Genomic DNA, 57,540 nt, shown 5'->3' with positions numbered 1-57,540 from the left:
ATCCGGCCCGCCTGGCGGAGCTGCGGGAGCGGGGGAGCGAGCATGTACGCCGCTTCGACTGGTCCACCGTAGGGGCGGACATCCTGTCGGTGTACGAGACGGTGACGGCCGGCGCGGCAGCGGTGGCCGCGGATGAGCGAGCCGGGGGCGGCGGGGGGAGTGGCCTGCGGGCACGACTGGGGTTGGCGCGGGACTGAGAGGCATGTGACGGCTCTCGGCGCCGGGCGGGGAAGAGGCGGGGAAGATCAGCCCGCCCGGGGGTGCCCTCTCTGGGGAGTTCTGAGGACGAGGCCCGCCGGTTCAGGGCCGAAGCGGGGGTCTGGCGGCGGCAGCCCTCCGTGACGGAGCTAGTCTGCGGGCCGTGACCGCAACTCTCATCTGGATCCTCGTAGTCCTCGTCGCGATCGGCCTCTACCTGAGCTGGACGGCGGGTCGCCTCGACCGGCTGCACGCCAGGATCGACGCGGCGCGCGCCGCTCTCGACGCACAACTGCTGCGCCGCGCGTCGGTGGCCCAGGAACTGGCCACTTCCGGCGTGCTGGATCCGGCCGCGTCGATCGTCCTGTACGAGGCCGCCCACGCCGCCCGGCAGGCCGAGGAGGAGCAGCGGGAGGTCGCCGAGAGCGAGCTGAGCCAGGCGCTGCGGGCCGTGTTCGCCGAGCCCCAGCAGGTGCAGGCGGTACGGGAGGCGCCCGGGGGAGAGGAGGCGGCCCGCGAGCTGACCGAGGCGGTGCGTCGCGTGCCGATGGCCCGGCGCTTCCACAACGACGCCGTACGGGCGGCCCGGGCCCTGCGGCGACACCGTAAGGTCCGCTGGTTCCGCCTGGCCGGCCACGCCCCGTTCCCGCTGGCCTTCGAGATGGACGACGAGACCCCGGCGGCCCTGGTGGACCGGGCGGGCTAGGCCGTGCCGAAGTCGGGCAGCGTGAGGGAACCGTCCTCGGCGAGCGCGAACCCGGGGTTGTGCGCGATCTCCCAGGCATGGCCGTCCGGGTCGACGAAACAGCCGGAGTAGAAGCCGACGGCATTCGTGGCCGCCGCTTTGGTGACCGTCGCTCCGGCCCGTTGCGCGGCCGTGAGCAGGGCGTCGACCTCGGCGTCGGAGCGCACGTTGTGGGCCAGGGCGATCCCGCCGAAACCGGCTGCCGCGCCGTCCGTCAGGCCGCAGTCCCGCGCCAGTTCGTCGCGGCTCCACAGGACCAGGGCCAGCCCGCCCGCCTGGAAGAAGACCGTCTCCTCGACCTCCTGTCCCCGCCAGCCCAGGGCCTCGTAGAAGGCCCGGGAGCGCGCCACATCGGAAACCCCCAGCGTGACCAGACTGATGCGCTGTTCCATGCGAGGACACTAACGCCGCCAGGCGCCCATGCTGCGGGAAAACGATCCACCGCCTCACCATTGGCCCTTGAAGTGGCCCCCTCCCCTCACGTTTCCTCGTTGCTTGCAGTAGCCCTTTTTCACCGAGCGAGGTCACCCGTGTCCACTTCCGAAAACCAGGCCCCCGAGACCGGCACCGCGCGCGTGAAGCGCGGCATGGCCGAGCAGCTCAAGGGCGGCGTGATCATGGACGTCGTCACGCCGGAGCAGGCGAAGATCGCCGAGGACGCGGGCGCCGTCGCCGTCATGGCCCTGGAGCGGGTCCCGGCCGACATCCGCAAGGACGGCGGCGTGGCCCGGATGTCCGACCCGGACATGATCGAGGGCATCATCGACGCCGTCTCGATCCCGGTCATGGCCAAGTCCCGCATCGGCCACTTCGTCGAGGCGCAGGTCCTGCAGTCCCTCGGCGTCGACTACATCGACGAGTCCGAGGTCCTCACCCCGGCCGACGAGGTCAACCACTCCGACAAGTGGGCGTTCACCACCCCGTTCGTCTGTGGCGCCACCAACCTGGGCGAGGCCTTGCGCCGCATCGCCGAGGGTGCCGCGATGATCCGCTCGAAGGGCGAGGCCGGCACCGGCAACGTCGTCGAGGCCGTCCGTCACCTGCGCCAGATCAAGAACGAGATCGCCAAGCTGCGCGGCTTCGACAACAACGAGCTGTACGCCGCCGCAAAGGAGCTGCGCGCCCCGTACGAGCTGGTCAAGGAAGTCTCCGAGCTCGGCAAGCTCCCCGTGGTGCTGTTCTCCGCCGGCGGCGTGGCCACCCCCGCCGACGCGGCGCTCATGCGCCAGCTCGGCGCCGAGGGCGTCTTCGTCGGCTCCGGCATCTTCAAGTCCGGCGACCCGGCCAAGCGCGCCGCCGCCATCGTGAAGGCGACCACCTTCTACGACGACCCGAAGATCATCGCGGACGCGTCCCGCAACCTCGGCGAGGCCATGGTCGGCATCAACTGCGACACCCTCCCCGAGACCGAGCGCTACGCCAACCGCGGCTGGTAAGCACCCCTCCGGCATCCCTCCCAAGGACTGCACGTACATGACTGACGCACCCGTCATAGGCGTCCTGGCCCTCCAGGGCGACGTACGGGAGCACCTCATCGCCCTGGCCGCGGCCGACGCCGTGGCCAGGCCGGTGCGGCGCCCCGAAGAGCTCGCCGAGGTCGACGGCCTCGTCATCCCCGGCGGCGAGTCCACGACCATCTCCAAGCTGGCCGTCCTCTTCGGCGTGATGGAGCCCCTACGCGCGCGCGTGCACAGCGGAATGCCCGTCTACGGCACCTGCGCGGGCATGATCATGCTCGCCGACAAGATCCTCGACCCGCGCTCGGGCCAGGAGACGATCGGCGGCATCGACATGATCGTCCGCCGCAACGCCTTCGGACGGCAGAACGAGTCCTTCGAGGCGGCCCTCGACGTCAAGGGCGTCGCGGGCGATCCTGTGGAGGGCGTCTTCATCCGCGCCCCCTGGGTCGAGTCCGTCGGCGCCGAGGCCGAGGTCCTCGCCGAGCACGACGGCCACATCGTCGCGGTCCGCCAGGGCAACGCGCTGGCCACGTCGTTCCACCCGGAACTGACCGGCGACCACCGCGTGCACGCCCTGTTCGTCGACATGGTGCGCGCGAACCGGACAGCGGAGTCCTTGTAGGATCTCTGGCGTTCGTTCATAGATGGGTTACGCGAAGGAGACAGGCAGATGTCCGGCCACTCTAAATGGGCCACGACGAAGCACAAGAAGGCCGTGATCGACGCCAAGCGCGGCAAGCTCTTCGCGAAGCTGATCAAGAACATCGAGGTCGCGGCCCGCATGGGCGGCGTCGACCTCGACGGCAACCCGACGCTCTATGACGCCGTCCAGAAGGCCAAGAAGCAGTCGGTGCCGAACAAGAACATCGACTCCGCGATCAAGCGCGGTGGCGGTCTCGAGGCCGGCGGTGCCGACTACGAGACCATCATGTACGAGGGCTACGGCCCGAACGGCGTCGCCGTGCTCATCGAGTGCCTCACCGACAACCGCAACCGCGCCGCCTCCGACGTCCGCGTCGCCATGACCCGCAACGGCGGCAACATGGCCGACCCGGGCTCGGTGTCGTACATGTTCAGCCGCAAGGGCGTCGTCATCGTCCCCAAGGGCGAGCTGACCGAGGACGACGTCCTCACCGCCGTCCTGGACGCGGGCGCCGAGGAGGTCAACGACCTCGGTGAGTCCTTCGAGGTCATCAGCGAGGCCACCGACCTGGTCGCGGTCCGCACCGCCCTCCAGGAGGCCGGTATCGACTACGACTCCGCCGACTCCAGCTTCGTGCCGTCCGTCCAGGTCGAGCTGGACGAGGAGGGCGCCAAGAAGATCTTCAAGCTGATCGACGCGCTCGAGGACAGCGACGACGTCCAGAACGTCTTCGCCAACTTCGACGTCAGCGACGAGATCATGGAGAAGGTCGACGCATAGCGCTGCCGCGAGCCGAACGGCTTCGGCGGGCCGGAGGGACACATCCCACCGGCCCGCCGCTCTTGTCAGTGGCAGCGGATAGCCTGGCGAGAGTCAAAGATCGCCGTCCACGGGCCGCAACCATCAATTGGGGAACCCCGACGGCGCTCAGCCAGGTCCGCGAGCGGCGGCGGTTCAGCCGCAAAAGAGGGAGGGGCGCGGCGTGCGCGTGCTCGGGGTGGACCCGGGACTGACCCGATGCGGTGTGGGAGTGGTCGAAGGCGTCGCCGGACGCCCGCTCACCATGCTCGGCGTCGGCGTCGTCCGTACGCCCGCGGACGCCGAGTTGGGACACCGCCTCGTCGCCATCGAGCAGGGCATCGAGGAGTGGCTGGACGAGCACCGGCCCGAATTCGTCGCCGTGGAGCGGGTGTTCAGCCAGCACAACGTCCGTACGGTGATGGGCACCGCCCAGGCCAGCGCCGTCGCCATGCTCTGCGCCGCCCGCCGCGGCATCCCCGTCGCCCTGCACACCCCCAGCGAGGTCAAGGCCGCCGTCACCGGCAGCGGCCGCGCCGACAAGGCACAGGTCGGCGCCATGGTCACCCGCCTGCTGCGGCTCAGCGCCCCGCCCAAGCCCGCCGACGCCGCCGACGCCCTCGCGCTCGCCATCTGCCACATCTGGCGCGCCCCCGCGCAGAACCGACTCCAGCAGGCCGTGGCCCTGCACGCAGCCAAAGCACCGACCACGTCGAAAGGCCGAACGGCATGATCGCCTTCGTCAGCGGCCCGGTCGCCGCCCTCGCCCCGGACTCCGCAGTGGTCGAGGTGGGCGGGATCGGAATCGCCGTCCAATGCACGCCGAACACCCTCTCGGGACTGCGGATGGGCCAGCAGACCAAGCTGGCCACGTCCCTCGTCGTGCGCGAGGACTCGCTCACCCTGTACGGCTTCGCGGACGACGACGAACGCCAGATCTTCGAGCTGCTCCAGACCGCGAGCGGCGTCGGCCCCCGCCTGGCCCAGGCCATGCTGGCCGTCCACTCCCCGGACGCCCTGCGCCGCGCGGTGTCGACCGGCGACGAGAAGGCCCTGACCGCCGTCCCCGGCATCGGCAAGAAGGGCGCCCAGAAGCTGCTGCTCGAGCTGAAGGACCGCCTGGGCGAGCCGATCGGAGCCCCGGTGGTCGGTGCACCGGTCACCCAGGGTTGGCGCGACCAACTGCACGCGGCCCTGATCGGCTTGGGATACGCGACCCGTGAGGCCGACGAGGCCGTGTCCGCCGTGGCACCCCAGGCCGAAGCCGCCGGGGGCACGCCACAGGTCGGTCAGTTGCTCAAGGCCGCTCTGCAGACCCTCAACAGAGCCCGCTGACGACCGGCTTCCCGGAAAGGCCTGAAGGCGCTGTGCCGGGGCATGCCCCGCTCCTCGTACGACCCACCCGACCGCGACCCCCGAGGCACACTCCATGAACTGGGACGACACGACCGACACCCCCGCCGCCGAGCGGCTCGTCGGTGCGTCCGCCGACCGTGAGGACCAGGCCGTCGAGGCCGCCCTGCGCCCCAAGGACCTGGACGAGTTCATCGGTCAGGAGAAGGTCCGCGAGCAGCTCGACCTCGTCCTGCGCGCCGCACGCGCGCGTGGCGCCACCGCCGACCACGTACTGCTCTCCGGCGCCCCGGGCCTCGGCAAGACCACCCTCTCCATGATCATCGCGGCCGAGATGGGCGCCCCCATCCGCATCACGTCCGGTCCGGCCATCCAGCACGCCGGCGACCTCGCCGCGATCCTCTCCTCCCTCCAGGAGGGCGAGGTCCTCTTCCTCGACGAGATCCACCGCATGTCCCGGCCCGCCGAGGAGATGCTCTACATGGCGATGGAGGACTTCCGCGTCGACGTCATCGTCGGCAAGGGCCCCGGCGCCACCGCCATCCCGCTCGAACTCCCGCCGTTCACCCTGGTCGGCGCCACCACACGCGCGGGCCTGCTGCCGCCCCCGCTGCGCGACCGCTTCGGTTTCACCGCGCACATGGAGTTCTACGAGCCGAGAGAGCTGGAGCGCGTCATCCACCGCTCGGCCGGCCTGCTCGACGTCGAGATCGAGGCCGACGGCGCCGCCGAGATCGCCGGCCGCTCCCGCGGCACGCCCCGCATCGCCAACCGCCTGCTGCGCCGCGTCCGCGACTACGCCCAGGTCAAGGCCGACGGGATCATCACCAGGGACATCGCAGGGGCCGCCCTCGCCGTCTACGAGGTCGACGCCCGAGGCCTCGACCGGCTCGACCGCGGTGTCCTGGAGGCCCTGCTGAAGCTGTTCGGCGGCGGCCCGGTCGGCCTGTCCACGCTCGCGGTGGCGGTGGGGGAGGAGCGCGAGACCGTCGAGGAGGTCGCCGAACCCTTCCTCGTACGCGAGGGCCTGCTCGCCCGTACTCCGCGTGGCCGGGTCGCCACACCCGCCGCCTGGGCGCATCTCGGCCTGACCCCGCCACGCTCGCAAGCTGCGGGAAACGGACAACAGGACCTGTTCGGGACGTGATGGCTCCGTCACGGCGAGCACACTGGCCGGAGCAGGAACCCCGGTGCCATGCTGAGCGTTGTTCCCTGCGCGGAGACTCGCTTAGACTCCGCCGATGCCGCCCTTGTCGACGGCACACATACCCCCAACCATCAGGCCGCTCACCATCGCGGTCGTGTGAAGGAAGTTCCGACCCGTGAGTCTCGTGACCCTCCTCCCGTTCATCGTGCTCATCGGGGCCATGTTCCTGATGACCCGGTCGGCCAAGAAGAAGCAGCAGCAGGCCGCCGACATGCGGAACCAGATGCAGCCCGGATCCGGTGTCCGCACCATCGGGGGCATGTACGCCACGGTCAAGGAGGTCAGCGACGACACCGTCCTCGTTGACGCCGGCCCGGGCGTGGAGCTCCTCTTCGCCAAGAACGCGATCGGTGCCGTCCTCTCCGACGACGAGTACAACCGCATCGTGCACGGCATCGAGCACGACCTGAAGTCCGACGTCGTCCCGGACGACGCCTCCTCCCTCACCGAGACCGACGAGCCCGCCGCCGACTCTGCCGACGCCTCCGACGACAAGCCCGTCGACCTCGGCAAGAAGGACGAGGCCGAGGAGGCGTCCGACGACGCCGCGGCCGAGGCGAAGACGGACGCCGAGGCGAAGAAGACCGACGGCGAGTCCGACGCGAAGTAGCCGTGTTCCGGGGCGCGCGGGCCATGCCCGCGCGCCCCGGAACATGCCGATCTCGCACGGGATCCCGATACCAGTCATGGCCGCTCGCCCGCTGACCTGGCGCGAGGCGGCCCGAGAGGGAGTACGAGAAGGTGGCAGCACCTAAGAAGGGCCGGAGCGCGAGCGCCCAGAGCAAGCCAGGGCGCTCGCTGGCCCTCATCCTGATCGCCATCGTGGCGCTCACCGGGGGAATGTTCGCCTCCGGGCACACCACTCCGCGTCTCGGCATCGACCTGGCCGGCGGCACGAGCATCACGCTCACCGCGGTTCCGGAAAAGGGCCAGGAATCCGCGATCAACAAGACCAACATGGACACCGCGGTCGACATCATGAACCGCCGTGTCAATGGTCTTGGTGTCTCCGAGGCCGAGGTTCAGACCCAGGGCGACAAGAACATCATCGTCAACATCCCCAAGGGCACGAACTCCAAGGAGGCGCGGGACCAGGTCGGCACCACCGCCAAGCTCTACTTCCGGCCTGTCCTGCAGCGGGAGGCCGCCGCCGGCTCGGCGACGCCCACCCCGAGCGCGAGCCCCAGTGGGAGCGGCTCCCCGAGTGCGTCCAGCACCGGCAAGGCCGGCGCCGAGGACTCCGTGAGCTCCGGTTCCGCCAGTCCGTCGGCCACCGCCACCTCGCAGGGCCGCGCCGTCACCGACGCGCTGAAGGCGGACACCACGCCGTCCGCGAGCAACAGCCCCAAGGCGTCCGGCAGCCCTTCGCCGTCCGCGTCGAGCGGCTCCGACGCCGCAGCCGGCAAGCTGCAGCAGGAGTACGCCGCGCTCGACTGCACCAATCCGAAGCAGCGGGCCGCCGCCGGCAAGGGAGCGAAGCCGGGCGAGACCACCGTCGCCTGTGGCCAGGACGGCGAGGTGTGGAGCAAGTTCGTATTGGGCCCGGTCGCCGTCGACGGGACCGAGATCAAGAAGGCCCAGGCGACCTTCAACACCCAGAACGCCGCGGGCTGGCAGGTCGACATGACCTTCAACTCCAGCGGTTCCAAGAAGTTCGCCGACGTCACCAGCAAGCTGGCGCAGCAGACCACCCCGCAGAACGAGTTCGCCATCGTTCTGGACGACAAGGTGGTCTCCCACCCCTACGTCCAGAGCGTCATCTCGGGTGGTACCGCGCAGATCTCCGGCAGCTTCACCCAGGAAGAGGCCCAGAGCCTCGCCAACATGCTGTCGTACGGCGCCCTGCCGCTGACCTTCAAGGAGTCCAGCGTCACCACGGTGACCGCGGCGCTCGGCGGTGAGCAACTGCAAGCCGGTCTGATCGCGGGCGCGATCGGTCTCGCCCTGGTGGTGCTCTACCTGTTGGTCTACTACCGCGGCCTGTCGCTCATCGCCATCGCCTCGCTGCTGGTCTCCGCCGCCCTCACCTACGTGATCATGGCGCTGCTGGGCCCGACCATCAACTTCGCGCTGAACCTGCCGGCCGTCTGCGGTGCCATCGTCGCGATCGGCATCACAGCGGACTCGTTCATCGTGTACTTCGAACGCGTCCGTGACGAGATCCGCGAGGGCCGCTCGCTGCGCCCCGCCGTCGAGCGGGCCTGGCCGCGCGCCCGGCGCACCATCCTGGTCTCCGACTTCGTGTCGTTCCTGGCCGCCGCGGTGCTGTTCGTCGTCACCGTCGGCAAGGTCCAGGGCTTCGCGTTCACGCTCGGCCTGACCACCCTCCTCGACGTGGTCGTCGTGTTCCTGTTCACCAAGCCGCTGCTGACGCTCCTGGCGCGCAGGCAGTTCTTCGCGGGCGGCCACAAGTGGTCCGGCCTCGACCCGAAGCGACTGGGTGCCAAGCCTCCGCTGCGCCGCACCCGCCGTCCCGCCGGTCCTGCCGCCGGCCCTGTCGACCCGAAGGAGGCGTGAGATGTCGAAGCTCGGCAACCTCGGCGCCCGACTGCACCGTGGCGAGGTCGGCTATGACTTCGTCGGCAACCGCAAGATCTGGTACGGCATCTCGATCCTGATCACCATCACGGCCATCGTCGGCCTGGCGGTGCGCGGCCTCAACATGGGCATCGAGTTCGAGGGCGGAGCGGTCTTCACCACCCCGGAGAAGACCGCCGTCTCGGTGGCCCAGGCCGAGAAGTACGCGGAGGAGGCGTCCGACCACGACGCCATCGTCCAGAAGCTCGGCAACGGCAGCCTGCGCATCCAGGTCGCGGGCATCGACACCAGCGAGGCCGACAGGGTCTCGGCGGAGCTGGCCAAGGACCTGGGCGTCAACGAGGACGACGTCACCGGTGAGCTGGTCGGCCCCAGCTGGGGTGAGCAGATCGCCGCCAAGGCCTGGCAGGGCCTCGGCATCTTCCTGGTACTCGTGGTGATCTATCTGGCGATCGCGTTCGAGTGGCGCATGGCGCTCGCCGCGTTCGTCGCACTGATCCACGACATCACCATCACGGTCGGTATCTATGCCCTCGTCGGCTTCGAGGTCACACCGGGCACGGTGATCGGTCTGCTGACGATCCTCGGTTACTCGCTCTACGACACGGTCGTCGTCTTCGACAGCCTCAAGGAGCAGACGAAGGAAGTCACCAAGCAGACCCGCTGGACGTACAGCGACATCGCCAACCGCTCGATCAACAGCACCCTGGTCCGCTCCGTCAACACCACGGTGGTCGCGCTGCTGCCGGTGGCGGGCCTGCTGTTCATCGGTGGCGGCTTCCTCGGTGCCGGCATGCTCAACGACATCTCGCTGTCGCTGTTCGTCGGCCTCGCGGCCGGTGCGTACTCCTCGATCTTCATCGCCACGCCGCTCGTCGCCGACCTCAAGGAGCTCGAGCCGCAGATGAAGGCCCTGAAGAAGCGCGTGCTCGCCAAGCGGGCGCAGGCCGGAGCGCAGGGGGAGACCGCGGACGCCGTGGCCGACGACGAGCAGTTCGACGACGAGTCGGAGGACGCCGCCCCCGCGGTCGTCGGCCCCCGCAACCAGCCCGCGTCCCGCAACCGGGGCCGCGGCCGACCCTCGGGGAAGCGCCGATGACCGGCATCGAGGAGCTGCTGCTCAGCCGTATCCGTGACGTCGCGGATTACCCGGAGCCGGGCGTGATGTTCAAGGACATCACCCCGCTCCTGGCGGACCCGGCGGCATTCACGGCGCTCACCGACGCGCTGGCCGAGATCGCCACGAACACCGGCGCCACGAAGATCGTCGGCCTCGAGGCCCGAGGCTTCATCCTCGGCGCCCCCGTGGCCGTCCGCGCGGGCATCGGCTTCATCCCGGTCCGCAAGGCGGGCAAGCTCCCCGGGGCGACGCTCAGCCAGGCGTACGACCTGGAGTACGGCTCCGCCGAGATCGAGGTGCACGCCGAGGACCTGAGCGCGGGCGACCGCGTCCTGGTCGTCGACGACGTGCTGGCCACCGGCGGCACGGTCGAGGCCTCCCTCCAGCTCATCCGTCGTGCCGGAGCGGAGGTCGCCGGTGTCGCGATTCTCATGGAGCTCGGGTTCCTCGGCGGTCGGCAGCGGCTCGAGCCTGCTTTGTCGGGTGCGCCTCTGGAGACGTTGATCATCGTCTGAGGCCGGCCGACAGGTGAAAAAGGGTGCTCCGGGTTTCCCGGAGCACCCTTTCTGTTGCCGTGTGTGCGAAATGTGCAGATGGAGTGACTTTGTCATGCATTAGACAGATTCCTCAGAAGTTGCTCAACTTCCTTGAGGTGAGCGGGAGGTGATGAGCAAGATCTATACCGACCGGCCCGCCGGCTCGACCAACCCACCTGTGGGTGCCGGCGGGGACCCGAAAACGGAGGAATCAAGTGTCAATCTCGCGCAAGATCGTCACGGGGGCCGTGACCCTGGTATCTGTGGCGGCGCTCTCCGCCGCAGCGGCTCCCGCGAACGCGACGCAGACGGACGCCTCGGCCGATCGCGCCACGCGCTGTTCGAGCTCCTGGAAGAACGCGGGCGCCGTCCCCGGCCGCTGGAGCAAGGTCAAGAACTCCGACTGCAGCATCATCGGCCACGATGGTTTCAAGATCGGCTACCAGTGGGCTGTCGAGCGGGGTGGCCGCATCTGCGTCAAGGTGAAGGGCTTCAATGCTCAGCACAAGCTGAGGTGGTACGACGCCGGCTGCGCCAAGAAGGGCTCCGTCAAGGTGCCGTGGGGGAACGTCGCCGACATCAAGGAGATGAAGGTCAAGGGCGCTGCCCTCTTCAAGTGGCGCTGATCTCCCCGCAGTTGTCCGCGAACACTGTACGGACCGGTCTGAGGCTCGACCGCCCCGGCAGTTGCGCGCCGACCGCGTAGGGTGACCGAGGCGGGCCCGGAGGAATCCGGCGCCCGCCTCGTGCGTTTCTTGGGTAGACGGCCCTCACATCGGGCTGAAGGCGATCCTGGGGCGCAGGATCGCTACCATGGGGTTTCCGGAGCCTGACCGGGGGACCCGGATCGCGCACGAGGAGCCCTCTTGCCAGACGAGGCCCAGCACCTGACCGCCGCCAAGCCCGAGTCCGCCTCGGCACCCGCGGCGAAGCCCGCGCCGAACGCGCCGCACGCGAAGAACGACACCCGCGGGCCGGTCGAGCATGCCCAGTCCGCGCCCGTCGACAAGTCGGCCGACCAGTCGCGACCCAAGCCCACCCCGCCCGAGCGCCCCGCACCGGTGGTCCGGCCGAACACCGGCCAGCCCGCCCGCTCCGGCTCCTCCAACCGCGTCCGCGCCCGCCTCGCCCGTCTCGGCGTCCAGCGCTCCAACCCGTACAATCCGGTCCTGGAGCCGTTGCTGCGGATAGTGCGCAGCAACGACCCGAAGATCGAGACGGCCACGCTCCGCAAGATCGAGACCGCCTACCAGGTCGCCGAGCGCTGGCACCGCGGCCAGAAGCGCAAGAGCGGCGACCCGTACATCACGCACCCGCTCGCCGTCACCACCATCCTCGCCGAGCTGGGCATGGATCCGGCCACCCTGATGGCGGGCCTGCTGCACGACACCGTCGAGGACACCGAGTACGGCCTCGACCAGCTCCGCCGCGACTTCGGCGACTCGGTCGCCCTGCTCGTCGACGGCGTCACCAAGCTGGACAAGGTCAAGTTCGGCGAGGCCGCGCAGGCCGAGACCGTGCGCAAGATGGTCGTCGCCATGGCCAAGGACCCCCGCGTCCTGGTCATCAAGCTCGCCGACCGCCTGCACAACATGCGCACCATGCGCTACCTCAAGCGCGAGAAGCAGGAGAAGAAGGCGCGCGAGACCCTCGAGATCTACGCGCCCCTCGCCCACCGCCTCGGCATGAACACCATCAAGTGGGAGCTGGAGGACCTCGCCTTCGCGATCCTCTACCCCAAGATGTACGACGAAATCGTACGGCTGGTGGCCGAGCGGGCACCGAAGCGTGACGAGTACCTGGCCATAGTGACCGACGAGGTCCAGCAGGACCTGCGCGCCGCCCGCATCAAGGCGACCGTCACCGGCCGCCCGAAGCACTACTACAGCGTCTACCAGAAGATGATCGTCCGCGGTCGCGACTTCGCGGAGATCTACGACCTGGTGGGCATCCGCGTCCTCGTCGACACGGTCCGCGACTGCTACGCCGCCCTCGGCACCGTGCACGCGCGATGGAACCCGGTCCCCGGCCGGTTCAAGGACTACATCGCGATGCCCAAGTTCAACATGTACCAGTCGCTGCACACGACGGTCATCGGGCCCAACGGCAAGCCCGTCGAGCTGCAGATCCGCACCTTCGACATGCACCGCCGCGCCGAGTACGGCATCGCCGCGCACTGGAAGTACAAGCAGGAGGCGGTCGCCGGCGCCTCCAAGGTGCGCACCGACGTCCCCAAGGCCGGCAAGGGCAAGGACGACCACCTCAACGACATGGCGTGGCTGCGCCAGCTGCTGGACTGGCAGAAGGAGACCGAGGACCCGGGGGAGTTCCTGGAGTCCCTGCGCTTCGACCTGTCCCGCAACGAGGTCTTCGTCTTCACCCCCAAGGGCGACGTCATAGCGCTCCCGGCCGGGGCCACCCCCGTCGACTTCGCGTACGCCGTCCACACCGAGGTCGGCCACCGCACCATAGGAGCGCGGGTCAACGGCAGGCTCGTGCCTCTCGAATCCACCCTGGACAACGGCGACTTGGTGGAGGTCTTCACCTCCAAGGCAGCCGGCGCGGGCCCCTCCCGTGACTGGCTGGGCTTCGTCAAGTCGCCGCGCGCCCGCAACAAGATCCGCGCCTGGTTCTCCAAGGAGCGCCGCGACGAGGCGATCGAGCAGGGCAAGGACGCCATCGTCCGCGCGATGCGCAAGCAGAACCTGCCGATCCAGCGCATCCTGACCGGCGACTCCCTGGTCACGCTCGCGCACGAGATGCGCTACCCGGACATCTCTGCGCTGTACGCGGCGATCGGCGAAGGCCATGTCTCCGCCCAGAACGTCGTACAGAAGCTCGTCCAGGCACTCGGCGGGGAGGAGGCCGCCACCGAGGAGATCGACGAGTCGGTCCCGCCGACCCGCGGTCGCAGCCGCAAACGCCGCTCCAGCGCCGACCCCGGCGTCATCGTCAAGGGCGTCGAGGACGTGTGGGTCAAGCTGGCCCGCTGCTGTACGCCCGTACCCGGCGACCCGATCATCGGCTTCGTCACGCGCGGTAGCGGAGTATCGGTTCACCGCAGCGACTGTGTGAACGTGGAGTCACTGTCCCGCGAGCCCGAGCGCATCCTCGACGTCGAGTGGGCGCCCACCCAGTCCTCGGTCTTCCTGGTCGCCATCCAGGTCGAGGCCTTGGACCGCTCCCGCCTCCTCTCCGACGTCACCCGCGTACTGTCCGACCAGCACGTCAACATCCTCTCCGCGGCCGTCCAGACCTCCCGCGACCGCGTTGCCACCTCCCGCTTCACCTTCGAGATGGGCGACCCGAAGCACCTCGGGCACGTGCTCAAGGCGGTCAGGGGTGTCGAGGGCGTGTACGACGTGTACCGCGTGACATCGGCGCGCAGCCGGTCGTAGGACACGTCACGACGAGCTCGTAGGCATTCCACGAGCGAGTACGACGAGAAGGGCCCCGTACATCGCGTACGGGGCCCTTCTCGTCGTCAAGCTGTAGTCCCGGCCGTCAGCCGCCGAACTCCTGCAGGCCCTTCAGCGCCTGGTCCAGGAGCGCCTGGCGGCCCTCCAGCTCACGCTGGAGCTTGTCGGCCTTGGCGTTGTTGCCCTGGGCGCGCGCCTGCTCGATCTGGCCCGTCAGCTTGTCCACGGCGGCCTGGAGCTGACCGGTCAGCCCCTCGGCACGCGCGCGTGCCTCCGGGTTGGTCCGGCGCCACTCGGCCTCCTCGGCCTCCTGGATGGCCCGCTCGACTGCGTGCATCCGGCCCTCGACCTTCGGGCGGGCGTCGCGCGGCACATGGCCGATGGCCTCCCAGCGCTCGTTGATCGAGCGGAAGGCGGCCCGCGTGCCCTTCAGGTCGCCGATCGGCAGGAGCTTCTCGGCCTCCTCGGCCAGCTCCTCCTTCAGCTTCAGGTTCTCCGCCTGCTCGGCGTCGCGCTCGGCGAAGACCGAGCTTCGGGCCGCGAAGAAGACGTCCTGGGCGCCGCGGAAGCGGTTCCACAGGTCGTCCTCGTGCTCGCGCTGGGCGCGGCCGGCGGCCTTCCACTCCGACATCAACTCGCGGTACCGCGCCGCCGTCGGACCCCAGTCGGTCGAAGCCGACAGCGACTCGGCCTCGGCGACCAGCCGCTCCTTGGTCTTGCGAGCCTCCTCGCGCTGCGCGTCCAGCTGCGCGAAGTGCGCCTTGCGGCGCTTGGAGAACGCCGACCGGGCGTGCGAGAAGCGGTGCCACAGCTCGTCGTCCGACTTGCGGTCCAGCCGCGGCAGACCCTTCCAGGTGTCCACCAGGGCCCGCAGCCGCTCACCGGCAGCCCGCCACTGGTCGGACTGGGCCAGCTCCTCCGCCTCGGTGACCAGCGCCTCCTTGGCGTGCCGGGCCTCGTCGGACTGCTTGGCGCGCTGCTGCTTGCGCTCCTCGCGGCGCTTGTCGACGGTCTCGACCAGCTTGTCCAGGCGGGTCCGCAGGGCGTCCAGGTCGCCCACCGCGTGGTGCGCGTCGACCTGCTCACGGATGTGGTCGATCGCAGCCTGCGCGTCCTTCGCCGACAGGTCGGTGGTCTTCACTCGCTTCTCGAGGAGGCCGATCTCGACAACCAGGCCCTCGTACTTGCGCTCGAAGTAGGCCAGCGCCTCCTCAGGGGAGCCGGCCTGCCAGGATCCGACGACCTGCTCGCCGTCGGCCGTACGCACGTACACGGTCCCCGTCTCGTCGACGCGGCCCCACGGGTCGCTGCTCACAGCGCCTCCTCCACATGATGCCTGCGAGGGGCTTGTGTTCCCCCGGGCATCGTCCACAGTTTCGTCACGGCCAACATAGGCGACCGGCGGGTTGCCTGTCCGCATCCCGCGCGACCGAAATTACGCAGTTGGCGGTCAGGATTTCGTGACCGTCGCCTTGTTGATGACGACCGTCGCGACAGGCGCCCCGTCGCCCTGGCCAGTGCTCTCGCCGGCGTCGGCAATCTTCTTGAGTACCTTCATGCCGGATTCGGAAACGGTACCGAACGGTGTGTAGCTGGGCGGGAGCTGACTGTCCTGGTAGACGAGGAAGAACTGGCTGCCGCCGGAGTTCTTCTGCCCGGTGTTCGCCATCGCGACGGTGCCCGCCGGGTAGATGTTGTCCTTGAGGCTTTTGTCCTTCAGGTTCTCGTCCGGGATCGTGTACCCGGGACCGCCCGTGCCGGTGCCCGTCGGGTCGCCGCACTGCAGCACATAGATGTTGTTGGTGGTGAGCCGGTGGCACTTGGAGTGGTCGAAGTAGCCCTTGCCGGCGAGGAAGTCGAACGAGTTCACGGTGTGCGGGGCGGCCGAGGCCTTCAGCGCGATGTCTATGTCACCGCAGGTCGTCGCGAGCTTCATCGTGTACTTCGCCGACTTGTCGACGGTCAGCTCCGGTTCCTTCTTCCAGGTCGCCGTCTTGACCTTGCCCTCGGCGGGCTTCTCGCACGGGTCCTCGGCCTTGGGGGGCGCGCTCGGCGTGACCTCCGAGCTCGCGTTCTCCTTGCTGTCGTCCTCCTTGAGGACCCCGGTCGTGTACAGCGCGAGGCTGCCGATGATGACCACCCCGAGCGCCGACGCGATCACAGAGTTGCGCATGCGCGCCTTGCGTCGGGCGGATGTGCGCCGCTGCTGCTGCCGCAAGAACTTCTCCCGGGCGAGCTGACGCCGCCGCTGTTCCTGGCTGACCACCGGGTTCTCTCCTCATGCCTCGTGTGTGTCGACCGGTACGCGCGCGTCCAATGAGTCGATCGCCCGCGTGTGCCCCGTACCGTATATGGGTTCGCTGAGGAATCGGCAGCGCCGGTAGGCTCTGACGACAGGCGAAGCCCGCCGACAAACCACCTGTGTCGACACAAACGTAAGGACGATCGTGCTCATTGCCGGGTTCCCCGCCGGGGCCTGGGGGACGAACTGTTATCTCGTCGCCCCCGCCGCCGGCGAGGAGTGCGTGATCATCGACCCGGGCCACGAAGCGGCCCCCGGAGTCGAGGAAGCGCTGAAGAAGCATCGGCTCAAGCCCGTCGCCGTCGTCCTCACCCACGGCCATCTCGACCACGTGGCCTCGGTCGTCCCGGTGTGCGGCGCACACGACGTACCGGCCTGGATCCACCCCGAGGACCGGTACATGATGAGCGACCCCGAGAAGGCGCTCGGCCGCTCCATCGGCATGCAGCTGATGGGCGAGTTGACCATCGGGGAGCCGGACGACGTCAAGGAGCTGACCGACGGCGCGAAGCTGGAGCTGGCCGGGATGGAGCTGACCGTCGCGCACGCGCCGGGCCATACCAAGGGGTCGGTGACCTTCGGCCTGCCCGAGGCGGCGGACATCCCGCCGATCCTCTTCTCGGGCGACCTGCTGTTCGCCGGCTCCATCGGACGCACCGACCTGCCCGGCGGTGACATGGCCGAGATCCTCGACTCGCTGGCCCGCGTGTGCCTGCCGCTCGACGACTCGACCGTGGTGCTGTCCGGCCACGGCCCCCAGACGACCATCGGCCAAGAGCGTGCCACCAACCCCTACTTGCGGCAGGTGGCCGCCGGCCTGGGAGCGCAAGCCGACGCTCCCCGACGAGGAATGTGACGAGACTTTCCGTGAGCACCTTCAAGGCCCCCAAGGGCACGTACGACCTGATCCCCCCGGACTCCGCCAAGTACCTGGCGGTCCGTGAGGCGATCGCGGCTCCCCTGCGCAACTCCGGCTACGGCTACATCGAGACGCCCGGCTTCGAGAGCGTCGAACTGTTCGCGCGCGGCGTCGGCGAGTCCACCGACATCGTGACCAAGGAGATGTACGCCTTCGAGACCAAGGGCGGCGACAGGCTCGCCCTGCGCCCCGAGGGCACGGCCTCGGTCCTGCGCGCGGCCCTGGAGGCCAACCTGCACAAGGCGGGCAACCTCCCGGTCAAGCTCTGGTACTCCGGCTCGTACTACCGCTACGAGCGCCCCCAGAAGGGCCGCTACAGGCACTTCTCCCAGGTCGGCGCCGAAGCGATCGGCGCCGAGGACCCGGCGCTGGACGCCGAGTTGATCATCCTGGCCGACCAGGCCTACCGCTCGCTGGGCCTGAGCGACTTCCGGATCCTGCTCAACAGCCTGGGCGACAAGGAGTGCCGCCCGGTGTACCGAGCGGCGCTGCAGGACTTCCTGCGCGGCCTGGACCTGGACGAGGACACCCTGCGCCGCGCGGAGATCAACCCGCTGCGCGTCCTCGACGACAAGCGCGAGTCGGTCCAGAAGCAGCTGACCGGCGCCCCGCTCCTGCGCGACTACCTCTGCGACGCCTGCAAGGCGTACCACGAGGAGGTCCGTGAACTGATCACCGCCGCGGGCGTCGCCTTCGAGGACGACCCGAAGCTGGTGCGCGGCCTGGACTACTACACGCGTACCACCTTCGAGTTCGTCCACGACGGTCTGGGCTCCCAGTCGGCGGTGGGCGGCGGCGGCCGCTACGACGGCCTGTCCGAGATGATCGGCGGCCCCGCGCTGCCGTCCGTCGGCTGGGCCCTGGGCGTCGACCGCACGGTGCTCGCCCTGGAGGCGGAGGGTGTGGAACTCCAACTCCCGTCGTCCACCAGCGTGTTCGCGGTGCCGCTCGGCGAGGAGGCCCGCCGGGTGCTGTTCGCCAAGGTCACCGAGCTGCGCAAGGTCGGTATCGCTGCGGACTTCTCCTACGGCGCCAAGGGCCTCAAGGGCGCCATGAAGAACGCCAACCGCAGCGGTGCCCGCTACACGATCGTCGCCGGCGAACGTGACCTCGCCGAAGGCGTCGTCCAGCTCAAGGACATGGAATCCGGCGAGCAGGCGGCCGTCGGCGTCAACGAGATCGTGGCCGAGCTGGAAGCCCGGCTGGGCTGATTTCCGAAAGGGCGGGGACCGGTTCGGTCCCCGCCCTTTGCCGTCCCGTCCGCCGTCCCCTCCGTGTCCTGAACCGAGCGTCTTCACACCGTCGCGCGTATTTCCTTATGTCCAGCGAACGGTGGGCACGGGTGCGTGTACGGCACAATGTGCCCTGTCCGGAGAAACTCCAAGTCTCAAGTGACGGAATCGGCGTGATGAGCAAGACGACAGTCCAAGACGTCTCCACCGAGCCCGAGCCGGAGCGTGCCGAGGCGGCGTCGCCGCGATCGGCGGGCGGCAGCCGTGCGTTCGCCCTGATGCTGGTGATCACCGGCGCGGCGGGACTGCTTGCCGCGTGGGTCATCACGATCGACAAGTTCAAGCTGCTCGAGGCCAAGGTCGAGGGCAAGACGTTCACCCCGGGCTGCAGCCTGAACCCCGTCGTCTCCTGCGGCAGCGTCATGGAGAGCAAGCAGGCCGCCGTCTTCGGGTTCCCCAACCCGATGCTCGGTCTGGTCGCCTACGGCATCGTCATCTGCGTCGGCATGAGCCTGCTCGGCCGCGCCCGCTTCCCGCGCTGGTACTGGCTCACCCTCAACGCCGGCACCCTCTTCGGGGTGAGCTTCTGCGCCTGGCTGATGTTCCAGTCGCTGTACCGGATCAACGCGCTGTGCCTGTGGTGCTCGCTGGCCTGGGTCGCGACGATCATCATGTTCTGGTATGTGACGTCGTTCAACATCCGCAACGGCTTCCTGCCCGCGCCGAACTGGCTCAAGAGCTTCTTCGGCGAGTTCACCTGGGTCGTGCCCGTCCTGCACATCGGAATCATCGGCATGCTCATCCTGACCCGCTGGTGGGACTTCTGGACCAGCTGAGGCGCCGGGCCCGGCCGGGCCTTTTCCGGGGCCCGGCGGGATTGTCAGTGCGGTGATTTAGGGTTTCCAGCGTGGAGCCCGACTTGTTCACCGCCGCCGCAGAAGAACGCCAGGAGAAGGACCCCGCCGGCAGTCCCCTGGCGGTGCGCATGCGCCCGCGCACCCTGGACGAGGTGGTGGGCCAGCAGCACCTGCTGAAGCCGGGCTCGCCCCTGCGCAGACTCGTCGGCGAATCAGGCGGCGGCCCCGCCGGGCCCTCCTCGGTGATCCTCTGGGGCCCGCCCGGCACCGGCAAGACCACCCTGGCCTATGTCGTCTCCAAGGCCACCAACAAGCGCTTCGTCGAGCTCTCCGCCATCACCGCCGGGGTGAAGGAGGTCCGCGCGGTCATCGACGGCGCCCGCCGCGCCACCGGCGGCTTCGGCAAGGAGACCGTCCTCTTCCTCGACGAGATCCACCGCTTCAGCAAGGCCCAGCAGGACTCCCTCCTCCCGGCCGTCGAGAACCGCTGGGTGACCCTCATCGCGGCGACCACCGAGAACCCGTACTTCTCGGTCATCTCCCCCCTCCTGTCCCGCTCCCTCCTCCTCACCCTCGAACCCCTCACCGACGACGACCTGCGGGGCCTGCTGCACCGCGCCCTCGCCGACGAGCGCGGCCTCAAGGGCACCGTCACCCTCCCCGAGGACACCGAGGCCCACCTGCTGCGCATCGCCGGCGGCGACGCCCGCCGCGCCCTGACCGCCCTGGAGGCGGCCGCCGGTGCCGCGCTCGACAAGGGCGAGACGGAGATCGGCCTGCAGACACTGGAGGAGACCGTCGACCGGGCGGCGGTGAAGTACGACCGCGACGGCGACCAGCACTACGACGTGGCCAGCGCCCTCATCAAGTCCATCCGCGGCTCCGACGTCGACGCCGCCCTGCACTACCTGGCCCGCATGATCGAGGCCGGCGAGGACCCCCGCTTCATCGCCCGCCGCCTGATGATCTCCGCCAGCGAGGACATCGGCCTCGCCGACCCGAACGCCCTGCCGATCGCGGTCGCGGCAGCCCAGGCCGTCGCCATGATCGGCTTCCCCGAGGCCGCCCTCACCCTCAGCCACGCCACCATCGCCCTCGCGCTGGCCCCCAAGTCCAACGCCGCGACCACCGCGATCGGCGCCGCCCTGGACGACGTACGCAAGGGACTGGCCGGCCCCGTCCCGCCGCACCTGCGCGACGGGCACTACAAGGGCGCCGCCAAGCTGGGGCACGCGCAGGGGTACGTGTATCCGCACGACCTGGCCGAGGGCATCGCCGAGCAGCAGTACGCGCCGGACGCCCTCAAGGACCGCGAGTACTACACCCCGACCCGGCACGGCGCCGAGGCGCGGTACGCGGACGCCGTGGAGTGGACCAGGAAACACCTCGGTCGCAAGCGGTCCTGAGCAGCCTGTAGACTCGCTCGAAGTGCTGCGTCCCGTGTCCGGCTCCGGTCGGCGCCTCAGGCGGGACAACCAGCCGGATCTTTTGATCCAGGAGCGTCGCGCACCGCCGTAGGTGTCGCGGGCAGCCCACCACCACCCGTAGGTTCCGGGACCGGTCGGTGGGCCGTTCGTGTGCTGCACGTATGTGCCCAGACCAGGGGAACGGCTGCCTGACAAGTCCCTCGTGGACCTGTCGGGATTCCCCGGCTGCGGATTGCGACCTCCCGTAACCCTGAGGCAGCCGAATAGGAAAAGGAAAAGAAGTGGCGAACCAGTCCCGCCCCAAGGTCAAGAAGTCGCGTGCCCTCGGCATCGCGCTGACCCCGAAGGCCGTCAAGTACTTCGAGGCCCGTCCCTACCCGCCGGGTGAGCACGGCCGTGGCCGCAAGCAGAACTCGGACTACAAGGTCCGTCTGCTGGAGAAGCAGCGTCTGCGTGCGCAGTACGACGTGTCCGAGCGTCAGCTCGTCCGCGCCTACGAGCGTGCCTCCAAGGTTCAGGGCAAGACCGGTGAGGCCCTGATCATCGAGCTCGAGCGCCGTCTCGACGCCCTGGTCCTGCGTTCGGGCATCGCCCGCACCATCTACCAGGCCCGTCAGATGGTCGTTCACGGCCACATCGAGGTCAACGGCCAGAAGGTCGACAAGCCGTCCTTCCGCGTCAAGCCCGACGACGTCGTGATGGTCCGTGAGCGCAGCCGCGAGAAGACCCTCTTCTCCATCGCCCGTGAGGGCGGCTTCGCCCCCGAGGGTGAGACCCCGCGCTACCTCCAGGTGAACCTCAAGGCCCTGGCGTTCCGCCTGGACCGCGAGCCGAACCGCAAGGAGATCCCGGTGATCTGCGACGAGCAGCTCGTCGTCGAGTACTACGCCCGCTGATCCTTCGGCGGTCGTAGGACTTCTGCGCCTGAGCCCGCCGTCTCCCCGCCCTTCCGGGCGGGCGAGGCGGCGGGCTTTCGCATGCCCCCGGCCGGCCTTCCGGCAACTCGGCTCCGCGCGGGTGGTAATCCGGTGCAGAGCGGCACCCCCGGCGCGATAGGCTCGGTGCACGACTTTTTCGATGTAGACCGATGTAGAGGCACGTTTCAGGGAGCGGGTGCACACAGTGTCCGGTGGAGAGGTTGCCGGGATCCTGGTGGCCGTGTTCTGGGCGATCCTGGTCTCCTTCCTCGCCGTCGCGCTGGCGAGGCTGGCCCAGACGCTCAAGGCGACCACCAAGCTCGTCGCGGACGTGACCGACCAGGCCGTCCCGCTCCTGGCAGAGGCCTCCACGGCGGTGCGCTCCGCGCAGACCCAGATCGACCGGGTCGACGCGATCGCCTCCGACGTCCAGGAGGTCACGTCGAACGCCTCCGCGCTGTCGACCACCGTCGCGTCCACCTTCGGCGGCCCCCTGGTCAAGGTCGCGGCCTTCGGCTACGGCGTGCGCCGGGCCCTCGGCGGCCGTAAGGACGACGAGCCCGCCAAGGAGTCCCGACGCACCGTGATCGTGGGCCGCACGGTTCCGGCCACGCGACGGGGCAAGCGAAACCTCCGCGGAAAGAGGGACTGAGACCCAGCATGTTCCGCCGTACGTTCTGGTTCACCACGGGCGTCGCCGCCGGTGTGTGGGCCACCACCAAGGTCAACCGGAAGCTGAAGCAGCTGACCCCCGAGAGTCTCGCCGCGACCGCGACGAACAAGGCCATCGAGGCAGGTCACCGGCTCAAGGACCGAGCGGTGGGCTTCGCGCTCGACGTCCGCGACAACATGGCCCAGCGGGAGGAGGAACTGGGCGACGCGCTGGGCATCAACGCCCCCGTCGACCACGAACTCCCGGCACCCCGGCGGTACGCCGCCATCGAGAACCGCAACAACCCGAAGTACGTCGAGGGCTCGACGTACCAGACGCACTCGTACAACCGGAATGAGGACCACTGATGGAGTCGGCCGAGATTCGCCGCCGCTGGCTGAGCTTCTTCGAGGAGCGCGGGCACACCGTCGTCCCTTCGGCGTCGCTCATCGCGGACGACCCGACTCTGCTCCTCGTCCCGGCCGGCATGGTGCCCTTCAAGCCCTACTTCCTGGGTGAGGTCAAGCCGCCCTACGCCCGTGCCACGAGCGTCCAGAAGTGCGTCCGCACGCCGGACATCGAAGAGGTCGGCAAGACCACGCGGCACGGCACGTTCTTCCAGATGTGCGGCAACTTCTCCTTCGGCGACTACTTCAAGGAAGGCGCCATCAAGCTCGCCTGGGAGCTGCTGACCAGCCCCCAGGACAAGGGCGGTTACGGCCTCGACCCCGAGCGTCTGTGGATCACCGTCTACAAGGACGACGACGAGGCCGAGCGCATCTGGCACGAGGTCGTCGGCGTGCCGCAGGAGCGCATCCAGCGCCTCGGCATGAAGGACAACTACTGGTCCATGGGCGTCCCCGGCCCCTGCGGCCCCTGTTCCGAGATCAACTACGACCGCGGCCCCGAGTTCGGCGTCGAGGGCGGCCCCGCCGTCAACGACGAGCGGTACGTGGAGATCTGGAACCTCGTCTTCATGCAGTACGAGCGCGGCGAGGGCACCGGCAAGGACAACTTCGAGATCCTCGGCGAACTGCCCAGCAAGAACATCGACACGGGCCTGGGTCTCGAGCGACTCGCCATGATTCTGCAGGGCGTGCAGAACATGTACGAGATCGACACCTCCATGGCCGTCATCAAGAAGGCCACCGAGCTGACCGGTGTCGCCTACGGCGACGCCCACGCCTCGGACGTCTCCCTGCGCGTGGTCACCGACCACATGCGCACGTCCGTGATGCTCATCGGCGACGGCGTCACCCCCGGCAACGAGGGCCGTGGCTACGTGCTGCGCCGCATCATGCGCCGCGCCATCCGCAACATGCGTCTGCTCGGCGCCACCGGCCCGGTCGTCAAGGACCTGATCGATGTCGTCATCGGCATGATGGGCCAGCAGTACCCCGAGCTCGTCACCGACCGCGAGCGCATCGAGAAGGTCGCCCTCGCCGAGGAGAACGCCTTCCTCAAGACGCTGAAGGCCGGCACCAACATCCTCGACACCGCCGTCAGCGAGACCAAGGCCTCCGGCGCCTCGGTCCTGCCCGGCGACAAGGCGTTCCTGCTCCACGACACCTGGGGCTTCCCGATCGACCTCACCCTCGAGATGGCCGCCGAGCAGGGGCTTTCCGTGGACGAGGACGGCTTCCGCCGCCTGATGAAGGAGCAGCGGGAGCGCGCCAAGGCCGACGCCCAGGCCAAGAAGACCGGCCACGCCGGTGCCGGCGCCTACCGGGAGATCGCCGACAAGGTCGGTGAGACCGACTTCATCGGCTACGGCGACACCGAGGGCGAGTCCACCATCGTCGGGATCCTCGTCGACGGCGCCTCCTCCCCGGCCGCGACCGAGGGCGACGAGGTCGAGATCGTCCTCGACCGCACCCCGTTCTACGCCGAGGGCGGCGGCCAGATCGGTGACACCGGCCGTATCAAGGTCGACACCGGCGCCGTCATCGAGATCCGCGACTGCCAGAAGCCGGTCCCCGGCGTCTACGTCCACAAGGGCGTCGTCCAGGTCGGCGAGGTCACCGTAGGCGCCAAGGCCCATGCCTCGATCGACGCCCGCCGCCGCACGGCCATCGCCCGCGCCCACTCGGCCACCCACCTCACCCACCAGGCCCTGCGCGACGCCCTCGGCCCGACGGCCGCCCAGGCCGGTTCCGAGAACCAGCCCGGCCGCTTCCGCTTCGACTTCGGTTCGCCGTCCGCCGTTCCTACGGCCGTGATGACCGACGTCGAGCAGAAGATCAACGAGGTGCTCGCCCGTGACCTCGACGTCCGCGCCGACGTCATGGGCATCGACGAGGCCAAGAAGCAGGGCGCCATCGCCGAGTTCGGCGAGAAGTACGGCGAGCGGGTCCGTGTGGTGACCATCGGCGACTTCTCCAAGGAGCTGTGCGGCGGTACGCACGTGCACAACACCTCCCAGCTGGGCCTGGTGAAGCTGCTCGGCGAGTCGTCGATCGGCTCCGGTGTGCGCCGTATCGAGGCCCTCGTAGGCGTCGACGCCTACAACTTCCTCGCCCGTGAGCACACGGTCGTCGCCCAGCTCCAGGAGCTGATCAAGGGCCGCCCGGAGGAGCTCCCGGAGAAGGTCTCCGCCATGCTCGGCAAGCTGAAGGACGCCGAGAAGGAGATCGAGAAGTTCCGCGCCGAGAAGGTCCTGCAGGCCGCCGCCGGCCTCGCCGAGTCCGCCAAGGACGTCCGCGGTATCGCGGTCGTCACCGGCCAGGTCCCGGACGGCACCTCGCCCGACGACCTGCGCAAGCTGGTCCTCGACGTACGCGGCCGTATCCAGGGCGGACGCGCCGCCGTGGTCGCCCTGTTCACGGTCAACAACGGCAAGCCCCTGACGGTCATCGCCACCAACGACGCCGCCCGCGAGCGCGGCCTCAAGGCCGGCGACCTGGTCCGTACGGCCGCCAAGACCCTCGGCGGTGGCGGTGGCGGCAAGCCGGACGTCGCCCAGGGCGGCGGTCAGAACCCGGCCGCCGTCGGCGAGGCCGTCGAGGCCGTCGAACGCCTCGTGGCGGAAACGGCCAAGTGAGCGCCGAGACACAGGCGAGCGGCGACGGCCCGGGCATGCGCCGCGGCCGCCGCCTCGCGATCGACGTCGGGGACGCCCGCATCGGGGTCGCCTCCTGCGACCCCGACGGGATCCTCGCCACCCCGGTGGAGACGGTCCCGGGCCGGGACGTCCCGGCAGCTCACCGCCGCCTGGGGCAACTCGTCGAGGAGTACGAGCCGATCGAGGTCGTCGTAGGTCTCCCTCGCTCCCTCAAGGGGGGCGAGGGCCCGGCCGCGGTCAAGGTCAGGGGCTTCGCCCAGGAACTCGCCCGCATGATCGCGCCCGTACCGGTCAGGCTCGTGGATGAGCGGATGACGACCGTGACGGCCAGTCAGGGACTGCGCGCCTCGGGCGTGAAGTCGAAGAAGGGCCGGTCGGTGATCGACCAGGCAGCCGCTGTGATCATCTTGCAGCAGGCGCTCGAATCCGAACGGGTGTCAGGTAAAGCACCCGGAGAGGGCGTCGAAGTGGTCATCTGATCGCGATACGGTAACGTTCCGCGCGATGCGCCGGTGTTCGAACAGCCGACGCACAGAGAGAGGCGGGACGGGAGCCGGATCTACACCAGCCGCGTGACCGCCGCCTCGCGGCTCTAGGGGATCGATGACTGAGTATGGCCGGGGCCCCGGCTCCGAACCGTGGCATCCCGAGGACCCGTTGTTCGGGGACGGTGGATGGGAAGGGCAGCAGGCCCATGCGGGCCGGCAGGCTGCCTACGGCGGCCAGCCGCAGCATTATCCGGAGCAGCCGCAGCAGCCGCAGCAATACGGCGACTGGGGCGACGGCCAGCAGGCCGCATATGGTCAGGCGCAGCAGTACCAGCAGCAGGGTCAGCAGTACCCGGAGCAGGGCCAGCAGTACCCGCACCAGTACGAGCAGCAGCAGTACGCGGGCCAGGGGCAGCAGTCGTACGACAACAACGGCTGGGGCACCGGCGCTCACACGCACGGCCAGTACCCCGACCCGGCCGACCCTTACGGGCAGCAGGCCGCGGCGTACGGCGGTGAGCAGCACGACTACTACGGCACACCCGACGCGTACCCGCCGCCGGAGCCGCCGGGCCGGCGGCAAGCCGAGCCCGAGCCGCCCCAGACCGACTGGGATCCCGGTCCCGACCAGGGCGAACACGCCTTCTTCGCCGGTGGCGGCGACGAGGACGAAGACGATCCCGACGACGAGTCGGGAGGCGGCCGGGGACGCGGTGACCGCCGGGGCCGGGGCGGAAAGCCCAAGAAGCGGCGCAGTGGGATGGCCTGTCTGGTGGTCGTTCTGATCTTCGGCGGAGGCGTGGCCGGAGTCGGGTATTTCGGGTACCAGTTTTACCAGGATCGTTTCGGCGCGGCGCCGGACTACGCCGGGGACGGTACGAGCCAGACGGTGACCGTCGAGATTCCCAAGGGTGCGTTCGGATCCCAGATCGGTCAGCGGTTGAAGGCGGCCGGTGTCGTGAAGAGCGTCGACGCGTTCGTCGCCGCTCAGCAGCAGAATGCCGACGGAGACAAGATCCAGGCGGGCGCCTATCTGCTGAAGAAGCAGATGTCCGCCGCGAGCGCCGTCGAGATGATGCTCGACCCCAAGAGCCAGAACAACGTTCTGGTCAGGCCGGGCGAGCGGAATGTGGCCGTCTACAAGGCGATCGACGAGCAGCTCGAATTGTCGTCCGGCACCACCAAGAAGGTCGCTGAGAAGAAATACAAGAGCCTCGGGCTTCCGAGTTGGGCGAACGACAACAGCGAGATCAAGGACCCGCTGGAAGGCTTCTTGTACCCGGGCACCTATCCCGCGGCAAAGGGCATGAAGCCCGAGGTCGTGCTGAAGGAGATGGTGACCCAGGCCGCGGGGAAGTACGCGGCACTGGGTCTGGAATCCAAGGCCAAGGCGCTCAAGCTGGACAACCCTCTGCAGGTCATCACCGTCGCCAGCCTCGTCCAGGCCGAGGGCAAGACCCACGACGACTACCGCAAGATGGCGGAGGTGGTCTACAACCGTCTCGACCTCGCGAATCCCGAGACCTACGGTGCCCTGCAGTTCGACTCGACCTTCAATTACCTGAAGGGTCAGAGCAACATCGACATCAGCGAGTCGGAGATCAAGAGCAACCCGGACCCGTACAACACGTACTACCACAAGGGTCTGCCGCCCGGCCCGATCGGAAACCCGGGGGACGGTGCGCTGAAGGGGACGCTTAATCCGACCGACCAGGGCTGGTACTACTTCGTGGCGACCGACGGTGTGAACAGGACCGAATTCGCCAAGACACACGATGAATTCCTCAGGCTCAAGGACAAGTTCAATGAGAGCAGGGCCGACTGACGCCCGCCGGGCTGCCGTCCTCGGTTCGCCCATCGCCCACTCCCTCTCCCCGGTGCTGCACCGCGCCGCGTACGAGGAGCTGAAGCTCACGGGCTGGTCGTACGACCGCTTCGAGATCGACGAGGCCGCCCTGCCCGGCTTCCTCGCGGAACTCGGGCCGGAGTGGGCCGGGTTGTCGCTGACCATGCCGCTCAAGCGGGCCGTCCTTCCGCTGCTCGACGAGATCAGCGAGACGGCGGCCTCGGTCGAGGCGGTCAACACGGTCGTCCTCACCGAGGACGGCCGCCGCGTCGGCGACAACACCGACATCCCCGGGATGGTCGCCGCGCTGCGGGAGCGCGGCATCGAACAGGTCGACTCGGCGGCGATCCTCGGCGCCGGCGCCACGGCGTCCTCCGCGCTGGCCGCGCTCGCGCGCATCTGCACCGGTGAGGTCGTGGCGTACGTCCGCAGCGAGGCGCGCGCGGCCGAGATGCGGCAGTGGGGCGAGCGGCTCGACGTCGAGCTCCGTACGGCGGACTGGGCCGACGCGGACAGGGCGCTGCGCGCGCCGCTGGTGATCGCGACCACCCCGGCCGGTACGACCGACGCCCTCGCCTCCGCCGTACCGGAGCGCCCCGCCACCCTGTTCGACGTGCTCTACGACCCCTGGCCGACCGCTCTCGCGGCTCGCTGGTCGATGTACGGCGGTGCCGTCGTCAGCGGGCTCGATCTGCTGGTCCACCAGGCGGTGCTCCAGGTGGAGCAGATGACCGGCTGTGTTCCGGCACCCCTGGAGGCCATGCGAAAGGCGGGGGAGCGCGCGCTCGCGGGCCGCTAGGATCCGCTGAGTTCCGCAGGGGGCGGAGAAGTTCGGGGGCGAGTACGAGCCGTGTCCGGCGGCGCAGCGGCCGAGCGGTGCCGGTTTCCTCGGCGCTCGCGCCGCAACAGCGCCAGGGCAACGGGCCCCACGTGATCCCTCCCGGCGCCCGGCGATGTCCCTCCGCCGTCCCGCTTGGTGGACCGGCGGCCGGGGAGCGGGCCCGGACGTGGGAGGATCGAAGGTGGCGGGCCAGGGCCGCGCACCTGGTCGCGCCGTCGACGTACGCGAGGACGCGCGTACGCAGGGCAGTACCAGGGCGCGAGGACTGAGGAGCAACGTTGAGCAGGTTGCGCTGGCTGACCGCGGGGGAGTCCCACGGTCCCGCACTCGTGGCGACGCTGGAGGGCCTTCCCGCCGGCGTGCCGATCACCACGGAGATGGTGGCCGACCACCTGGCCCGGCGCCGGCTCGGTTATGGACGCGGCGCGCGCATGAAGTTCGAGCGTGACGAGGTCACCTTCCTCGGCGGCGTCCGGCACGGCCTCACCCTCGGTTCCCCGGTCGCGATCATGGTGGGCAACACCGAGTGGCCGAAGTGGGAGCAGGTCATGGCGGCCGACCCGATCGACCCCGAGATCCTGGCGGGCCTGGCCCGCAACGCCCCGCTGACCCGCCCGCGCCCCGGCCACGCCGACCTCGCGGGCATGCAGAAGTACGGCTTCGACGAGGCCCGGCCGATCCTGGAGCGTGCCTCCGCCCGTGAGACGGCGGCCCGCGTGGCGCTGGGCGCGGTGGCCCGGTCGTACCTGAAGGAGACGGCCGGCATCGAGATCGTCAGCCATGTCGTGGAGCTGGCCGCGGCGAAGGCGCCGCAGGGCGTGTACCCGACGCCGGCCGACGTCGAGAAGCTGGACGCGGACCCCGTGCGCTGCCTGGACGCGGACGCGTCGAAGGCGATGGTCGCGGAGATCGACCAGGCCCACAAGGACGGCGACACCCTCGGTGGCGTGGTCGAGATCCTGGCGTACGGCGTCCCCGTCGGCCTGGGCTCGCACGTGCACTGGGACCGCAAGCTGGACGCCCGCCTCGCCGGGGCGCTCATGGGCATTCAGGCGATCAAGGGTGTCGAGCTCGGCGACGGCTTCGAGCTGGCCCGCGTCCCCGGTTCCAAGGCGCACGACGAGATCGTGAAGACACCCGAGGGCATCCGCCGTGTCTCCGGCCGTTCCGGCGGTACCGAGGGCGGCCTCACCACCGGTGAGCTGCTGCGGGTGCGCGCCGCGATGAAGCCGATCGCGACCGTGCCGCGCGCCCTGCAGACGGTGGACGTCACCACCGGCGAGGCGGCGCAGGCCCACCACCAGCGCTCCGACGTGTCCGCGGTCCCGGCCGCCGGGATCGTCGCCGAGGCGATGGTCGCGCTGGTCCTCGCGGACGCGGTGGCGGAGAAGTTCGGCGGCGACTCGGTCACCGAGACCCGCCGCAACGTGACCTCGTACCTCGACAACCTCGCCATCCGATGAGCGGGCCGCTGGTCGTCCTGGTCGGCCCGATGGGGGTGGGCAAGTCCACCGTCGGGCAGCTGCTGGCCGAGCGGCTGGGGGTCACCTACCGGGACACCGACGACGACATCGTGGCCGAGCAGGGCCGGACCATCGCCGAGATCTTCGTCGACGAGGGCGAGCCCGCCTTCCGCGCCATAGAGAAGGCTGCCGTGCACCGGGCGCTGGCCGGACACGACGGCGTTCTCGCTCTCGGCGGCGGTTCGATCCTGGACGCGGACACGCGCGCGTTGCTCGCGGGCCAGCGGGTCGTGTACCTGTCGATGGACGTCGAGGAGGCGGTCAAGCGGACCGGGCTGAACGCGGCCCGCCCGCTTCTGGCGGTCAACCCGCGCAAGCAGTGGCGCGAGCTGATGGAGGCCCGTCGGCACCTGTACGAGGAGGTCGCCACGGCCGTCGTCGCGACCGATGGCCGTACGCCCGAAGAGGTCACCGAAATCGCCCTGGACGCACTGGAGTTGAAGGAAGCATGAGCGAGGCAGTCACCCGGATCCAGGTCGGCGGCACCGCGGGGACCGACCCCTACGAGGTCCTGGTGGGCCGTCAGCTCCTGGGCGAGCTGGGTGGGTTGATCGGCGGCAAGGCCCAGCGGGTGGCCGTCGTCCACCCGGAGGCGCTGGCCGAGACCGGCGAGGCGCTGCGGGCCGACCTGGCCGGGCAGGGCTATGAGGCGGTCGCCATCCAGGTGCCGAACGCGGAGGAGGCCAAGACCGCCGAGGTCGCCGCCTACTGCTGGAAGGCGCTGGGCCAGTCCGGCTTCACCCGCTCCGACGTCATCGTCGGTGTGGGTGGCGGGGCGACCACCGACCTCGCCGGGTTCGTGGCGGCCACCTGGCTGCGCGGGGTGCGCTGGATCGCCGTACCGACCACCGTGCTCGCGATGGTGGACGCGGCCGTCGGCGGCAAGACCGGCATCAACACCGCCGAGGGCAAGAACCTCGTGGGCGCCTTCCACCCGCCGGCCGGCGTGCTGTGCGACCTGGCGGCGCTGGAGTCCCTGCCGGTCAACGACTACGTGTCCGGTCTCGCCGAGATCATCAAGGCCGGCTTCATCGCCGACCCGGCGATCCTGGAGCTGATCGAGGCCGACCCGCAGGCCGCGCGGACCCCGGCCGGCCCGCACACCGCCGAGCTGATCGAGCGCTCCATCCGGGTCAAGGCCGAGGTCGTCTCGTCGGACCTGAAGGAGTCGGGCCTCAGGGAGATCCTCAACTACGGCCACACGCTCGGCCACGCCATCGAGAAGAACGAGCGCTACAAGTGGCGGCACGGCGCGGCGGTCTCCGTCGGCATGCACTTCGCCGCCGAACTCGGGCGTCTCGCCGGACGGTTGGACGACGCGACGGCCGACCGTCACCGCACCATCCTCGAATCGGTCGGTCTGCCGCTGCACTACCGCTACGACCAGTGGCCCAAGCTGCTGGAGACCATGAAGGTGGACAAGAAGTCCCGCGGCAATCTGCTGCGCTTCATCGTGCTGGACGGTCTGGCCAAGCCGACCGTCCTGGAGGGCCCCGACCCGGCCGTCCTGCTCGCGGCGTACGGCGAAGTCGGCCAGTAAGTCCCCGGAAGCGCGCTTGCGTCCGATTCGCCTGTGGCGATGGGCACTTCGGACCGCCTCCGGCCGTTCACCAAACGTCGGCCGGGGGCGGTACCGTTCGGTAGCGAGCGGGGTTCGTGTGCCCTGCTGACAGCGCCAATGGCCATGGAAGACGAGACGGAGTGGCACCGGATGCAGCACGCAGTGGGTTCTCCGCTGCCGCCGCCCCACCAGTCGGGGCACGGCTGGTCGCCGGCCGCACAACACCCGGGTCAGCACCACCCGGGCACGCCGCAGGGACCCGCCCCGCATGCCCCGCACCAGGGGTCAGCTCCCGTCCCCCCGCCGCCCCCGGCCCCGGGCTTCACACCCCCCGGCCCGGTCCCGACCGCGCCACAGCAGACCCACGTCCCGCCGACACCCGAAACCACGGGCCACGTACCACTGCCGCCCGGCGGTCCCGTCGGCATGCCGAGCGCCCCGCCCACCACGACGGCACCCGACCCGGCGGCCACGACCCTCGCGGTGCTGCTCATCGGTCCGGCCGGGGCCGGCAAGACGAGCGTCGCCAAGTACTGGGCGGACCACCGCCGGGTCCCCACCGCCCACATCAGCCTCGATGACGTCCGCGAATGGGTCCGCTCGGGTTTCGCCGACCCCCAGTCCGGGTGGAACGACAACTCCGAGGCCCAGTACCGCCTCGCCCGCCGCACCTGCGGCTTCGCCGCCCGCAACTTCCTGGCCAACGGCATCTCCTGCATCCTCGACGACGCGGTCTTCCCCGACCGTCCGGTGGTGGGCCTGGGCGGCTGGAAGCGCCACGTGGGCCCCGGCCTCCTCCCGGTCGTCCTGCTCCCGGGCCTGGAGATCGTCCTGGAGCGCAACGCCGAACGCTCGGGCAACCGCCGCCTCACCGACGAGGAGGTCGCCCGCATCCACGGCCGGATGGCGGGCTGGTACGGCTCGGGCCTCCCGATCATCGACAACTCCCAGCTGGACGTCCCACAGACGGCCCAGGTCCTGAACGACGTCCTGGCCCGCTCCATCGCAAGCCCCCCGAGCTGGTAGCAGACGTGAGGGGACTGCCCTAAGGGGCGCGGCGCTGCCAGCCGACCTGTGCGGAGTGCCCCCAGGGGCGCGGGGCTGTATCGACATGCGGCTCCGCCGCGTGGGCGCGACGGGCCCGCGAACTGGTAGCCGACGTCAAGGAAGTGTCCCCAGGGGCGCGGGGCTGTATGGACGTGCGGCTCCGCCGCGTGGGCGCGACGAGCCGCGAACTGGTAGCCGACGTCAAGGAAGTGTCCCCAGGGGTGCGGGGAACTGCGCGAGCACCCCCCACCCACCCGCAGACGGCACACAACCCCACACGGCACCCCCCTCCCCGAACGGCACCCCCACCACCCAGCACAATCCAGCCACCGCCCACTCAGCCGCCCCCAACCGGCGCCAACCGAGCGGAGCTCTTACGCTCGGGTCATGTCAGAGGTGTACGCCACCCGCCGATCCCGGCTGAGGGACCGCTGCCAAGCCAGCGGCAGCGCCACCGCGCTGATTTCCCGCCCCGCCAACGTCCGCTACCTCGCGGGCGCCGCCCCGCAGGGCTCCGTGCTGCTCCTCGGCAAGACCGAAGACCTGCTCGTGTGCGCCGAACCGCCCGACGACCGCCCCACCGAGGGCCGCCCCGACGAGGCGCTGCGGATCCACACCCTCCCCGGTGCCGGCGGCGACCCCGCCGTCGCCGCGGCCGACCTCGCGGCAGCGCAGGGCGGGGTCTGTCTCGCCGTGGAGGAACACCACCTGACCGTGGCCCGCCACAGGGCCATCCGCTCGGTCGTCCCGCGACTGCGCCTCGCCGACCTCGGCGGGGCCGTGGAGCAGCTGAGGGTGGTCAAGGACGAAGAGGAGATCTCCTGCCTCAGGATCGGCGCCGAGATCGCCGACCAGGCACTCGGGGAACTGCTCGAATCCATCCTCGTCGGCCGCACCGAACGCCACCTCGCCCTGGAACTCGAACGGCGCCTGGTCGATCACGGCGCCGACGGCCCGGCCTTCCCGACCTCGGTCGCCACCGGCCCGAACGCCGGCCGACGCGCCCATCGGCCCACCGACCGCCGCGTCGAGGAGGGCGACTTCCTCTCCGTCTGCCTGGGGGCCACCTACCGCGGCTACCGGTGCGAGATCGGCCGCACCTTCGTCATCGGTACGTCCCCCGCCGACTGGCAGATCGAGTTGTACGACCTCGTCTTCGCCGCTCAGCGCGCCGGACGGGAGTCGCTGGTACCGGGCGCCGCGTACCGCGATGTCGACCGCGCGGCACGTCAGGTACTGGACTCCGCGGGGTACGGGCAGGGCCTTCCGGCCCTGACGGGGCACGGTGTGGGACTCGAAATCGACGAGGACCCGCAGTTGGCTCCCGCGGCCATGGGTAAACTGGACGCTTGCGTGCCGGTCACCGTCGAACCGGGGGTCCACCTCCCGGGCCGGGGCGGCGTCCGGATCGATGACACGCTCGTCGTCCGCCCCGAGGCGGACGGCGGACCCGAGCTACTCACCATCACGACCAAGGAGCTGCTCGCCCTCTAGGAAGGTGCGTGCGCCGGGGTCGTCCACGTCAGTCCAGGAGATTCCGCAACCGTGGCTTCCACGAACGACCTCAAGAACGGCATGGTGCTCAAGCTCGAAGGCGGCCAGCTCTGGTCCGTCGTCGAGTTCCAGCACGTCAAGCCCGGCAAGGGCCCGGCCTTCGTGCGCACCAAGCTCAAGAACGTGCTCTCCGGGAAGGTCGTCGACAAGACCTTCAACGCCGGCGTGAAGGTCGAGACGGCCACCGTCGACAAGCGCGACATGCAGTTCTCCTACATGGACGGCGACTACTTCGTCTTCATGGACATGGAGACCTACGACCAGCTCATGGTCGACCGCAAGGCCGTCGGCGACGCCGCCAACTTCCTGATCGAGGGCTTCACCGCCACCGTCGCGCAGCACGAGGGCGAGGTGCTCTTCGTGGAGCTGCCGGCCGCCGTCGAGCTCGTCATCCAGGAGACCGAGCCGGGCGTCCAGGGCGACCGCTCCACCGGCGGCACCAAGCCCGCCATCCTGGAGACCGGCCACCAGATCCAGGTCCCGCTCTTCATCACCACCGGTGAGAAGATCAAGGTCGACACCCGCACGAGCGACTACCTCGGCCGGGTGAACAGCTAACCGTGGCTGCCCGCAACACGGCCCGCAAGCGCGCCTTCCAGATCCTCTTCGAGGCCGACCAGCGCGGGGCCGACGTCCTGACGGTCCTCGCGGACTGGATCCGGCTCTCCCGGGCCGACACCCGGCAGCCGCCGGTGAGCGAGTACACGATGCAGTTGGTCGAGGGATATGCGCAGCACATCAAGCGCATCGACGAGCTGATCGCGCAGTACTCCGTCGGCTGGACGCTCGACCGCATGCCGGTCGTGGACCGCAACATCCTGCGCCTCGGCGCATACGAGCTGATCTGGGCCGACGAGACCCCGGACGCGGTCGTACTCGACGAGATGGTGCAGCTGGCGAAGGAGTTCTCCACGGACGAGTCGCCCTCGTTCGTCAACGGGCTGCTCGGCCGGCTCAAGGACCTGAAGCCCTCACTGCGCCGGGACGAGGCGTAAGCAGGGAATGCCAAAGGGCCCGCAGCATCACCGCTGCGGGCCCTTTGGCATTCCCGTACACCTACGCCCCCCTAGGCCCTCAGAACGCCGCCGGGGTGGCCGGAACCGTAAAGTTCCGGCCACCCCGGCGGCACGTTTCTGCTGACTGGGTGAAACCCGTGGAGCGCTCAGCTCTCCTCGGCGTGGGAGACCGCGCGGCGCGCGTCCGCGTCCAGCACACCCCAGCTGATCAGCTGCTCGGTGAGAACCGAGGGGGACTGGTCGTAGATGACGGCGAGTGTGCGCAGGTCGTCCTGGCGGATCGAGAGCACCTTGCCGTTGTAGTCACCGCGCTGCGACTGGATGGTCGCCGCATAGCGCTGCAGGGGGCCCGCCTTCTCGGCCGGTACGTGGGCCAGCCGCTCCAGGTCCAGGACCAGCTTCGGCGGCGGCTCGGCGGCGCCGCCCGGCGTGGTGCCCGGCAGCAGCTCCTGCACCGGAACGCCGTAGAAATCCGCCAGCTCCGCGAGGCGCTGCACGGTCACGGCGCGGTCGCCGCGCTCGTACGAACCGACCACGACGGCCTTCCAGCGTCCCTGGGACTTTTCCTCGACACCGTGGAGGGAAAGGCCCTGCTGGGTGCGGATGGCCCGGAGCTTGGCCCCGAGCTGTTTGGCGTATTCGCTGGACATATAGCTCCCCGGACACTGTGTCGACGCGGCCGGCTTCGGTTCCATGCCGCGCGGTTGGTAACTCACTGTGAGGTTACGCAGCGTTACTCTGGCGCGTCAAGCCGAATGGTCCACACCGACGCTTCCGTGCTATCGGTGGCCGATTGGGCCAAGTGGGTGAACGGGGGTGCCTCCCCGGCCTGCTACGGTGGATGGCGCAAACCAGACGTCCTTTAAGGTCCGTCCCGTGAGGCGGAGAAGGAGGTCCTTTTCGTATGGACAAGCAGCTGGACACGCAAGCGTCCGATGCGCGGCCCGTCCTCGAAGGCCCTGACATCGCGCGGGTATTGACCCGCATCGCCCACGAGATCGTCGAGCGCGCCAAGGGCGCCGACGACGTGGTGCTCCTCGGCATCCCGACCCGCGGCGTCTTCCTCGCCCAGCGGCTCGCCGCCAAGCTCGAGCAGATCACCGAGCGCAAGATCCCGGTCGGCTCGCTCGACATCACCATGTACCGCGACGACCTGCGCATGCATCCGCCGCGTGCGCTGGCCCGCACCGAGATCCCCGGTGACGGTCTCGACGGCCGCCTCGTCGTCCTGGTCGACGACGTCCTCTTCTCCGGCCGCACCATCCGCGCCGCCCTCGACGCCCTGAACGACATCGGCCGTCCGCGCGCGGTCCAGCTCGCGGTCCTCGTCGACCGCGGCCACCGCGAACTGCCCATCCGCGCCGACTACGTCGGCAAGAACCTCCCCACGTCGTTGCGGGAGACGGTCAAGGTCCAGCTCGCCGAGGAGGACGGTCGCGACACCGTACTGCTCGGTGCCAAGCAGACCTCCCAGTAGCGCCCACGGCGTACGCCGCTGTCGTACGCCCGCTCAGCGCGCCCACGCGCGCACCCGTCTGCCCCGAATTCTCCTGAATTAACTGCCTTACGGAGCCTGACAGATGCAGCGTCATCTCATCTCGGCCGCCGACCTCACCCGCGACGACGCCATCCTGATCCTCGACACCGCCGAGGAGATGGCCCGTGTCGCCGACCGGCCCATCAAGAAGCTGCCGACCCTGCGCGGCCGCACGATCGTCAACCTCTTCTTCGAGGACTCCACGCGCACGCGTATCTCCTTCGAGGCCGCCGAGAAGCGGCTGTCCGCGGACGTGATCAACTTCTCCGCCAAGGGGTCGAGCGTGTCCAAGGGCGAGTCCCTGAAGGACACCGCCCAGACCCTGGAGGCCATGGGCGTCGACGCCGTCGTCATCCGGCACGGCGCCTCCGGAGCGCCGTACCGCCTCGCCAACTCCGGCTGGATCGACGCGGCCGTCATCAACGCCGGAGACGGCACCCACCAGCACCCCACCCAGGCCCTGTTGGACGCCTTCACCATGCGTCGCCGGCTCGTCGGCCGGGACGCCGGGCTCGGTCAGGACCTCGCCGGCCGGCGCATCACGATCGTCGGCGATGTCCTGCACAGCCGCGTCGCCCGCTCCAACGTCGACCTGCTGCACACCCTCGGCGCCGAGGTCACCCTCGTCGCCCCGCCGACCCTGGTGCCGGTCGGCGTCGAGACCTGGCCCTGCGAGGTGTCGTACGACCTCGACAGCACGCTGGCGAAGACCGACGCGGTGATGATGCTGCGCGTGCAGCGCGAGCGCATGAACGCCGCCTTCTTCCCCACCGAGCGCGAGTACTCGCGGCGCTACGGCCTCGACGGTGACCGCATGGCGCGGATGCCCGAGCACGCCATCGTGATGCACCCCGGTCCGATGGTCCGCGGCATGGAGATCACCGCCGAGGTCGCCGACTCCGACCGCTGCACCGTCGTCGAGCAGGTCGCAAACGGAGTGTCCATCCGGATGGCCGTTCTGTACCTGCTGCTCGGCGGAGCGGTGGTCGATTCCAAGAACGTGCCTGCCGTCACCCACACCCGTACCGAGGAGAAGTAAGACAGATGAGCAAGATCCTGATCCGTGGTGCGAAGGTGCTCGGCGGCGAGCCGCAGGACGTGCTGATCGACGGCCAGACGATCGCAGAGGTCGGCACCGCTCTGAGCGCCGAGGGCGCCGAGGTCGTCGAGGCCGGCGGCAAGGTGCTCCTGCCGGGGCTCGTCGACCTGCACACCCACCTGCGTGAGCCCGGCCGTGAGGACTCCGAGACGGTCCTCACCGGCACGCGCGCGGCGGCCTCCGGCGGTTACACCGCCGTGTTCGCCATGGCCAACACCTTCCCCGTCGCCGACACCGCCGGTGTGGTCGAGCAGGTCTACCGGCTCGGCCAGGAGCACGGTTACTGCGATGTGCAGCCCATCGGCGCCGTGACTGTCGGCCTGGAGGGCAGGAACCTCGCCGAGCTGGGCGCCATGCACGAGTCGGCTGCCGGGGTCACCGTCTTCTCCGACGACGGCAAGTGCGTCGACGACGCCGTGATCATGCGGCGGGCGCTGGAGTACGTGAAGGCCTTCGGCGGCGTCGTCGCCCAGCACGCGCAGGAGCCGCGGCTGACCGAGGGCGCCCAGATGAACGAGGGCGTCGTCTCCGCCGAGCTGGGGCTGGGCGGCTGGCCCGCGGTGGCCGAAGAATCGATCATCGCCCGGGATGTCCTGCTCGCCGAGCACGTCGGCTCCCGCGTCCACATCTGCCACCTGTCGACCGCCGGGTCCGTCGAGATCGTGCGCTGGGCCAAGTCCCGCGGCATCGACGTCACCGCCGAGGTCACCCCGCACCACCTGCTCCTCACCGACGAACTGGTGCGGACGTACAACCCGGTCTACAAGGTCAACCCGCCGCTGCGCACCGAGCGTGACGTGCTGGCGCTGCGCGAGGCGCTCGCCGACGGCACGATCGACATCGTCGCCACCGACCACGCCCCGCACCCGCACGAGGACAAGGACTGCGAGTGGGCCGCGGCCGCCATGGGGATGGTCGGCCTGGAGACCGCGTTGTCAGTGGTGCAGGAGACCATGGTGGACACCGGGCTCCTCACCTGGGCCGGGGTCGCCGAGCGCATGTCCTTCAAGCCCGCCGAGATCGGGCAGGCGAAGGGCCACGGCCGTCCCGTCTCGGCTGGTGAGCCCGCCAACCTCACGCTCGTCGACACGGAATACCGTGGGTCCGTGGACCCCGCGGGCTTCGCCTCGCGCAGCCGCAACACTCCGTACGAGGGGCGTGAGCTGCCGGGCCGTGTGACGCACACGTGGCTCCGGGGCAAGGCCACGCTCGTCGACGGGAAGCTCACGTGACACCTGCAACACTGCTCGCAGCCGGAACCGAGTTCGCGGCCGAACAGAAGTCGGCCGAAGTGACCGACTGGGCCGCCCGCGTCGGCTGGGTCGTCGGACTCCTGCTCTTCGTCGCGCTCGTCTACTGGCTGATGCGCGAGGGCTGGAAGTGGCGCGGCACGCTCCAGGGCGACCTGCCAGAGCTGCCCAGCGCGCCGGACGACCCCGGCCCGGCGAGACTGAGCATGAGCGGCCGCTACCACGGCTCGACCACCGCCGGTCAGTGGCTGGACCGCATCGTGGCGCACGGCCTGGGCACCCGCAGCCGGGTCGAGCTCACGCTGACGGACGCGGGACTGGACGTCGTACGCCCCGGGGCGGCCGACTTCTTCGTCCCGGCCGCTCAGCTGCGTGAGGCCCGGCTCGACAAGGGCATCGCCGGCAAGGTCCTGACCGAGGGCGGTCTGCTGGTCGTGACGTGGGCGCACGGCGATCGGCTGATCGACTCCGGGTTCCGTTCCGACCACGCGGCCGAGCACAACGAGTGGGTCGACCTCATTAACTCCATGATCAACACCAACAGCACGGAAGGCGCCGAACGATGACGACCTCCATCCAGGGGACCGCCTCGCCGAGGCACAAGGCGGCTCCCGCCGTACTCGTCCTCGAGGACGGCCGGAGCTTCCGCGGCCGCGCCTACGGGGCCGTGGGGGTGACCTTCGGCGAGGCCGTGTTCTCCACCGGGATGACCGGCTACCAGGAGACCCTCACCGACCCGTCGTACCACCGCCAGGTCGTCGTGATGACCGCCCCGCACGTCGGCAACACCGGTGTCAACGACGAGGACCCCGAGTCCAAGCAGATCTGGGTCGCCGGATACGTAGTGCGCGACCCCGCGCGCGTGCCGTCCAACTGGCGCTCCCGGCGCTCGCTCGACGACGAGCTGCGCGCACAGGGCGTCGTCGGCATCTCCGGCATCGACACGCGCGCGTTGACGCGCCACCTGCGGGAGCGCGGCGCCATGCGCGTCGGCATCTTCTCCGGCAACGCCCTGCCCGACGAGGGCACCATGCTCGCCGAGGTCCGCCAGGCCCCCGAGATGAAGGGCGCCGACCTCTCCGCCGAGGTCGCCACCAAGGAGGCGTACGTCGTCCCGGCGATCGGCCAGAAGAAGTTCACCGTCGCCGCCGTCGACCTGGGCATCAAGGGCATGACCCCGCACCGGATGGCCGAGCGCGGCATCGAGGTGCACGTGCTGCCCGCCACGGCGAGCGTCGAGGACGTCTACGCCGTGAACCCGGACGGCGTGTTCTTCTCCAACGGCCCCGGCGACCCGGCCACCGCCGACCACCCGGTCTCCGTCATGCAGGCGGTCCTGGAGCGCGGCACCCCGCTCTTCGGCATCTGCTTCGGCAACCAGATCCTGGGGCGGGCGCTGGGCTTCGGCACGTACAAGCTCAAGTACGGCCACCGGGGCATCAACCAGCCCGTGCAGGACCGCACGACCGGCAAGGTCGAGGTCACCGCGCACAACCACGGCTTCGCCGTCGACGCCCCGACCGACAAGGTCTCCGACACCCCCTTCGGCCGCGCCGAGGTCTCCCACGTCTGCCTCAACGACAACGTGGTGGAGGGGCTCCAGCTCCTCGACCGGCCGGCCTTCAGCGTCCAGTACCACCCCGAAGCGGCAGCGGGCCCGCACGACGCCGCCTACCTGTTCGACCGCTTCGTATCCCTGATGGAGGGCCAGCGTGCCTAAGCGCACCGATATCCAGTCCGTCCTGGTCATCGGCTCCGGCCCGATCGTCATCGGCCAGGCCGCCGAGTTCGACTACTCCGGCACCCAGGCGTGCCGCATCCTGCGCGCCGAGGGCCTGCGGGTCATCCTCGTCAACTCCAACCCGGCGACGATCATGACCGACCCGGAGATCGCCGACGCCACCTACGTCGAGCCGATCACCCCCGAGTTCGTCGAGAAGATCATCGCCAAGGAGCGCCCGGACGCGCTCCTGCCGACCCTGGGCGGCCAGACGGCCCTCAACACGGCCATCTCGCTGCACCAGGCGGGCACCCTCGACAAGTACGGCGTCGAGCTGATCGGCGCCAACGTCGAGGCCATCAACAAGGGCGAGGACCGCGACCTCTTCAAGGAGGTCGTCGAGGCCGTCCGCCAGAAGATCGGGCACGGCGAGTCCGCCCGCTCGGTCATCTGCCACTCCATGGAGGACGTCCTCGCGGGCGTCGAGACCCTCGGCGGCTACCCGGTGGTCGTCCGCCCCTCCTTCACCATGGGCGGCGCCGGCTCCGGCTTCGCGCACGACGAGGAGGAGCTGCGCCGCATCGCCGGACAGGGCCTCACGCTCTCGCCGACCACCGAGGTGCTCCTGGAGGAGTCCATCCTCGGCTGGAAGGAGTACGAGCTGGAGCTGATGCGCGACAAGCACGACAACGTCGTGGTCGTCTGCTCCATCGAGAACTTCGACCCCATGGGCGTGCACACCGGTGACTCGATCACCGTCGCGCCCGCGATGACGCTCACCGACCGCGAGTACCAGATCCTGCGCGACATCGGCATCGCCGTGATCCGCGAGGTCGGCGTCGACACCGGTGGCTGCAACATCCAGTTCGCGGTGAACCCCGAGGACGGTCGCGTGATCGTCATCGAGATGAACCCGCGCGTGTCGCGGTCCTCGGCGCTGGCCTCCAAGGCGACCGGCTTCCCGATCGCCAAGATCGCCGCCAAGCTGGCCGTCGGCTACACGCTCGACGAGATCCCGAACGACATCACGCAGGAGACCCCGGCCTCCTTCGAGCCCACGCTCGACTACGTGGTCGTGAAGGCCCCGCGCTTCGCCTTCGAGAAGTTCCCGCAGGCCGACTCCACACTGACCACCACCATGAAGTCGGTCGGCGAGGCCATGGCCATCGGCCGCAACTTCACCGAGGCCTTCCAGAAGGCGCTGCGCTCGCTGGAGAAGAAGGGCAGCCAGTTCACGTTCGTCGGCGACCCCGGCGACAAGGACGAGCTGCTCCGCGAGGCCGTGCGGCCCACCGACGGACGTATCAACGCGGTCATGCAGGCCATCCGCGCGGGCGCCACGCCCGAGGAGGTCTTCGAGTACACGAAGATCGACCCCTGGTTCGTCGACCAGCTCTTCCTCATCAAGGAGATCGCCGACGAGCTCGCCGAGGCGCCCGAGCTGACGCCCGACCTGCTGGCCGAGGCCAAGCGGCACGGCTTCTCCGACCAGCAGATCGGCGAGATCCGCGGGCTGCGTGAGAACGTCGTGCGCGAGGTGCGGCACGCGCTGGGCATCCGCCCGGTCTACAAGACGGTCGACACCTGCGCCGCCGAGTTCGCCGCGAAGACGCCGTACTTCTACTCCTCCTACGACGAGGAGACGGAGGTCGCCCCGCGGGAGAAGCCGGCCGTCATCATCCTGGGTTCCGGTCCCAACCGCATCGGTCAGGGCATCGAGTTCGACTACTCCTGCGTCCACGCCTCCTTCGCGCTGAGCGACGCCGGGTACGAGACCGTGATGGTCAACTGCAACCCGGAGACCGTCTCCACGGACTACGACACCTCCGACCGCCTGTACTTCGAGCCGCTGACGCTGGAAGACGTGCTGGAGATCGTCCACGCGGAGCAGCAGGCCGGCCCCGTCGCCGGTGTCGTCGTGCAGCTCGGTGGCCAGACCCCGCTGGGCCTCTCGCAGGCGCTGAAGGACAACGGCGTGCCGATCGTCGGTACGCCCCCGGAGGCCATCCACGCCGCCGAGGACCGGGGCGCGTTCGGACGCGTCCTGGCGGAGGCCGGCCTCCCGGCCCCGAAGCACGGCACCGCGACCACCTTCGCCGGCGCCAAGGCCATCGCCGACGAGATCGGCTACCCGGTCCTGGTGCGGCCGTCGTACGTCCTCGGCGGGCGCGGGATGGAGATCGTGTACGACGAGACCCGGCTGGAGTCCTACATCGCCGAGTCGACCGAGATCAGCCCCTCGCGGCCGGTCCTCGTCGACCGGTTCCTGGACGACGCCATCGAGATCGACGTCGACGCGCTCTACGACGGCGAGGAGCTCTACCTCGGCGGCGTCATGGAGCACATCGAGGAGGCCGGCATCCACTCCGGCGACTCGGCGTGCGCGCTGCCGCCGATCACGCTGGGCGGCTTCGACATCAAGCGCCTGCGCGCCTCGACCGAGGCCATCGCCAAGGGCGTCGGCGTCCGCGGCCTGATCAACATCCAGTTCGCGATGGCCGGGGACATCCTGTACGTCCTGGAGGCCAACCCGCGCGCGTCCCGTACGGTTCCCTTCACCTCGAAGGCGACCGCGGTGCCGCTGGCGAAGGCCGCCGCCCGGATCTCGTTGGGCGCGACCATCGCCCAGCTGCGGGCGGAGGGGATCCTCCCGGCGAACGGCGACGGCGGCGAACTGCCGCTCGACGCGCCGATCTCCGTCAAGGAGGCCGTCATGCCGTGGTCGCGCTTCCGCGACATCCACGGCCGTGGCGTCGACACCGTCCTCGGCCCGGAGATGCGCTCCACCGGCGAGGTCATGGGCATCGACTCCGTCTTCGGCACGGCGTACGCCAAGTCGCAGGCGGGCGCCTACGGTCCGCTGCCGACCAAGGGCCGCGCCTTCATCTCGGTCGCCAACCGCGACAAGCGCTCGATGATCTTCCCGGCGCGTGAACTGGTCGCCCACGGCTTCGAGTTGCTCGCCACGTCCGGCACGGCCGAGGTCCTCAAGCGCAACGGCATCAACGCCACCGTCGTGCGCAAGCAGTCCGAGGGCACCGGCCCGAACGGCGAGAAGACCATCGTCCAGCTCATCCACGACGGCGAGGTCGACCTCATCGTCAACACCCCGTACGGCACCGGCGGCCGCCTCGACGGCTACGACATCCGTACGGCGGCCGTGGCGCGGTCTGTGCCCTGCCTGACGACGGTTCAGGCACTCGCCGCCGCCGTCCAGGGCATCGACGCCCTCAACCACGGTGACGTGGGCGTGCGTTCACTGCAGGAACACGCCGAGCATCTGACCGCGGCCCGCGACTAGCAGCCCTGAGGGGGACACCGGAAACGGTGTCCCCCTCTTCATGAGGCTCACTGAGGTTTCAAGAGGACACCGACATGTACAAGCTTTTCTTCCGTCTGGTCTTCCAGCGGATGGACCCTGAGCAGGCCCACTACCTGGCATTCCGTTGGATCCGACTCGCCGTCAGGATCCCCGTGCTGCGGACTTTCGTCGCCGCCGCACTCGCACCCCGCTACGAGGAGCTCCGCACCGAGGCTTTCGGCCTGCGCATGCATGGGCCCTTCGGGCTCGCCGCCGGCTTCGACAAGAACGCCGTCGCCATCGACGGCATGTCGATGCTGGGCTTCGACCACGTCGAGATCGGCACGGTCACGGGGGAGGCGCAGCCGGGCAACCCCAAAAAGCGGCTGTTCCGCCTCGTGAAGGACCGGGCGCTGATCAATCGCATGGGCTTCAACAACGAGGGCTCGCTGGCCGTCGCGGCCCGCCTGGCGTCCCGTACGCCCGTCTTCAAGACCGTCGTGGGCGTCAACATCGGCAAGACCAAGGTCGTCCCGGAGGCGGAGGCCGTCGGCGACTACGTGAAGTCGACGGAGCGGCTGGCACCGTACGCCGACTACCTGGTGGTCAATGTCTCCTCGCCGAACACGCCCGGCCTGCGCAACCTGCAGGCCACCGAGGCGCTGCGCCCGCTGCTGACCGCCGTGCGCGAGGCCGCCGACCGTACGGTCGCGAACCGCCGTGTCCCGCTCCTGGTGAAGATCGCGCCCGACCTCGCCGACGAGGACGTCGACGCGGTCGCCGACCTGGCCGTCGAGCTGGGTCTGGACGGGATCATCGCCACGAACACCACCATCGCGCGCGAGGGGCTCGGTCTGACATCCGAATCCTCTCTGGTGAAGGAGACCGGCGGGCTCTCCGGCGCTCCCCTGAAGGCACGCTCCCTGGAGGTGCTGCGGCGCCTCTACGCGCGCGTGGGCGACCGGATCACCCTCGTGGGCGTCGGTGGCATCGAGAACGCCGAGGACGCCTGGCAGCGGATCCTGGCCGGCGCCACGCTGGTCCAGGGATACAGCGCCTTCATCTACGAGGGGCCCTTCTGGGGCCGCGCCATCCACAAGGGGCTTGCCGCACGCCTGCGTACCAGCCCGTACGACACCCTCGCCGACGCGGTCGGCGCCGACGTCAGGAAGGCCGAGGAAGCCGCATGACCGCCCTGGAACCCTTCGGTGTACGCCTCCGCCGCGCGATGGACGAGCGCGGCCCTCTGTGCGTCGGCATCGACCCGCACGCGTCCCTGCTCGCCGAATGGGGCCTGGACGACGACGTGGCCGGCCTGGAGCGGTTCAGCCGCACGGTCGTCGAGGCGATGGCCGACCGCGTCGCCGTGCTCAAGCCGCAGAGCGCGTTCTTCGAGCGCTTCGGGTCGCGCGGGGTCGCCGTCCTGGAGAAGTCGGTCGAGGAGGCACGGGCGGCCGGTGCGCTGGTGGTGATGGACGCCAAGCGCGGCGACATCGGCTCGACCATGGCCGCGTACGCCGAGTCCTTCCTCCGGAAGGACTCCCCGCTGTTCTCGGACGCGCTGACGGTGTCGCCGTATCTCGGCTACGGGGCGCTGTCGCCGGCGATCGCGCTGGCGCGCGAGAGCGGCACCGGCCTGTTCGTGCTCGCGCTGACCTCGAACCCGGAGGGCGGCGAGGTCCAGCACGCGATCCGCGCGGACGGTCGTAACGTCGGCGCCACGATGCTCGGGCACCTTGCCGTCGAGAACTCGGGGGAGGACCCCCTGGGTTCCTTCGGGGCCGTCGTCGGAGCCACGCTCGGCGACCTGTCGACGTACGACCTCGACATCAACGGCCCGCTCCTCGCGCCCGGAATCGGGGCGCAGGGAGCCACCCCCGCCGATCTTCCCCGGGTCTTCGGTGCGGCGGTGCGCAACGTCGTCCCGAACGTCAGCCGGGGCGTGCTGCGGCATGGGCCCGACGTCGTCGCGCTGCGTGACGTGGCGTCACGCTTCGCTGACGAGATCCGGGCGGCTGTGGCGGTCGACTGACTGCCGTCAGGATCGTTCGAGCCGCTCGCCGAGTCCTCCGATGAGTGGCTCGGGAGCGACTTGAGTCTGAATACATCCTCAAATCCAGGGCATTATGTCCTAAATGTCCGGCCTGACGGAGGCTGACCAGGACTTTTCCTCTGTTCTCGCTGACTCTGGCGGACTTGGCCGCTAGTCTCCGACGAGAGTGAACGGGCAAGCGTGTTGCTCGTAGCTCCCCAGGTGTGGGGCGACTAGGTTCCTCACCGGTCCGTATCCGACAGTCAACATCCGAGGTGACGTAGGCGTGGCTCTTCCGCCCCTTACCCCTGAACAGCGCGCAGCCGCGCTCGAAAAGGCCGCCGCGGCTCGCCGGGAGCGGGCCGAGGTCAAGAATCGACTCAAGCACTCCGGCGCCTCCCTTCACGAGGTCATCAAGCAGGGCCAGGAGAACGACGTCATCGGCAAGATGAAGGTCTCCGCCCTGCTCGAGTCCCTGCCGGGCGTGGGCAAGGTCCGCGCCAAGCAGATCATGGAGCGACTCGGCATCTCCGAGAGCCGCCGCGTGCGTGGCCTCGGCTCGAACCAGATCGCTTCCCTGGAGCGTGAGTTCGGCAGCACCGGCTCCTGAGTCCGGGTCACTCCGGACCGGGAGTCCCGGGCACTCCGGGATTGCTGGAATAATCGCTGCATGAGTGAACGTCCGCGACTGACCGTGCTCTCCGGCCCCTCCGGGGTCGGCAAGAGCACGGTCGTCGCCCATATGCGCAAGGAACACCCCGAGGTCTGGCTCTCGGTGTCGGCGACGACCCGCAAGCCCCGCCCCGGCGAGCGGCACGGAGTCCACTACTTCTTCGTCACCGACGAGGAGATGGACAAGCTGATCGCCAACGGCGAGCTGCTGGAGTGGGCCGAGTTCGCTGGCAACCGCTACGGCACGCCACGTGCGGCTGTGTGGGAGCGGCTGGAGGCGGGTGAGCCCGTCCTCCTGGAGATCGACCTCCAGGGCGCCCGCCAGGTCCGCGAGTCCATGGCGGAGGCCCAGCTGGTGTTCCTGGCTCCTCCCTCCTGGGAGGAGCTCGTGCGCAGACTCACCGGACGTGGCACCGAGCCGCCCGAGGTGATCGAGCGCCGTCTGGAGGCGGCGAAGGTCGAGCTGGCGGCCGAGCCGGAGTTCGATGTGACCTTGGTCAACACCTCCGTCGAGGACGTGGCCCGCGAGCTGCTAGCCTTGATGGACGTTGTGTGATCGTGATTGATCGTTGAAGCTTGGCCGTTTCGCTCAGGCTTGATCATTCACACTGAATCTTTCCCATCCATCGGAAGGTAGAGCGTGTCCTCTTCCATCTCCGCGCCCGAGGGCATCATCAACCCGCCGATCGACGAGCTCCTCGAGGCCACCGACTCGAAGTACAGCCTCGTGATCTACGCGGCCAAGCGGGCCCGCCAGATCAACGCGTACTACTCGCAGCTCGGCGAGGGCCTCCTCGAGTACGTCGGTCCGCTCGTCGACACCCACGTCCACGAGAAGCCGCTCTCGATCGCCCTGCGCGAGATCAACGCGGGTCTCCTGACGTCCGAGGCCGTCGAGGGCCCGGCGCAGTGAGCCTGGCGAAGTAAGTAAGTATTTTTCAGCTTTGAGCTGGCTTTTCCACAGGCCCGGCAGCGTGCTGTCGGGCCTGTGGTCTGCTCGGGGGCGCGGGGGGCGTCCCCCGCTGTGATGCAGCATGGAGTCGTCGGTTCAATGAGTGGAGGCCCGGTGGACAAGCCCAAGGTCGTTCTGGGGGTCAGCGGCGGCATCGCCGCGTACAAGGCCTGTGAGCTGCTGCGCAGACTCACGGAGTCAGGGCATGACGTCCGGGTCGTGCCCACGGCCTCCGCGCTGCACTTCGTCGGCGCCGCCACCTGGTCCGCCCTGTCCGGCCACCCCGTCTCGACGGAGGTCTGGGACGACGTCCACGAGGTTCCGCACGTCCGCATCGGCCAGCAGGCCGACCTGGTGGTCGTCGCCCCGGCCACGGCCGACACGCTCGCGAAGGCCGCGCACGGCCTCGCCGACGACCTGCTGACCAACACCCTGCTCACCGCCCGCTGCCCGGTCGTCTTCGCGCCCGCCATGCACACCGAGATGTGGGAGCACCCGGCCACCCAGGAGAACGTGGCGACGCTGCGCCGCCGCGGCGCTGTCGTCATCGAGCCCGCCGTCGGCCGCCTCACCGGCGTCGACACGGGCAAGGGCCGACTGCCCGAGCCCGCGGAGATCTTCGAGGTCTGTCGCCGGGTCCTGGCCCGGGGCGTCAGAGAGCCGGACCTCAAGGGCCGGCACGTCGTCGTGAGCGCCGGCGGCACCCGCGAGCCCCTCGACCCGGTCCGCTTCCTCGGCAACCGCTCCTCCGGCAAGCAGGGCTACGCCCTCGCCCGCACCGCCGCCGCCCGGGGCGCCCGGGTCACGCTGCTCGCGGCGAACACCGGCTTGCCCGACCCGGCGGGCGTGGACGTCGTGCAGGTCGGCACGGCCGTCCAGCTGCGGGAAGCGGTCCTCAAGGCGGCCGCGGACGCCGACGCGGTGGTGATGGCGGCCGCGGTCGCGGACTTCCGCCCGGCCACGTACGCCGCCGGAAAGATCAAGAAGAGGGACGGCCAGGATCCGGACCCCATCGTCCTGGTGCGGAATCCGGACATCCTCGCGGAGATCTCGGCCGACCGCGCCCGCCCCGGCCAGGTGATCGTCGGCTTCGCCGCCGAGACGGACGACGTCATGGCCAACGGCCGCAACAAGCTGGCACGCAAGGGCTGCGACCTGCTGGTGGTGAACGAGGTGGGCGAGCGCAAGACCTTCGGTTCGGAGGAGAACGAGGCGGTCGTCCTGGGCGCCGACGGCAGCGAGACACCCGTACCGCACGGGCCCAAGGAAGCCCTGGCCGAAATCGTGTGGGACCTGGTGACGCGGCGACTGGTGTGAATGTTTGATGCGCTGCGGCTCTCTCCCGAGCCTTGCTCGATTCGGGTGTGGCGCCCCTGGCCAAGGGCGTGCGGCATTGGGCAGAATGCCCGTGCCGCAGGTCACAGCGCTCCCGAGAGGCGAGACAGGGGGCCCGCGGCCGAACGCGACAGATAAACTGTCCTCGGACGACGCCGGGCGCAGCTCCCGTCCCGTCCGCCAATGATCAGCCAGCAGCCGCTGCAACCACAGGGAGCGTTGTGTCCCGTCGCCTGTTCACCTCGGAGTCCGTGACCGAGGGTCACCCCGACAAGATCGCTGACCAGATCAGCGACACCATTCTCGACGCGCTTCTGCGCGAGGACCCGACCTCTCGGGTCGCCGTCGAGACCCTGATCACGACCGGCCTGGTGCACGTGGCCGGAGAGGTCACGACCAAGACGTACGCGGACATCGCGACGCTGGTCCGCAACAAGATCCTCGAGATCGGCTACGACTCCTCGAAGAAGGGCTTCGACGGCGCCTCCTGCGGTGTCTCCGTCTCGATCGGCGCGCAGTCGCCGGACATCGCGCAGGGCGTGGACACGGCGTACGAGTCCCGGGTCGAGGGCGACGAGGACGAGCTGGACCGCCAGGGCGCCGGTGACCAGGGCCTGATGTTCGGCTACGCGACGGACGAGACGCCGACGCTGATGCCGCTGCCGATCTTCCTGGCGCACCGCCTGTCCAAGCGCCTCTCCGAGGTCCGCAAGAACGGCACCATCCCCTACCTGCGCCCCGACGGCAAGACGCAGGTCACCATCGAGTACGACGGCGACAAGGCGGTCCGCCTGGACACGGTCGTGGTCTCCTCGCAGCACGCGAGCGACATCGACCTGGACTCGCTCCTCGCGCCCGACATCCGGGAGTTCGTGGTCGAGCCGGAGCTCAAGGCCCTCCTCGACGACGGCATCAAGCTCGACACCGAGAACTACCGCCTCCTGGTCAACCCCACCGGCCGCTTCGAGATCGGCGGCCCGATGGGTGACGCGGGCCTGACCGGCCGCAAGATCATCATCGACACGTACGGCGGCATGGCCCGCCACGGCGGTGGCGCCTTCTCGGGCAAGGACCCGTCCAAGGTGGACCGCTCGGCGGCGTACGCGATGCGCTGGGTCGCCAAGAACGTCGTCGCCGCGGGCCTCGCCTCCCGCTGCGAGGTGCAGGTGGCCTACGCGATCGGCAAGGCCGAGCCGGTCGGCCTGTTCATCGAGACCTTCGGCACGGCCAAGATCGACGCCGAGAAGATCGAGAAGGCCATCGACGAGGTCTTCGACCTGCGCCCGGCCGCCATCATCCGCGACCTGGACCTGCTCCGCCCGATCTACGCTCAGACGGCCGCCTACGGCCACTTCGGCCGTGAGCTGCCGGAGTTCACGTGGGAGCGGACGGATCGGGTGGAGGCGTTGCGGAAGGCTGTGGGGCTGTAAGGCCCTGGCTCTTCGGTCTGTGCGAGGCCCGGTTCCCCTGTGCGGGGTGCCGGGCCTCGGCGCTTGTCAGACGTCGTACGGCTGGTCGTTGTCGTCCTCCGGCGCCGCGGCTGCGCCGGCAGCGTTCGGATACGAAGGTGCCTGCAGCCCACCGAAGCGCCGGCGTATTTCTTCCGCGGTCACGGCGTCCCGCGAAGCGATCGCCATCGCCACTTGTTCGGCGACGAGCGCGGCCTCGTCCTCTCCGGGACGGAACCCGACCTTGCGGAAGAAGTCGGAGAACAGATCCGCAGGGGTGGCGGCCGGGTGCTCGAAGGGGGTTTCTCCCTGGACGGGGGCCGTCATCGCCCAGTCCTGCTCGGGAGGAGGCGGATACGCCTCCGGGACCAGGTATCGGAAGGGCTCGTCGACTTCCCGGTCGTTCGCCGCCGACGAGAGCCTGGCCAGGAGGCCGATGTCCTTCACGGTCTTCTCGACGTGGTCGTCGTTCTTCGCCAGCCACCACACGACCGCTCTGCCCGTGCTCGTGAGCACGTCATTGCCCAGGTACTCGCGCTTGTTCTGTTCGTACTTGCGTTGGTGTTCCCACACGGCCTCGTCCTTGCGGATCGCCGCCAACCGGGCCAGCCGTTCCTGGTCCTCGTCCGTGAGAGTCAGCTCGACCTCCAGGGCCATCGTGCGCAGGTAACCGTCGCGGTCCGGTTCCATGACGGCCAGCGCGGCGTTGAGTTGATGCTGGACGAGGGAGCTTCTGAACGGGTGCATGGTCGACGTGATCCGGCCGGCGCGGGCGAGTACGGACTCCACAGCCAGCGCGCCGGGGTTGACCAGCTGGTCACTGGTCACGGGGTCGACCGGGATCCAGCGCACCCGGGCGGAGAACAGGAAGTCGTAGTCGGGCTCGCTGCTTGCCAGTGGGACCCTGCTCACGTACTGCTCCTGGCGTTCCACGGGTGGGGGAGCCGGTTGCTCGATCAGGGACCCGGGTGGGAAGGGATCGCGTTTGCGTGCGCGGATCGCCGAGTGCGTCGCGATGGACCATAGGGCGAGGAGCATGGCGATCGCGCTCAGCCACATCCACATGGGCCAGTGCAGTGTCAGCCCGAGGATGAGGACGATCAGCGCGCTGATGAGGCTGAGGAACGCCGAGACGGTCTTCTGGCCGGAGCTCATGCAGACACCTCCGATTCGGGCGCCCGACGTGTGAAACGAGCACGCTGCGCGATGTTGATCGATTGCAGGAGGCGGGAGGCCAGTTCGGGCGAGACGGTCCGCCGGGCGTCCGCGTAGATACGGCTGATCACCGGGTAGCGTGCGTCGGACGCGTCCACCAAGATGCCCAAGGCTGCTTCGACGAGGGCCTCGTCGTCGATCCGGTCGGCTGTGGCCAGCCAGTGTGCGGCGCATGGAGCCCAGCGATGCGAGGTGAGCAGGTCGAAGGCCATGCGCCAGCAGGTGGTGAGCCATTGCCGCGTCGGTGCCGCGAGAAGGAAATCGTCAGGGAACCTCGCGAAGTCCAGGAAGAGATCCGCGTCCGCACGGTGGTGCCGTGGGTTTGTGGTGGCCAGCCTGGCGAGTAGACGGCGCTGCAGTCGGACGTCCTGGTTCACGTAGTCGAGCAGGGCCCGGCGGGCTATGACGCCCGGGTGCGGCTCGTTGCGGGCGAGGTGGTGGAGTCGTACGAGAGCTGGTTCCGGGTGGTGGATCGACATCACCTTTGCGCACACTTCGACCAGTACCTCGCGCAGATGCTTCGACGGCCGCCCGGTGCTCCAGGTGTAGATCTTCGATCGGAACTCGCCGTCCCACTGCTCGTCCTCGACGCCACGTTTGAGGAGATGAGCGGCAGCTCGTACCTCGGTCCAGCGATGTGCCGAGTCCTGGGTCCACCGCTCGACGAGGTCGGTGACCCGTTCGTGCTCGCCCGTGCTCAGGCACAGGGCGGTGAACCGGACCACGAGCTCCGCGAGGTCCGTCTCGTCGAGTTCGCGCAGTTTCAGGGCTTTGCACACCCACGTGTTCAGCGGCCCCCGGACGTCCGGCAGGTCGGCCCAGAAGTGGTGACGCGCCGCCTCCGCGAAGCCGGGCTGGGTGAAGCGCACCCGTGAGTCCGAGCCCAGTTCGGCTCCCACCGCCTCCAGCCGCAGGGAAAGGCCCTTGTGCTCCAGGAGCGGGCGGTCGTCATGGGCGGAACCAGCCTCCTCCACGAGGAGGTTCGTGGCGCGGTGCACGGCCTCGGTCCGTGCGCCGTCCAACATGGCCGCGGCAAGGAACAGAGCGCGCTGTCTGCCCTTGCGCAGTCGCCGTACGGCCTCGGCCACTTCGCGTGTGCGGTCCGTCTGGGCGGCGAGGGCAGCCTCGCACCACGCGGCGAAATCGCCCTGCCCTCGGGCGGCCGCGATGCGCTGGGCCAGTCGGGCCAGGTCGCCCATGGCGGGCTCAGTGTCCAGATACGTGCGCAATGCGGAGGGAGCCAGATCTCGGACGTTCTCCTGCACTCCGGCGAGCCACAGATGCCGGTTGACGACCTCCCACGCGTCCGGCCGCTCGATCTTTTTGCTGAACTGCGTGAATTGCGGCGAGAGGTGGTCCCTGTACCCCTGGGGCGGCACTATCGCGAGGAACGCGCTCTTGTGGAGGACTTCATGGCGGAACGCGGACAGTTCCTCGTGCACGAAGTGCCATGTCGCCTGATCCGCCGAGGACAGGTCGAGGAGCATCCGGTCCCGTTCACCGACGAGGTCGGTGGAGAGCCACCGCTCGGAGTTCGGCTCCGGCTTCTCAGGCGTGAGTTCGTGATACATCCCGCTGTCGCGAGGGAGTTCACACAGGAGGACCCGGGCCGCCGAACTCCTTCCACTGCCGGGCTCTCCGTCGACGATGACGGTGTGCTCGCCCGCCAAGGTGTCGTATGCGTCATTGATGCCGTGTGGACGCGCGAACTGGCGCTGCAGGTTGACGAGCTGGTCCTCGGCGACACGGCGGGGCGTGACGGGGGGAGTGCTGAGGAGGGATGGGGGTGCGTCCCCGATGTAGGTGTTGAAGGTGTAGCTGCCGCCGCTCCCCTCGCTCACTTCTCGTCGTCCTCCTCAGGCCGCGAGCGTCCGAAGTTCTGCCGTATGCCGCCCTCGTTGCCGCCCTGGAAGTAGTTGCCACCATCGCCCATGCGTACGTTGCTGGGACCGATATGAACGGGGCCGTGGGCCTCGCGGACGGTGCTGATGTCTCCGTTGACCGTGCTCCCTTGCACGGAAGTGCCGTAGACGTCACCCACGGTGTTGTGGTGCGGGGCGGAGGGTTGCTCGGCGTCCGCCTCTCGGTCGGCCGCGGCCAGCTCCGGGATCAGCCGCGCCAGCGTGTCGCCGATCTGCTTCAGGTCGTACTCCTTGTTCTGGTGGTCGTAGCGCAGACTCTGGCAGTCCGCGAGCTTCCTCAGGGGGTTAGGCAGGTCGTCCTTGGCGGGGCGTTCGGTCCTGCGGCCGAGCAGCACGGGGATGACCCGGATGTCACAAAGGAACGCCTCCTGGATCTCCCTGCGTACCCAGTCGCCGTCGCTCCGCAGCGCCTCGTGCCCGATCCAGCCGGGGCCGATGAGGGCCAGGAGCGCCCCGCTGCGCCGCACACCGTGGATCAGGTGGCCGTCGAAGGGCGTGCCGGGCGGGATCGACTTGCTGGCGTAGTAGATCCGATCCTTCCCGAACCGAGTGGACAGGGCTCCCTCGATGGTGGCGGCGGCCTGCTCTCCGTCGCCGGAACGGTAATTGATGAAGACATCGGGCATGGCAGATCGGCCTCTCTGTCGGAAGGGTTCTGACTGGAGCTCGGGTTTTGCGCCGCTAGGCGGTGGGGGCGAGGGCTGCCGTGAGATGTGGGGCAACGGCCAGGTACGACCGGTTCCGGGGGTGACGGGACAAGGTGCGCGACAGGCGTCGCAGGTCTGTTGCGACGGTCGCGGAGGACACGTTCACGGCCAGTGGGAGTAGCTGCTCGGTGAGCTCGCAGGCGTGGTCGATCTCTCCGGCCAGCGCGTGTGCGAGCGCGCGGCGGACGCCGTAGCGGGCTTGAGTGCGCCAGGCGTCGGTGGGTAGTCGGGCGCATTCGCGGTCGAGGATCTCGGATGCCGCGCGTGGCCTGCCGAGGTCGACCAGGGACCAGCCCCTGATCATGGAGACGGGGTCAGTGAGATAGGTGGTGCCCAGGACGGGGGCTCCCGAGCCTGGGTCGAGGTCCCTGGACAGGAGCGTGCGCGCTCGGTCCAGACCGCGCATGCAGGCGTCATGGTCGCCCGCCAGGGCGTGACCCTGTGCCTCGCGCTGGGCTGCCAGGCCTCGGATACGCGGAGGGAGACGGTCGGAGCGCGCGCCCTCGGCCAGGGCGACGGTGTCGTCGGCCTCTCCGCGGTAGTACGTGATCAGCGCCCTGCGTACCAAGGCGTACGACGCCAGACAGTGGTCGCCGGAGGCCTCGGCCAGGTCCACGGCGTGCACGGTCCAGCGCACAGCGGCGCTGTCGTCGCCCGCCTCTTGGGCCAGCCACCCGGTGTACTCGGCGAAGCGCGCGGCCAGGGCGAGCAGTTCAGCGCCGGGCCGGGAGCCCGTCCGCAACGCCAGCGCACGCAGCGCACGCGTCTGCTCGGCCATAACGGGAAGCACGACGTTCGGAGGCGACACCTGGCCGAGGCGCCGGTACTGGGCCAGCAGGGCGCGGTGGGCGCTCAGCAGCGGCTCGCTGGGGGCCGTGATCCCGACCGCCGTTGTGCCCGCGGGCAAGGTGCCGGCTGCCTTCAATTCGTCGGTGGGCCCGGCTGCCAGGACCGCGGCGGCTCCCACGGCGATCACCTGTCGACGTGACGGAGCAGCCGGGAATCCAGGGGACTCCTCAGGCTCGTCCATGTGTGGCACGGCTCCTGCGGTGTTCCTCTGCGGCCGTGCGGGGGCCAGCGCGGTGAGGGTGCCGTCTGCGTCGAGCGCGGCGTCGCACAGGCGGGCCAGTTCGGAGGAGGGGCGCTTCTGGCCCGTCTCGATCTTGCTGAGCTGCCCTTTGCTGTAGTGCACCGAAGACGCGAGCTGCGCCAGTGTGAGGCCGGCCGTGATGCGCAGGCGCCGTAACTCCGCCCCGAACGCAGGTGGCTGCTTCAGCACCTGAACCCCCCTTAGGCCGACGTCCCTGGTCTCTCGGGCCCGTCCGGTCCCATCAGCGTCGGCCTGGTGTGCGACTCGAGCAAGGCGGCCGGCGGAGTTTCCCGTTTCCAGTTCTGATACCGGGCCGGAGGGCGCCGGAAAGCGTGGCTCGAAGTCGGCGGCTGAAACGATCACGGAAATGGCTGGGGAGTCGCGCTTGCGGATTCGGCGCTGGTGATCTCCTGGTGCGATGGCCGTGGCGGCTTTGGGGCCGGGGCCGGGATCCCTCGGGTTTGCATCCCGCCGTCGACCGGTTTGAGGGCCGGGCGGGGTGCCGAGCGGTCCGGGGCAGAGTGCGCTCCGTTGCTGTGGAGGAACTCGGGCGCCGTCGGATGTCAGTGGCGTTTGGTAAGAATGCAAGCGTGAGCAGCGAGAACGGGCAGACGGGTGGTGGGGCCGAGGGGGCGCCGCCCGAGCAGCTTGCGCTCATTCGGGAGAGTGTGCGGAAGGCCAAGGTGCCCAAGGCCAAGCCGCGGACGTGGCGGGGGGCCGCGTTGGCCAAGGAACTGCCCGTGGCGCGGGTGCTGGTCGACAAGGGTGTGCTGCATCTTGATCGGTACTTCGACTATGCCGTGCCGGAGGAGCTGGATGCCGACGCGCAGCCCGGGGTGCGGGTGCGGGTGCGGTTCGGGGCCGGGCGGCATCGCGTGCGGGACGGGCGGCGTGAGGGCGGGGGGCTGATCGACGGGTTCCTGATCGAGCGGCTCGCCGAGTCCGACTACTCCGGGCCGCTTGCGGCGCTCGCGCAGGTCGTTTCGCCTGAGCGGGTGTTGAGCGAGGAACTGCTGGGGCTCGCGCGGGCCGTGGCCGACCGGTATGCCGGGGGGCTGGCCGATGTGTTGCAGCTGGCCGTGCCGCCGCGCAGTGCGCGCGCCGAGCAGCGGCCTTCGCCGCAGGCGCTTCCGGCTCCCGGCAGGCCCGAGGTGGGGTCCTGGGGGCGGTATGAGCGGGGCGCCGTCTTTCTGGAGGCGCTGGCCTCCGGGGGTGCACCGCGGGCCGTGTGGAATGCGCTGCCGGGGCCCGAGTGGAGTGAGGAGCTGGCCCGGGCCGTCGTCGCGACGCTGGCCTCCGGGCGTGGTGCGCTGGTCGTCCTGCCGGACGGGCGGGCCGTCGCGCGGGTCGATGCCGCCCTGACGGCGCTCATGGGCGAGGGGCGGCATGCGGTACTGACCGCTGATGCCGGGCCCGAGAAGCGGTATCGCGAGTGGCTCGCGGTGCGGCGGGGCAGCGTGCGGGCGGTCGTGGGGACCCGGGCCGCCATGTTCGCTCCGGTGCAGGATCTTGGGCTGGTCGCGCTGTGGGAGGACGGCGACGACAGCCACAGCGAGCAGCATGCCCCGCAGCCTCATGCGCGGGAAGTGCTGCTGCTTCGGGCCGCACAGGACAAGTGTGGGTTTCTGCTGGGGAGTTGGAGCTGCACCGTCGAGGCCGCCCAGCTCGTGGAGAGCGGCTGGGCCCGGCCGCTCGTCGCCGGCCGGGAGCGGGTACGGGGCGCGGCCCCGCTCGTACGGACCGTGGGGGATGCGGATCTTGCGCGGGACGAGGCGGCTCGGGCCGCTCGGCTGCCCACTCTCGCCTGGCAGGTGGTGAGGGAGGGGCTGCGGCAGGGCCCGGTCCTGGTGCAGGTGCCCCGGCGGGGGTACGTGCCGCGGATGGCCTGTGCCGACTGTCGGGCCCCCGCTCGGTGCCGGCACTGTTCCGGGCCCCTGGAGGCGCAGGGCTCAGGGGTCGATCTGCGGTGCGGGTGGTGTGGCCGTGAGGAGGGTGGCTGG

General features: G+C 69.7%; 54 protein-coding genes (2 of these 54 only partly in view). 46 read left to right on the top strand and 8 right to left on the bottom strand.

Features of this window, described 5'->3' with window-relative positions; all coding sequences use genetic code 11:
- Positions 1 to 197, top strand: the 3' end of a protein-coding gene (locus ACTMVF_RS08145; RefSeq protein ID WP_441270270.1) for a glycosyltransferase family 4 protein. 982 nt of this gene lie to the left of the window's left edge; 197 of the gene's 1,179 nt are visible here — the last part of the coding sequence; the start codon falls outside the window, past its left edge; it ends in the stop codon at positions 195 to 197.
- Between the two features lie 164 nt (positions 198 to 361).
- Positions 362 to 904, top strand: a complete 543-nt coding sequence (locus ACTMVF_RS08140) for a hypothetical protein (RefSeq protein WP_441270269.1) — start codon at positions 362 to 364, stop codon at positions 902 to 904.
- Here the strand turns inward: ACTMVF_RS08140 and ACTMVF_RS08135 are convergent.
- Positions 901 to 1,335: a VOC family protein gene (locus tag ACTMVF_RS08135; protein ID WP_441270268.1), complete on the bottom strand. Its 435-nt coding sequence runs from the start codon at positions 1,333 to 1,335 to the stop codon at positions 901 to 903. The two genes, ACTMVF_RS08140 and ACTMVF_RS08135, sit on opposite strands and share 4 nt — an antisense overlap.
- Positions 1,336 to 1,473: 138 nt before the next feature.
- Between ACTMVF_RS08135 and pdxS the strand changes: the two genes are divergently transcribed.
- The 12 genes from pdxS to relA all read left to right on the top strand — a co-directional run bounded on the left by pdxS (position 1,474) and on the right by relA (position 13,996).
- Positions 1,474 to 2,379, top strand: coding sequence for a pyridoxal 5'-phosphate synthase lyase subunit PdxS (gene pdxS, locus ACTMVF_RS08130; protein ID WP_441270267.1), 906 nt, complete (start codon positions 1,474 to 1,476; stop codon positions 2,377 to 2,379).
- Between the two features lie 37 nt (positions 2,380 to 2,416).
- A complete protein-coding gene (gene pdxT, locus ACTMVF_RS08125) occupies positions 2,417 to 3,025 on the top strand; it encodes a pyridoxal 5'-phosphate synthase glutaminase subunit PdxT (RefSeq protein ID WP_441270266.1) in 609 nt (202 codons plus the stop codon).
- Positions 3,026 to 3,073: 48 nt separating this feature from the next.
- Positions 3,074 to 3,826 (top strand): YebC/PmpR family DNA-binding transcriptional regulator, encoded by a 753-nt coding sequence (locus ACTMVF_RS08120; RefSeq protein ID WP_128427832.1) that lies wholly within the window; start codon positions 3,074 to 3,076, stop codon positions 3,824 to 3,826.
- A 202-nt stretch (positions 3,827 to 4,028) separates the two neighbouring features.
- Positions 4,029 to 4,577 (top strand): crossover junction endodeoxyribonuclease RuvC, encoded by a 549-nt coding sequence (ruvC, locus tag ACTMVF_RS08115; protein ID WP_441270265.1) that lies wholly within the window; start codon positions 4,029 to 4,031, stop codon positions 4,575 to 4,577.
- Positions 4,574 to 5,179, top strand: coding sequence for a Holliday junction branch migration protein RuvA (gene ruvA / locus ACTMVF_RS08110; RefSeq protein WP_441270264.1), 606 nt, complete (start codon positions 4,574 to 4,576; stop codon positions 5,177 to 5,179). Before ruvC ends, ruvA begins: the two co-directional genes overlap by 4 nt.
- A 94-nt stretch (positions 5,180 to 5,273) precedes the next feature.
- A complete protein-coding gene (ruvB, locus tag ACTMVF_RS08105) occupies positions 5,274 to 6,344 on the top strand; it encodes a Holliday junction branch migration DNA helicase RuvB (protein WP_441270263.1) in 1,071 nt (356 codons plus the stop codon).
- A gap of 175 nt (positions 6,345 to 6,519) precedes the next feature.
- A complete protein-coding gene (gene yajC, locus ACTMVF_RS08100; RefSeq protein WP_441270262.1) occupies positions 6,520 to 7,014 on the top strand; it encodes a preprotein translocase subunit YajC in 495 nt (164 codons plus the stop codon).
- 131 nt (positions 7,015 to 7,145) lie between these two features.
- Positions 7,146 to 8,921 carry a protein translocase subunit SecD gene (gene secD, locus ACTMVF_RS08095; protein ID WP_441270261.1) on the top strand — a complete coding sequence of 592 codons (1,776 nt, stop codon included), beginning with the start codon at positions 7,146 to 7,148 and terminating at the stop codon, positions 8,919 to 8,921.
- Between the two features lies 1 nt (position 8,922).
- Positions 8,923 to 10,041, top strand: a complete 1,119-nt coding sequence (gene secF, locus ACTMVF_RS08090; protein WP_441270260.1) for a protein translocase subunit SecF — start codon at positions 8,923 to 8,925, stop codon at positions 10,039 to 10,041.
- A complete protein-coding gene (locus ACTMVF_RS08085; RefSeq protein WP_441270259.1) occupies positions 10,038 to 10,577 on the top strand; it encodes an adenine phosphoribosyltransferase in 540 nt (179 codons plus the stop codon). The genes secF and ACTMVF_RS08085 overlap by 4 nt, the downstream gene beginning before the upstream one ends.
- 269 nt (positions 10,578 to 10,846) lie before the next feature.
- The gene (locus ACTMVF_RS08080; protein WP_441270258.1) at positions 10,847 to 11,224 is read left to right on the top strand and encodes a hypothetical protein; all 378 of its coding nucleotides are present in this window, start codon (positions 10,847 to 10,849) and stop codon (positions 11,222 to 11,224) included.
- 240 nt (positions 11,225 to 11,464) lie between these two features.
- Positions 11,465 to 13,996 carry a GTP pyrophosphokinase gene (relA, locus tag ACTMVF_RS08075; protein WP_441270257.1) on the top strand — a complete coding sequence of 844 codons (2,532 nt, stop codon included), beginning with the start codon at positions 11,465 to 11,467 and terminating at the stop codon, positions 13,994 to 13,996.
- Positions 13,997 to 14,102: 106 nt separating this feature from the next.
- Here relA and ACTMVF_RS08070 read toward each other — a convergent pair whose 3' ends face one another.
- Entirely contained in the window at positions 14,103 to 15,332 is a 1,230-nt protein-coding gene (locus tag ACTMVF_RS08070) for a DUF349 domain-containing protein (RefSeq protein WP_441270256.1), read from the bottom strand.
- A 135-nt stretch (positions 15,333 to 15,467) separates the two neighbouring features.
- A complete protein-coding gene (locus ACTMVF_RS08065) occupies positions 15,468 to 16,283 on the bottom strand; it encodes a peptidylprolyl isomerase (RefSeq protein WP_441270255.1) in 816 nt (271 codons plus the stop codon).
- Between the two features lie 181 nt (positions 16,284 to 16,464).
- Between ACTMVF_RS08065 and ACTMVF_RS08060 the strand changes: the two genes are divergently transcribed.
- The 18 genes from ACTMVF_RS08060 to nusB all read left to right on the top strand — a co-directional run bounded on the left by ACTMVF_RS08060 (position 16,465) and on the right by nusB (position 35,239).
- Positions 16,465 to 17,175, top strand: a complete 711-nt coding sequence (locus ACTMVF_RS08060) for an MBL fold metallo-hydrolase (RefSeq protein WP_441270254.1) — start codon at positions 16,465 to 16,467, stop codon at positions 17,173 to 17,175.
- An 11-nt stretch (positions 17,176 to 17,186) separates the two neighbouring features.
- Entirely contained in the window at positions 17,187 to 18,449 is a 1,263-nt protein-coding gene (gene hisS / locus ACTMVF_RS08055) for a histidine--tRNA ligase (protein ID WP_441270253.1), read from the top strand.
- A 197-nt stretch (positions 18,450 to 18,646) separates the two neighbouring features.
- Complete coding sequence (locus ACTMVF_RS08050; protein ID WP_441270252.1) at positions 18,647 to 19,306, top strand: vitamin K epoxide reductase family protein; 660 nt, start codon at positions 18,647 to 18,649, stop codon at positions 19,304 to 19,306.
- 71 nt (positions 19,307 to 19,377) lie between these two features.
- Positions 19,378 to 20,733 (top strand): replication-associated recombination protein A, encoded by a 1,356-nt coding sequence (locus ACTMVF_RS08045; protein WP_441270251.1) that lies wholly within the window; start codon positions 19,378 to 19,380, stop codon positions 20,731 to 20,733.
- Between the two features lie 302 nt (positions 20,734 to 21,035).
- Entirely contained in the window at positions 21,036 to 21,650 is a 615-nt protein-coding gene (rpsD, locus tag ACTMVF_RS08040) for a 30S ribosomal protein S4 (protein WP_062674288.1), read from the top strand.
- A 217-nt stretch (positions 21,651 to 21,867) separates the two neighbouring features.
- On the top strand, positions 21,868 to 22,323 hold the full coding sequence (locus tag ACTMVF_RS08035; RefSeq protein ID WP_441270250.1) for a DUF948 domain-containing protein: 456 nt from the start codon (positions 21,868 to 21,870) through the stop codon (positions 22,321 to 22,323).
- 8 nt (positions 22,324 to 22,331) lie between these two features.
- Entirely contained in the window at positions 22,332 to 22,691 is a 360-nt protein-coding gene (locus ACTMVF_RS08030; protein ID WP_441270249.1) for a hypothetical protein, read from the top strand.
- Entirely contained in the window at positions 22,691 to 25,363 is a 2,673-nt protein-coding gene (alaS, locus tag ACTMVF_RS08025) for an alanine--tRNA ligase (RefSeq protein WP_441270248.1), read from the top strand. Before ACTMVF_RS08030 ends, alaS begins: the two co-directional genes overlap by 1 nt.
- Before the next feature lie 35 nt (positions 25,364 to 25,398).
- Entirely contained in the window at positions 25,399 to 25,863 is a 465-nt protein-coding gene (ruvX, locus tag ACTMVF_RS08020; protein WP_441270560.1) for a Holliday junction resolvase RuvX, read from the top strand.
- A gap of 124 nt (positions 25,864 to 25,987) precedes the next feature.
- A complete protein-coding gene (mltG, locus tag ACTMVF_RS08015) occupies positions 25,988 to 27,697 on the top strand; it encodes an endolytic transglycosylase MltG (protein ID WP_441270247.1) in 1,710 nt (569 codons plus the stop codon).
- Positions 27,678 to 28,517, top strand: coding sequence for a shikimate dehydrogenase (locus tag ACTMVF_RS08010; RefSeq protein WP_441270246.1), 840 nt, complete (start codon positions 27,678 to 27,680; stop codon positions 28,515 to 28,517). The genes mltG and ACTMVF_RS08010 overlap by 20 nt, the downstream gene beginning before the upstream one ends.
- 320 nt (positions 28,518 to 28,837) lie before the next feature.
- A complete protein-coding gene (aroC, locus tag ACTMVF_RS08005) occupies positions 28,838 to 30,022 on the top strand; it encodes a chorismate synthase (RefSeq protein WP_441270245.1) in 1,185 nt (394 codons plus the stop codon).
- A complete protein-coding gene (locus ACTMVF_RS08000) occupies positions 30,019 to 30,534 on the top strand; it encodes a shikimate kinase (protein ID WP_441270244.1) in 516 nt (171 codons plus the stop codon). Before aroC ends, ACTMVF_RS08000 begins: the two co-directional genes overlap by 4 nt.
- Positions 30,531 to 31,622, top strand: coding sequence for a 3-dehydroquinate synthase (aroB, locus tag ACTMVF_RS07995; protein WP_441270243.1), 1,092 nt, complete (start codon positions 30,531 to 30,533; stop codon positions 31,620 to 31,622). Before ACTMVF_RS08000 ends, aroB begins: the two co-directional genes overlap by 4 nt.
- Before the next feature lie 171 nt (positions 31,623 to 31,793).
- Positions 31,794 to 32,669: a Pro-rich N-terminal domain-containing protein gene (locus ACTMVF_RS07990; protein ID WP_441270242.1), complete on the top strand. Its 876-nt coding sequence runs from the start codon at positions 31,794 to 31,796 to the stop codon at positions 32,667 to 32,669.
- Positions 32,670 to 33,077: 408 nt separating this feature from the next.
- The gene (locus ACTMVF_RS07985; RefSeq protein WP_441270241.1) at positions 33,078 to 34,184 is read left to right on the top strand and encodes an aminopeptidase P family protein; all 1,107 of its coding nucleotides are present in this window, start codon (positions 33,078 to 33,080) and stop codon (positions 34,182 to 34,184) included.
- A 51-nt stretch (positions 34,185 to 34,235) separates the two neighbouring features.
- Positions 34,236 to 34,802, top strand: coding sequence for an elongation factor P (efp, locus tag ACTMVF_RS07980; RefSeq protein WP_403332981.1), 567 nt, complete (start codon positions 34,236 to 34,238; stop codon positions 34,800 to 34,802).
- 2 nt (positions 34,803 to 34,804) lie between these two features.
- Positions 34,805 to 35,239 (top strand): transcription antitermination factor NusB, encoded by a 435-nt coding sequence (gene nusB / locus ACTMVF_RS07975; protein ID WP_441270240.1) that lies wholly within the window; start codon positions 34,805 to 34,807, stop codon positions 35,237 to 35,239.
- Positions 35,240 to 35,406: 167 nt separating this feature from the next.
- Here nusB and bldD read toward each other — a convergent pair whose 3' ends face one another.
- The gene (gene bldD / locus ACTMVF_RS07970) at positions 35,407 to 35,910 is read right to left on the bottom strand and encodes a transcriptional regulator BldD (RefSeq protein ID WP_004002691.1); all 504 of its coding nucleotides are present in this window, start codon (positions 35,908 to 35,910) and stop codon (positions 35,407 to 35,409) included.
- A gap of 254 nt (positions 35,911 to 36,164) precedes the next feature.
- On the opposite strand from bldD, the gene pyrR reads away from it, so the two are divergent.
- The 13 genes from pyrR to metK all read left to right on the top strand — a co-directional run bounded on the left by pyrR (position 36,165) and on the right by metK (position 50,588).
- The gene (gene pyrR, locus ACTMVF_RS07965; protein ID WP_441270239.1) at positions 36,165 to 36,737 is read left to right on the top strand and encodes a bifunctional pyr operon transcriptional regulator/uracil phosphoribosyltransferase PyrR; all 573 of its coding nucleotides are present in this window, start codon (positions 36,165 to 36,167) and stop codon (positions 36,735 to 36,737) included.
- 103 nt (positions 36,738 to 36,840) lie between these two features.
- Positions 36,841 to 37,836, top strand: coding sequence for an aspartate carbamoyltransferase catalytic subunit (locus tag ACTMVF_RS07960; protein WP_441270238.1), 996 nt, complete (start codon positions 36,841 to 36,843; stop codon positions 37,834 to 37,836).
- Between the two features lie 5 nt (positions 37,837 to 37,841).
- Complete coding sequence (locus ACTMVF_RS07955; protein ID WP_441270237.1) at positions 37,842 to 39,128, top strand: dihydroorotase; 1,287 nt, start codon at positions 37,842 to 37,844, stop codon at positions 39,126 to 39,128.
- The gene (locus ACTMVF_RS07950; RefSeq protein WP_441270236.1) at positions 39,125 to 39,712 is read left to right on the top strand and encodes a PH-like domain-containing protein; all 588 of its coding nucleotides are present in this window, start codon (positions 39,125 to 39,127) and stop codon (positions 39,710 to 39,712) included. Before ACTMVF_RS07955 ends, ACTMVF_RS07950 begins: the two co-directional genes overlap by 4 nt.
- Positions 39,709 to 40,866, top strand: coding sequence for a glutamine-hydrolyzing carbamoyl-phosphate synthase small subunit (gene carA / locus ACTMVF_RS07945; RefSeq protein ID WP_441270235.1), 1,158 nt, complete (start codon positions 39,709 to 39,711; stop codon positions 40,864 to 40,866). The genes ACTMVF_RS07950 and carA overlap by 4 nt, the downstream gene beginning before the upstream one ends.
- On the top strand, positions 40,859 to 44,167 hold the full coding sequence (gene carB, locus ACTMVF_RS07940; RefSeq protein WP_441270234.1) for a carbamoyl-phosphate synthase large subunit: 3,309 nt from the start codon (positions 40,859 to 40,861) through the stop codon (positions 44,165 to 44,167). The genes carA and carB overlap by 8 nt, the downstream gene beginning before the upstream one ends.
- A gap of 74 nt (positions 44,168 to 44,241) precedes the next feature.
- Entirely contained in the window at positions 44,242 to 45,357 is a 1,116-nt protein-coding gene (locus tag ACTMVF_RS07935) for a quinone-dependent dihydroorotate dehydrogenase (RefSeq protein ID WP_441270233.1), read from the top strand.
- On the top strand, positions 45,354 to 46,199 hold the full coding sequence (gene pyrF, locus ACTMVF_RS07930; protein WP_441270232.1) for an orotidine-5'-phosphate decarboxylase: 846 nt from the start codon (positions 45,354 to 45,356) through the stop codon (positions 46,197 to 46,199). Before ACTMVF_RS07935 ends, pyrF begins: the two co-directional genes overlap by 4 nt.
- 286 nt (positions 46,200 to 46,485) lie before the next feature.
- Positions 46,486 to 46,809, top strand: coding sequence for an integration host factor (locus tag ACTMVF_RS07925; protein WP_003977346.1), 324 nt, complete (start codon positions 46,486 to 46,488; stop codon positions 46,807 to 46,809).
- A 60-nt stretch (positions 46,810 to 46,869) separates the two neighbouring features.
- Positions 46,870 to 47,427, top strand: coding sequence for a guanylate kinase (gmk, locus tag ACTMVF_RS07920; RefSeq protein ID WP_441270231.1), 558 nt, complete (start codon positions 46,870 to 46,872; stop codon positions 47,425 to 47,427).
- Between the two features lie 84 nt (positions 47,428 to 47,511).
- Positions 47,512 to 47,784 carry a DNA-directed RNA polymerase subunit omega gene (gene rpoZ, locus ACTMVF_RS07915; RefSeq protein WP_003988945.1) on the top strand — a complete coding sequence of 91 codons (273 nt, stop codon included), beginning with the start codon at positions 47,512 to 47,514 and terminating at the stop codon, positions 47,782 to 47,784.
- A gap of 153 nt (positions 47,785 to 47,937) precedes the next feature.
- Positions 47,938 to 49,140 carry a bifunctional phosphopantothenoylcysteine decarboxylase/phosphopantothenate--cysteine ligase CoaBC gene (gene coaBC, locus ACTMVF_RS07910; protein WP_441270230.1) on the top strand — a complete coding sequence of 401 codons (1,203 nt, stop codon included), beginning with the start codon at positions 47,938 to 47,940 and terminating at the stop codon, positions 49,138 to 49,140.
- A gap of 239 nt (positions 49,141 to 49,379) precedes the next feature.
- Positions 49,380 to 50,588 carry a methionine adenosyltransferase gene (gene metK, locus ACTMVF_RS07905; RefSeq protein ID WP_403337157.1) on the top strand — a complete coding sequence of 403 codons (1,209 nt, stop codon included), beginning with the start codon at positions 49,380 to 49,382 and terminating at the stop codon, positions 50,586 to 50,588.
- Positions 50,589 to 50,654: 66 nt separating this feature from the next.
- On the opposite strand, the gene ACTMVF_RS07900 is transcribed toward metK, so the two are convergent.
- The 4 genes from ACTMVF_RS07900 to ACTMVF_RS07885 are packed head-to-tail and all read right to left on the bottom strand — an operon-like array spanning position 50,655 to position 55,729.
- On the bottom strand, positions 50,655 to 51,761 hold the full coding sequence (locus ACTMVF_RS07900) for a hypothetical protein (RefSeq protein WP_441270229.1): 1,107 nt from the start codon (positions 51,759 to 51,761) through the stop codon (positions 50,655 to 50,657).
- Complete coding sequence (locus ACTMVF_RS07895) at positions 51,758 to 53,662, bottom strand: hypothetical protein (protein WP_441270228.1); 1,905 nt, start codon at positions 53,660 to 53,662, stop codon at positions 51,758 to 51,760. The genes ACTMVF_RS07900 and ACTMVF_RS07895 overlap by 4 nt, the downstream gene beginning before the upstream one ends.
- Complete coding sequence (locus tag ACTMVF_RS07890) at positions 53,659 to 54,369, bottom strand: toll/interleukin-1 receptor domain-containing protein (RefSeq protein WP_441270227.1); 711 nt, start codon at positions 54,367 to 54,369, stop codon at positions 53,659 to 53,661. Before ACTMVF_RS07890 ends, ACTMVF_RS07895 begins: the two co-directional genes overlap by 4 nt.
- 55 nt (positions 54,370 to 54,424) lie before the next feature.
- Positions 54,425 to 55,729, bottom strand: a complete 1,305-nt coding sequence (locus tag ACTMVF_RS07885) for a helix-turn-helix domain-containing protein (RefSeq protein ID WP_441270226.1) — start codon at positions 55,727 to 55,729, stop codon at positions 54,425 to 54,427.
- A 401-nt stretch (positions 55,730 to 56,130) separates the two neighbouring features.
- Here ACTMVF_RS07885 and ACTMVF_RS07880 point away from each other — a divergent pair, with 401 nt between their 5' ends.
- A protein-coding gene (locus ACTMVF_RS07880; protein ID WP_441270225.1) for a primosomal protein N' crosses the window boundary here: on the top strand, positions 56,131 to 57,540 show its 5' portion. Its footprint extends 747 nt past the window's final position; the window shows 1,410 of its 2,157 coding nt (coding positions 1–1,410); the start codon lies at positions 56,131 to 56,133; its stop codon lies beyond the right edge, outside the window.

The sequence above is a fragment of the Streptomyces sp. SD31 genome, assembly GCF_052068475.1.
GTDB lineage: Bacteria > Actinomycetota > Actinomycetes > Streptomycetales > Streptomycetaceae > Streptomyces.
This window is presented reverse-complemented; position numbering and strand designations above follow the sequence as displayed.

Bases quoted from the DNA above. Each gene is read 5' to 3' on its own strand.
- aroB (WP_441270243.1), top strand. From the start codon at position 30,531: ATGAGCGAGGCAGTCACCCGGATCCAGGTCGGCGGCACCGCGGGGACC.
- mltG (WP_441270247.1), top strand. From the start codon at position 25,988: ATGACTGAGTATGGCCGGGGCCCCGGCTCCGAACCGTGGCATCCCGAG.
- bldD (WP_004002691.1), bottom strand. From the start codon at position 35,910: ATGTCCAGCGAATACGCCAAACAGCTCGGGGCCAAGCTCCGGGCCATC.
- gmk (WP_441270231.1), top strand. From the start codon at position 46,870: ATGAGTGAACGTCCGCGACTGACCGTGCTCTCCGGCCCCTCCGGGGTC.
- ACTMVF_RS07935 (WP_441270233.1), top strand. From the start codon at position 44,242: ATGTACAAGCTTTTCTTCCGTCTGGTCTTCCAGCGGATGGACCCTGAG.
- ACTMVF_RS08000 (WP_441270244.1), top strand. From the start codon at position 30,019: ATGAGCGGGCCGCTGGTCGTCCTGGTCGGCCCGATGGGGGTGGGCAAG.
- ACTMVF_RS08120 (WP_128427832.1), top strand. From the start codon at position 3,074: ATGTCCGGCCACTCTAAATGGGCCACGACGAAGCACAAGAAGGCCGTG.
- secF (WP_441270260.1), top strand. From the start codon at position 8,923: ATGTCGAAGCTCGGCAACCTCGGCGCCCGACTGCACCGTGGCGAGGTC.
- ACTMVF_RS08030 (WP_441270249.1), top strand. From the start codon at position 22,332: ATGTTCCGCCGTACGTTCTGGTTCACCACGGGCGTCGCCGCCGGTGTG.
- ACTMVF_RS08010 (WP_441270246.1), top strand. From the start codon at position 27,678: ATGAGAGCAGGGCCGACTGACGCCCGCCGGGCTGCCGTCCTCGGTTCG.
- ACTMVF_RS08085 (WP_441270259.1), top strand. From the start codon at position 10,038: ATGACCGGCATCGAGGAGCTGCTGCTCAGCCGTATCCGTGACGTCGCG.
- ACTMVF_RS07985 (WP_441270241.1), top strand. From the start codon at position 33,078: ATGTCAGAGGTGTACGCCACCCGCCGATCCCGGCTGAGGGACCGCTGC.
- pyrR (WP_441270239.1), top strand. From the start codon at position 36,165: ATGGACAAGCAGCTGGACACGCAAGCGTCCGATGCGCGGCCCGTCCTC.
- ACTMVF_RS07960 (WP_441270238.1), top strand. From the start codon at position 36,841: ATGCAGCGTCATCTCATCTCGGCCGCCGACCTCACCCGCGACGACGCC.
- ACTMVF_RS07890 (WP_441270227.1), bottom strand. From the start codon at position 54,369: ATGCCCGATGTCTTCATCAATTACCGTTCCGGCGACGGAGAGCAGGCC.
- ACTMVF_RS08135 (WP_441270268.1), bottom strand. From the start codon at position 1,335: ATGGAACAGCGCATCAGTCTGGTCACGCTGGGGGTTTCCGATGTGGCG.
- ACTMVF_RS07990 (WP_441270242.1), top strand. From the start codon at position 31,794: ATGCAGCACGCAGTGGGTTCTCCGCTGCCGCCGCCCCACCAGTCGGGG.
- alaS (WP_441270248.1), top strand. From the start codon at position 22,691: ATGGAGTCGGCCGAGATTCGCCGCCGCTGGCTGAGCTTCTTCGAGGAG.
- pdxT (WP_441270266.1), top strand. From the start codon at position 2,417: ATGACTGACGCACCCGTCATAGGCGTCCTGGCCCTCCAGGGCGACGTA.
- ruvB (WP_441270263.1), top strand. From the start codon at position 5,274: ATGAACTGGGACGACACGACCGACACCCCCGCCGCCGAGCGGCTCGTC.
- carA (WP_441270235.1), top strand. From the start codon at position 39,709: ATGACGACCTCCATCCAGGGGACCGCCTCGCCGAGGCACAAGGCGGCT.
- ACTMVF_RS07955 (WP_441270237.1), top strand. From the start codon at position 37,842: ATGAGCAAGATCCTGATCCGTGGTGCGAAGGTGCTCGGCGGCGAGCCG.
- ruvA (WP_441270264.1), top strand. From the start codon at position 4,574: ATGATCGCCTTCGTCAGCGGCCCGGTCGCCGCCCTCGCCCCGGACTCC.
- ACTMVF_RS07900 (WP_441270229.1), bottom strand. From the start codon at position 51,761: ATGAGCTCCGGCCAGAAGACCGTCTCGGCGTTCCTCAGCCTCATCAGC.
- pyrF (WP_441270232.1), top strand. From the start codon at position 45,354: ATGACCGCCCTGGAACCCTTCGGTGTACGCCTCCGCCGCGCGATGGAC.
- ACTMVF_RS08050 (WP_441270252.1), top strand. From the start codon at position 18,647: ATGAGCAAGACGACAGTCCAAGACGTCTCCACCGAGCCCGAGCCGGAG.
- ruvX (WP_441270560.1), top strand. From the start codon at position 25,399: ATGCGCCGCGGCCGCCGCCTCGCGATCGACGTCGGGGACGCCCGCATC.